Genomic DNA, 55,547 nt, shown 5'->3' with positions numbered 1-55,547 from the left:
ATTCAGCGGGATCAAGCCGACCGGGCATCTGACGCTGGGGAACTACCTGGGCGCGGTGCGCCAGTGGGTCGAGCGTGACCAGCACCGGGCGGACGCGCTGTTCTGCGTGGTGGATCTGCACGCACTGACCGTCGAGCACGATCCGGCGCGGGTCCGCAGACTGAGCCGGCAGGCCGCGACGCTGCTGCTGGCGGCGGGGCTCGACCCCGAGCGGTGCACGGTCTTCGTGCAGAGCCACGTCGACGAGCACGCCCGGCTCTCCTATCTCCTGGAGTGCGTCGCCACCGACGGGGAGATGCGGCGGATGATCCAGTACAAGGAGAAGTCCGTGAAGGAGCGGGAGCGGGGCGGGAGTGTGCGGCTGTCGTTGCTGACCTATCCCGTGCTGATGGCGGCGGACATCCTGGCGTACCGGACGGACGAGGTGCCGGTGGGTGAGGACCAGACGCAGCACGTCGAGCTGACGCGGGACCTCGCGGAGCGGTTCAACCAGCGGTACGGGCCGGCGTTCGTGGTGCCCCGGGCGACCAATCCGCCGGTGGGGGCGCGCGTCATGGACCTGCAGGAGCCCGGCGCCAAGATGGGGAAGTCGCACGAGTCGGGGGCGGGCATCATCTATCTGCTGGACGAGCCGGAGGTGGTGCGGCGGAAGGTGATGCGGGCGCTGACCGACAGCGGCCGCGAGGTGCGCCACGACCGGGAGCGGATGCCCGGGGTCACCAACCTGCTGGAGATCCTGGCGGGGTGCACCGGAGCCGATCCCGAGAAGCTGGCCGGGCAGTACACCTCGTACGGCGCGTTGAAGAAGGACACGGCCGGGGCGGTGGAGGAGGTGCTGCGGCCGGTGCGGGAGCGGCATGCCGCGCTGGTGGCCGATCGCGGTGAGGTGGACGCGGTGCTGCGGCGCGGGGCCGAGCGGGCGCGGGCGATGGCGCGGCCCGTGGTCGACGAGGCGTACCGGGCGGTCGGGCTGCTGCCGGCCTGAAAGGGCACGGGGTGGGGCTGCCTCGGGCGCCCCACCCCGTTTTGGTCAGCCCTTGCCGGAGGCCAGTTCGCGGCTGCGGTCGCGGGCGGCCTCCAGGGCGGCGATGAGGGCGGCGCGGACGCCGTGGTTCTCCAGTTCGCGGATGGCGTTGATGGTGGTGCCGGCCGGGGAGGTGACGGCCTCGCGGAGTTTCACGGGGTGTTCGCCGCTGTCGCGGAGCATGACGGCGGCGCCGATCGCGGCCTGCACGATGAGGTCGTGGGCCTGGGAGCGGGGCAGGCCGAGCAGGATGCCGGCGTCGGTCATCGCCTCGACCAGGAAGTAGAAGTAGGCGGGGCCGGAGCCGGAGAGGGCGGTGGCGGCGTCCTGCTGGGACTCGGGGACGCGCAGGGTCTTGCCAACGCCGCCGAAGATCTCCTGGGCGATGGCGAGGTGCGCCGGGTTGGCGTGCGTACCGCCGGAGATCACCGACATCGCCTCGTCCACCAGGGCGGGCGTGTTGGTCATGACGCGGACCACGGGGGTGCCGGCGGCCAAGCGCTCCTCGAAGTACGCGGTGGGGATGCCGGCGGCGCCGCTGATGACGAGGCGGTCGGCGGGGACGTGCGGGGCCAGTTCCTCGACGAGGGCGCCCATGTCCTGCGGCTTGACGGTGAGGATGAGGGTGTCGGCGGTCTTGGCGGCCTCGGCGTTGGTGACCGGGGTGACGCCGTAGCGCTCGCGGAGGGTGTCGGCGCGCTCGGGGCGGCGGGCGGTGACGAGGAGGTCCGCGGGGGACCAGCCGGCGCGGATCATTCCGCTGAGCAGGGCCTCGCCGATCTTGCCGGTGCCGAGCACTGCGACTTTCTGGGTCATGTCGGGGTTCGCCCTCCGCGTGGTGCCGTACGTGCCGTTCCGCTCGTCATCCTCGCACCGGCGGGCGGCGGGGCGCGGAGCTGTCCGCCGGTCGGTCGGTCAGGTGGTGCGGCGGCGCAGGGTGGCGGCGCCGAGGACCAGGACGAGTACGGCGCTGCCGGCGACGATCGCCAGGTCGCGGACGAAGGTGCCGGTGACTCCCGGGCGGGTGAGGACCTCGTTCATCGCGTCGACGGCGTACGACATGGGGAGCACGTTCGAGACGGCCTCCAGGACGGGGTGCATGTTCGGGCGCGGGGTGAAGAGGCCGCAGAGCAGCAGCTGCGGGAAGATCACCGCCGGCATGAACTGCACGGCCTGGAACTCGGAGGCGGCGAAGGCCGAGACGAAGAGGCCGAGGGCGGTGCCGAGCAGCGCGTCGAGGACGGCGACCAGGAGCAGCAGCCACGGGGAGCCCGTGACGTCGAGGCCCAGGAGCCAGACGGAGAGCGCGGTGGCGAGCGCCGACTGGACCACCGCGAGGGCGCCGAAGGCGAGGGCGTAGCCGGCGATGAGGTCGGCCTTGCCGAGCGGCAGGGCGAGGAGGCGTTCCAGGGTGCCCGAGGTGCGTTCGCGCAGGGTGGCGATGGAGGTGACCAGGAACATCGTGATGAGCGGGAAGATCCCGAGCAGGGAGGCGCCGATGGCATCGAAGGTGCCCGGGCTGCCGTCGAAGACGTAGCGGAGCAGCGTGATCATGACGCAGGGCACCAGGAGCAGCAGGGCGATGGTGCGCGGGTCGTGGCGGAGCTGGCGCAGGACGCGGGCGGCGGTGGCGAGGGTGCGGGCGGCGGAGAAGGCGGTGGGGCGCGCCGGGGTGGCGGTGGCGGTCATGGGGTGCGCTCCTCGGGGGTCGTCGCCGGGTGGCCGGCGGCGTCGACCAGGTGGAGGAAGGCTTCTTCGACGGTGGGGCGGTGGGTGCGGGCGCGCAGGGCCTCGGGGGTGTCCTCGGCGAGGACGCGGCCCTCGCGCATGAGGAGGAGGCGGTGGCAGCGCTCCGCCTCGTCCATGACGTGCGAGGAGACGAGGAGGGTGGTGCCGTGTTCGGCGGCGAGGCGGTGGAAGAGGTTCCACAGGTCGCGGCGGAGTACGGGGTCGAGGCCGACGGTCGGTTCGTCCAGGACGAGGAGGTCGGGGGCGCCGAGCAGGGCGACGGCGAGGGAAACCCGGCTGCGCTGGCCGCCGGAGAGCTGTCCGGCGAGGGCGTCGGCGTGCGAGGTGAGGTCGACGTCGGCGAGGGCGCGGGTGACGGCCTCGACGCGGCGGGCCGTGGCGCGGCGGCCCGGGTCGAGGACGGCGGCGAAGTAGGCGAGGTTCTGGCGGACGGTCAGGTCGTCGTAGACGGAGGGGGCCTGGGTGACGTAGCCGATGCAATGGCGCAGGCGGGGGTCGCCGGCCGGGTGGCCGAGGACGTCGAGGGTGCCGGTGACCTTGGCCTGGGTGCCGGCGAGGGCGCGCATGAGGGTGGTCTTGCCGCAGCCGGAGGGGCCGAGGAGGCCGGTGACCTGGCCGGTTTCCACGGTGAAGTGGAGGTCGTCCAGGACGGTGCGGGAGCCCCGGGTGACGGTGAGGGCGGTGGCGGTGACGGCGGCGCCCGGGGCGTCGTCGGGCGGCGGCTTTTTATTCATCACCTGTTGAATACTCCTCCTGGGACGGGTCCGGGTCAAGGGACGAGGAGGAGTGGTACGCGAACGGCGCGCCGCCCGACCCGGTGGAAACTCCGGGAGGGCGGCGCGCCGGGCGGGGTGGTCAGGCGGAGACGGGCCGGGAGGTCAGGACCAGGTCCACCACGTACCGCTCCTCGACGTGACCGTCGGGGAAGAGCTGGAGCAGCCGGGCGCGCTCGCGGTCGAGGAAATCCTGGGCGAGGGCGGCGTCGGCGACCAGGAAGAGGGAGTGGCTGGCGAGGTTGGCCAGGTGGTCGTCGACGGTGAGCCGGCGCGACCAGGGGATCCGGTGGGTGAGCGGGGCGTCGGCCACCGGCTCGGGTTCGGGGGCGCCGGGGCGGGAGGGCGCCTTGGCCAGCGCTCCCACGACGGGGTCCCCGACGGCGGGGGCGGCGTCGGCGTCGGCGCGGCCCGGGATGTGCGCGCCGTGGGCGGCGCCCTCCGGGCCGAAGTGGGCGAGCAGGCGGTCGGCCTGGTCGGCGACCCAGGTGTGGGAGGAGTCGGAGATGTTCCACCAGCGGGCCAGGACGCCGCCGGGGCGCAGCACGCGGTACGCCTCCGGAAGGGCGCGCCCGGGGTCGGTCCAGTGGAAGGACTGGGCGAAGGTGACGAGGTCGGCGGCGCCGTCGGCGAGGGGGAGGGCGTTGCCGTCGCCGCGGACCAGGGGGGTGCCGGGCAGGGTCCGGCGGAGTTCGGCCGCCATGCCTTCGCCGGGCTCGACGGCGAGGACATGGGCGCCGCGTGCGTGGAGCTGGGCGGTGGCGATGCCGGTTCCGGCGCCGATGTCGGCGACGCGGACTCCGGCGAGGGGGCGGCCGAGCGCTTCCTCCACGGCCTCGTACAGAGCCGGCGGGTAGGAGGGGCGGTACTTGGCGTAGTGGGCCGAGGCGGTGTTGAAGGAGGCGGCTCGGCGGGTGCGGTCGGCCAGGGGGTCGGGCATGCGGGCTCCTCCGGGGTGGGCGCTGGTTCAGGTCGTGGCTATCACCTGGGGTGTTGTGGGGGCCAGGGGTTTCCGTGCCGGGCGGGAAGTGACGCGCCGCGCGGCGATGAGTTTTCGCGGGCGGGACGGTCGTAGGGGGTGACAGGCGGCGCGGTGTGCGTCGAGGAGTCGTTCCGGAGGGGGTTGTCCGTCATGGCGGAAAACGTGAAGGGCCCGGCCAGTTACTTCCCGTCGATCGAGAAGACGTACGGGCGGCCGGTGGCGGAGTGGCAGGAGCTGGTCCGGTCGTCGCCGCTGACCCGGCACATGGAGCTGGTGGCCTGGCTGAAGGCCGAGCACGGGCTGGGGCACGGGCACGCCAACGCGCTCGTGGCGCACACCCTGGCCGAGGGGCGCGCGAAGTAGCGGGCGGTCAGCGCTTCGCCCGGCGTCCCGGGTGGCCGGTGCGGCGGGCGCGGCGGCGGGACGCCTGGGCGACGGCCTCCTCGTACTCGGCGCGGTGCAGCCCCTCGCCCGGCGCCTCGCGGAGGCTGCGCAGGGCCCAGGCGACGAGGACGCCGAGGAAGCCGATGGCCATGAGGCCGCGCAGCGACTGCCGGCGCTCGGGATCGGGGCGCTTGGTGAAGCTCTCCCACTCCCGGCCGAAGGCGATGGCGGTGCAGAGCGCGAACATGCCGACGACCAGGACGTTGAGCACCCAGCCGACCTCGGCCAGGGCCATGCCCTGGTAGCCGATCCGCAGCAGCACGGCGCTGGCGGCGGCGAGCGCGAGGGAGCCGGCCGCGACACCGGCGCGGCGCAGGCCGTAGTGGCCGGAGTGGTCGAGCCAGGTGGTGCCGAAGAAACGGATCGGCTCGGGGTGCGGGCCGGGGGCGGTGGGGCGGGGCGAGTCGGTCACGGTGGCGATTGTCTCCGGTCGGGGGCGGGGGCGGGGGCGGGGAGCGGCCTGGCGGGCGGGGTCACCAGACGGGCCTCAGCGGGGGAAGGTCGTCGCCCGTGAGGGTGCGGATCAGGGCGGCCAGTCCGGTGCGGAGGGGGGCGAGGGTGGCGCCCTCCTGGCGGTCGGCGAGTTCGGCCTCCAGGGTGTGGAGGACGCGGCCGGCGACGGCGAGGTGGGCGCGGGCGGCGTCGGTCAGGACGAGGAGCTTGCGGCGGCCGCCCGCCGGGTGGGGGTCGCGGCGGACGTAGCCGCGGCGTTCCAGGTCGTCCACGATCTGCCCGGCGGCCTGCTTGGTGACGCCGAGGCGCTCGGCCAGTTCGCTGCTGGTGACGGGGGTGCGGGCGAGGAGCTGGAAGACCATGCCGTGGACGGGGCGCAGGTCGCCCTCGCCGACGGCGGCGACCCGGTCGTTGAACTCGGCCAGCACCAGCTGGAACGCCATGCCGAGCAGGAAGGTCAGCTCGGCCTCGGGCAGGGGATCGTCTCGGCGCACGGGATTCATGATGACACGGAGCGGTCAAGCTGCTTTACTCCCATCAAGTAAAGCAGCTTGACTCACTGTCGCCACCGCCCAAGGAGCCTTCCCCATGCAGGTCGTCGCGCCCTCCCCCGCCCATGTCACCGCCACCCCGAACGCCGTCATGACCGGGCTCGCCGCGCCCAGCCGGGGCAGCACCGAACTCAGCACCTGGCGGGTGCGGATGGAGGCGGAGGCGGCCGGTCCGGTGCACACGGCCGACCGGGAGCAGGTCTGGACCGTGCTGAGCGGGGTGCTGGAGTTCACCTGCGGCGCGGAGGCCGCCGCCGTCTCGGCGGGCGGCACCGTCATCCTCCCGGCCGGGGCGACGCGCCGGGTGCGGACGGTGCGGGGGCCCGCCGAGGCGCTGGTCGCGATGGCCTCCGGGGGTGCGGTGACGACGCCGGGGAGCCCGGAGCCGCGGCGGCTGCCCTGGGCGGAGTGAGGCCGGGCACGCCTCGGCCCCGGCGCCCGCTGGGGGCGGCCGGGGCCGGGGAGTGGTCGTACGCGGGTCAGCCCAGCTTCGTCACATCGCGGACCGCGCCCTTGTCGGCGCTGGTGGCCATGGCGGCGTAGGCGCGCAGGGCGGCGGAGACCTTGCGCTCGCGGGCGACGGGCTCGTAGCGGCCGCCGAGGGCCTCGCGGCGGGCGTCGAGGGTGGCGTCGTCGACCAGCAGGTCGATGGAGCGGTTCGGGATGTCGATCCGGATGCGGTCGCCGTCCTCGACGAGGGCGATGGCGCCGCCGGAGGCCGCCTCCGGGGAGGCGTGGCCGATGGAGAGGCCCGAGGTGCCGCCGGAGAAGCGGCCGTCGGTGATGAGCGCGCAGGTCTTGCCGAGCCCCCGGCCCTTCAGGAAGGAGGTCGGGTAGAGCATCTCCTGCATGCCGGGGCCGCCCTTGGGGCCCTCGTAGCGGATGACGACCACGTCGCCGTGGGTGATCTCCTTGCGGAGGATCTTGTCGACCGCGTCCTCCTGGGACTCGCAGACGACGGCCGGGCCCTCGAAGGTCCAGATCGACTCGTCGACGCCGGCGGTCTTGACGACGCAGCCGTCCACCGCGATGTTGCCGCGCAGCACGGCGAGGCCGCCGTCGGCGGAGTAGGCGTGCTCGACCGAGCGGATGCAGCCGCCGGCCGCGTCGGTGTCGAGCGAGTCCCACCGCTCGGACTGGGAGAACGCCTCGGCGGAGCGGCGGCAGCCGGGGGCGGCGTACCAGAGGTCCAGGGCCTCGGCGGAGGCCGAGCCACTGCGGATGTCCCAGTTCTTCAGCCACTCGTCGATGGTGTCGGAGTGGACGGTGTGGACGTTCTCGTTGAGCAGGCCGCCGCGGTACAGCTCGCCGAGGAGGGCGGGGATGCCGCCGGCGCGGTGCACGTCCTCCATGTAGTACGTGCCGCCGGGGGCGACGTTCGGGGCGACCTTGGCGAGGCAGGGGACGCGGCGCGAGATGGCGTCGATGTCGGTGAGGTCGTACCCCAGCTCGGCCTCCTGGGCGGCGGCGAGCAGGTGGAGGATGGTGTTGGTGGAGCCGCCCATGGCGATGTCGAGGGCCATGGCGTTCTCGAAGGCCTCGCGGGTGGCGATGTTGCGGGGCAGGACCGAGGCGTCGTCGTCCTGGTAGTACCGCTTGGTCAGCTCGACCACGGTGGCGCCGGCCCGCTCGTAGAGCGCCTTGCGGGCGGTGTGGGTGGCGAGGACCGAGCCGTTGCCCGGGAGGGAGAGGCCGATGGCCTCGGTGAGGCAGTTCATCGAGTTGGCGGTGAACATGCCGGAACACGAGCCGCAGGTCGGGCAGGCGTTCTCCTCGATGCGGAGGATGTCCTCGTCGGAGACGGACTCGTCGACCGCGTCGCTGATCGCGTTGACCAGGTCGAGTTTTCGCACCGTGCCGTCGACCAGCGTGGCCTGGCCGGCCTCCATGGGGCCGCCGGAGACGAAGATCGTGGGGATGTTGAGCCGCAGGGCGGCCATCAGCATGCCCGGGGTGATCTTGTCGCAGTTGGAGATGCAGATCAGGGCGTCGGCGCAGTGCGCCTCGACCATGTACTCGACCGAGTCCGCGATGAGGTCGCGGGAGGGCAGCGAGTAGAGCATGCCGCCGTGGCCCATGGCGATGCCGTCGTCCACCGCGATGGTGTTGAACTCGCGGGGCACCGCGCCCGCCGCCTTGATCGCCTCGGAGACGATCCGGCCGACCGGCTGGAGGTGGGTGTGCCCGGGGACGAACTCGGTGAAGGAGTTGGCCACGGCGATGATCGGCTTGCCGATGTCCTCGCCGGCTACACCGGAGGCCCGCATGAGGGCGCGGGCGCCCGCCATGTTCCGGCCGTGGGTGACTGTGCGGGACCTCAGCTCGGGCATCGTCGCTCGCTCCTTCTGGGCCTTCTGGGGGAATGGGTCTGGCTTCGAGCGTACGCCTTCCGTGCCGCTTCGTGGACAGTTTGTCCACGCCGTGGGACAGGGCGCGCGGGACGGGCGGCGGCTCAGGCGCCGGTGGCCGGTACGGCCTCCGGGTCGGTCAGGTACCGCTGGAGCGTCGGGGCGACCGTGGCGACGATCGTCTCCGGGTCTGCGGAGGCCAGCGGCTCCAGCTCCAGTACGTACCGGAGCATGGCGACCCCGATCAGCTGGGAGGCGGCCAGCTCGGCGCGGAGCGTCGGGGCGGGGACGGGGACCTGGGCGGCGATGCGCTCCAGGAGGTTGCGCGTGACGAAGCTGCGCATGATGTCGCGGGCCGCCTCGTGGGTGAGGGCCGAGCGGACCACCGCCAGCACGGGCCCACGGGTCCTCGGGTCCTCCCAGAAGCCCAGGAAGAGACGGGCGACGCGTTCGCCGACACCGTCGGGGCCGTCGGCGAGGAGGGCCGGCAGCTCCTTGGCGGGGAGGGCGAGGGAGAGGTCGACGGCGGCGGCGAAGATCTCGTCCTTGGTGCCGAAGTAGTGGTGGACGAGGGCCGGGTCGACGCCCGCGGCCTGGGCGATCCGGCGGATCGAGGTCTTGTCGTAGCCCCGGGCGGAGAACTCCTCGCGGGCGGCGGCCAGGATGCGGTCGCGGGCGGCCGGGGTGCCCTCGGCCGAGCGGAGGGAGGGGCGTCCCCGGCGGCGGGGCGCGTCCGGTGTCACCGGCCGGGGCCGGGGGTGTGCGGCGACGGGGTGGCGGCCAGGTGGAGGCGGGTGAAGGCGAGCGCCTCGGCGAGGTCGGCCTCGCGTTCGGCGCTGGACATGGCGCGCCGGGTGTTGACCTCGATGACGACATGGCCGTCGAAGCCGCGGGCGGCCAGGCGCTCCAGGGTCTCGGCGCAGGGCTGCGTGCCCCGGCCGGGGACGAGGTGCTCGTCCTTGTTGGAGCCGCCGCCGTCGGCGAGGTGGAGGTGGGCGAGGCGGTCGCCCATGCGGTCGATCATGTCGAGGGCGTCGGTGCGGGCCGTCGCGGTGTGCGAGAGATCGACCGTGAAGTGCCGGTAGTCGTCCTTGGTGACGTCCCAGTCGGGCGCGTAGGCGAGCATCTCGCGGTCGCGGTAGCGCCACGGATACATGTTCTCGACGGCGAAGCGGACGTCCGTCTCGTCGGCCATCCGCCAGATGCCGGAGACGAAGTCCTTGGCGTACTGCCGCTGCCAGCGGAACGGGGGGTGCACGACGACGGTCGAGGCGCCGAGCCGCTCGGCGGCGGACTTGGCGCGCTGGAGCTTGGTCCACGGGTCGGTGGACCAGACGCGCTGGGTGATCAGCAGGCAGGGGGCGTGGACGGCGAGGATCGGTATCCGGTGGTAGTCGGAGAGCCGGCGCAGCGCCTCGATGTCCTGGCTGACCGGGTCGGTCCAGACCATGACCTCGACGCCGTCGTAGCCCAGGCGCGCGGCGATCTCGAAGGCCGTCGCCGTCGACTCCGGATAGACCGAGGCCGTCGACAGGGCGACCTTCGCATCGGGGATGCGCACCACTGGTTCTGCCACGAGGAACAGCGTAACGGGGCCGCAGGCCCGCGGCCCGGGACGGGGGCGTGGGGTGCGACACCTCACCACGGACCCGGCGGCGGTCCACGCTCAGCGCGCGTCCGGCCAGCGCTGGGACTCGGCCCAGTCGGCGTAGGTGGTCCAGGGGACGCCGGGGAAGCGGGCGTGCAGGGCGGGGATGTCGACGTCGTAGCCGTGCTCGGCGAGGAAGGCCCACATGGCGCCCATGTCCGGGTCGGCCTCGCGGACCGCCTCCAGCGGGGTGGGGCGGTAGGCCAGCTCGCGGTCGGTGGCGGCGCCGATCGCGGCGGCCATCTGCGGGCCGGTGGGGTCGTCGCCGGCCAGCTCCACGCGCTCGCCGGTCCAGGCGCCGGGGTCGGCGAGGATCTCGGCGACGACGTGGCCGAGGTCATGGCGGGCGATCTGCTGGAGCCTGGTCTCCGGGCCGAGCGGCAGGGCGAGGAATCCGGCCTCGATCTCGTCGGCCAGGCCGAGGGCGTTCTCGTAGAAATAGGTGGGGGCGACGACGGTGGAGGGCACGTCGGCGGCGGCCAGGAGGCGCTCGGTGTGCGCCTTGGTCTCGAAGTGCGGGATGCCGGTGTGGAGGTCGGCCCCCGCGACGGAGGAGAAGACCAGGTGCGGCAGGCCCGCCCGCTCGGCGGCGCGGACGACGGCGGCGCCCTGCTCCTTCTCGGCGTCGAGGCCGTCCTGGAACGGCGTGGTCACCGCGAAGGCGGCGTCGGTGGAGCGGAAGAGCGTGGCCAGCGCGTCGGTGTCGGTGAGGTCGCCCTCCTCGATGGAGACGCCCGCCCCCGCGAGAACCTGGGCCCGGACGCTGCCCGGGTCCCGCACCATGGCTCTGACCTGGTGCCCTGTGCGCAGCAGCGCGGCGGTGACGGCACCGCCCTGGCCGCCGGTGGCGCCGAGTACCGCGATGGTCGCGAGGGTCATGGGTCGCCTCCTGGGACGGGGGTGCGCTGCGGGTTCCGCGTGGGTCACGGGACGAACAGGGTGTTACGCCTCGTATGTCCGTTCTCGTTATGTGCGTTCCCGTTGCGCGGGCCGTCAATCTCACCGGGCGGGGGTGGTTCGGCGCCCGGACGGCGTGGGCGCGTGGGGGGGGGGGGGCGGGGTTGCGGTGATCACGGTGGCAGGGGCGGGGGCGGGTGGCTGGACCGGCGGCGAGAGTGATCGCCCGGGTACGCGTGGTGTGGGCGGTGTCGGCGGTGTGGGCGGTGTGGCCGGTCCGCGGCCGGCTGCCGGGCCGGCGGGCCGGGCTGCGTGGCCCTGCCCCGGCCGCCGTTCCGCCCGCCGCCTCGCGGTCACTGGGCCGGCATGTGGTCCAGGTGCCGGAGGATGACGCCTTCGCGCAGCGCCCACGGGCAGATCTCCAGCGTCTCCACGCCGAAGAGGTCCATCGCCGCCTCGGCGACCAGGGCGCCCGCCGGGAGCTGGGCCGCCCTGCCCTCCGAGACGCCGGGCAGCAGCGCCCGCTCGGCGGCCGGCATGGCCGCCAGCCGGGGCACCCACTCCTCCAGCGACTTCCGCTTCAGCTCGCGCTGGACGTACAGCCCCTCGGCGGAGCGGGCCGCCCCGGCCAGCCGCGCCAGCTGCTTGAAGGTCTTGGAGGTGGCGACGACGTGGTCGGGCGCGCCGAAGCGGCTGAACTCGCCGACGACGCGGGCGATCTGCGTCCGTACGTCCTTGCGGAGCGCCCGGACGTCCTCGGCGTCCGGCGGGTCGCCGGGCAGCCGCCCGGCCGTGAGCCGCCCGGCGCCGAGCGGGAGGGAGACGCTGACGTCCGGCTCCTCGTCCGTGCCGTAGGCGATCTCCAGGGAGCCGCCGCCGATGTCGAGGACGAGCAGCCGTCCGGCCGACCAGCCGTACCAGCGGCGGGCGGCCAGGAAGGTCAGGCGGGCCTCGTCCTCGCCGGAGATGACCCGCAGCGCGACGCCGGTCTCCTCGTGGACGCGGGCCAGCACCTCGTCCCCGTTGGCCGCCTCCCGGACCGCCGAGGTCGCGAAGGGCAGCAGCTCCTCGACGCCCTTGTCCTCGGCGGCGGCCAGCGCCTCGCGGACACTTTCGACCAGCCGCTCGACGCCGTCGGGCGTGATCGCGCCGACCTCGTCCAGGAGCTGGGCGAGGCGCAGGTCGGTCTTGTGGGAGTGCGCGGGCAGCGGGCGCGCGCCAGGGTGGGCGTCGACCACCAGCAGATGCACCGTGTTCGAACCCACGTCGAGGACACCGAGTCTCATACGGGGAACGCTACTGCCCGCCCGGCGCCGCGCGGTCCCGGTTCACCGGGCTCCCGCATAGGCTGGAAACGTGCCAAAGACGAAAAAGGCGAAGGACGACCGCCCCGCCGGGGCGGCGGAAGCACCGGTCAAGGGGAAGAAGGGCAAGGTGAAGGCGGCGAAGGCGGACAAGGGCGCGCGGGACGAGCGGGTCCAGGACGAGCAGGGGCTCGACTTCGCCCGGGCCTGGGTGGAGTTCCCCGATCCGGCCGACGACGAGCAGATCTTCCGCTGCGACCTGACGTGGCTGACCTCCCGCTGGAACTGCGTCTTCGGCAGCGGCTGCCAGGGCATCCAGGCGGGCCGTGCCGACGACGGCTGCTGCACGCTGGGCGCCCACTTCTCCGACGAGGAGGACGAGGAGCGGGTGGCGGGCCATGTGGCGAGGCTCACGCCCGACATCTGGCAGCACCACGACGTGGGCACCGACTCCGGCTGGACCCAGGAGGACGAGGACGGCGACCGCCAGACCCGCCGCTGGCAGGGCTCCTGCATCTTCCAGAACCGCCCGGGCTTCGCGGGCGGCGCCGGCTGCTCGCTGCACATCCTGGCGCTCCGCGAGGGCCGCGAGCCCCTGGAGACCAAGCCGGACGTCTGCTGGCAGCTCCCGGTCCGCCGCACCTACGAGTGGATCGACCGCCCCGACGACACCCGCGTCCTCCAGGTCTCCATCGGCGAGTACGACCGGCGCGGCTGGGGCCCCGGCGGCCACGACCTGCACTGGTGGTGCACCTCCGCCACCTCCGCCCACGGCGCCGGCGACCCCGTCTACGTGAGCTACGCCCCCGAACTCCGCGAACTCATGGGCAAGGACGGCTACGACCGCCTCGCCGAACTCTGCGAGGCCCGCCTCGCCTCCCAGCTGCCGATGGTGGCACCGCATCCGGCTGATCCGGGAATGTGAACGAAAAGGGGGCCTTAGCTGGGGTGGGCGTTCCAGCCAGCTAGCCGCGCTTGGTACGACCACGGAACGCCATCCCGACTCCGGATAGCCGCACCAGCGCGCCAGCGTGTTGATCACGAGTGTTGTCAACGCAGACTCGTCTTGATCATGGGAAGAACTTCCGGTGCATTGGAGGCGCCGTTGTCGGTCAGGACGCGCTCGACCGTCACGCCGTGAGCAGCGAAGAAGGCGTTCGCCCGCTGCCAGAAGGCGAACGCGGTGTCCTTGCGCTCGTCGGGCAGGACCTCGCTGTAGGCGAGACGGGAGTGGTCGTCGACGGCGGAGTGGATGTAGCTGTAGCCGATCACCGGATTGCAGCTCCTGCGCTCGCTGGTGCTGGCCTGGCGGTTGCGGGCGCCGGCTGTTCTGCCGAATACGCGCCAGCCGCCGCCGTCGGGGATGTTGCCGAGCTTCTTGATGCCGACGTGGACCAGTTCGCCGGGCCGGGCCCACTCGTATCGTCGAATCACCCGCCCGGTGGGGGCGGTCGAGCCGGGCCAGTCGGTTGATGCCGTGGCGCGTCAGGATCCGGTGGACCGTCGAGGCCGGCAAGCTCAGGACGGGTCCAATACGGGCGGGTCCGAGTCTGCGGCCAGTCCGCAGTCGGCAGGCCCGGCCTCGATCATGGCGGGCGTGCGGTGCGGGGTCGTGTGTGGCCCGCTTGAGCGGTCGTGGAGACCGGCTTCGCCTTCGGCCCGCCAGCGGCGAACCCACTTGTGGGCCGTGGAGCGGAATATCCCCATCTCAGCCGCGACGTGCACGACAGGCCGACCGGACTGGACGCGCTCGACCAGGATCCGCCTGCCATGAACCGGCAGCCGGACGTTACGGTGAGACACGAAGACCTCCGTGCGCGGTGCAGCTTAGACACCTCCACCACACCGGAGGTCTTCATCATGATCAAGGCCTGACCCGCGTCAACAACGCTGCGAGTCAATACACCCAGCGGTTATCCCGCGACTCGGATCGAAGGCGGATGTATCACCACAGGAAGATCGGCTTGTCCGGTTACGCCTCGACTGGAGCCAGACTGAATGTGCCGAGCACCGGTAAGCGAGATCTGGAGTTGCGGGACAGCCTTCAACCCCTTGGTTTCCCTCAGCCCACTCAGCCGGGCGCGAATTCACCCGGGCTTCAGAAATCGATTCGCGCCCACTTCACCGCCGCTGGGCACGACGTCGCCGCCACCGGTAGACCGACATCACGACCAGCCCTCCCACCACGGAACCCACGATCGCACCGAGGTCCAGAACGTGCGGCATCCCTGGGGTGTACAGAGTCAACAGCAGGACGGCCAACGTCCCTAGCAGGAACGCCGCTGTCTCTCCTTTCCAGTAAGGACTTTGCTGGCCTGTTTGCCTTCGCGACATGGCGTCACCTCACTTGACGATGTAGTGACACTGCGTCCCCCGTAGGGATGAATTTACATAGATCTTCGCACACGCCTTACCGTAGTGAGGCAACGTCTGCTTAGCAGCCTGCCTTTCCGGATATCGCTCGCAGACATTGTGCGTCTTGCCGCGCGACGTCTTATACGTCCGCCCATCCGTGTCCGCATAACTGAAATCAATGCGCCAGTTGCAGAACTGTGGCTTGACAGCACACAGCCCACCGCCCTGTACGGCCGCTGCCTGATAGCTGATCCGCTTACCGCTACCCTTGATTCGGTGACCCAACTGACACCCTCGAGGCAGACTGATCTCGATCCCGCCCCAGGTGTAGTTGAAGGCGTTGATATCCCCCCACCCCACGGCGTCCGGGACTGGACTGGCCGCCGCCAAAGCGGTGGACCCTTCGGGTGCCGCAACGAGCAGCATGGAAGCCGCAGCAACACCGAATCCTCGTAAAACTCGGCTGAGCACTTATCCCCGTTTCTTTGCTTTCCGTAACCAGGCGCTCAACTCCCCACTCACTGAGAGAAACAAACCGCAACGCATCAGCGTTCACCCGCACGAGTAATCCAGGTCAACAGGCTCACGCCCAGGCGGACGGCAGACTGCTGGCATCCGAACGCATTCGTCGCGTGCAGCCCGCCCAAGACACCGCGCCTTCGGCATCCGCCGCCTACTCGCTCTTGCTGCCAACAGCCTCTCTCGCCCTCTTCGTACCCACTAGCCGCCGGAGTCGCCCTGCCCGGGCTCGAACGGCCCCGATTCCGAAGGCCCCGGGTCCGACGGGCCAGGTTCGGAGGGGATCGGGCCGGGGTCCGTGGGCCCGGGATCGGTCGGGCCCGGGTCGGTCGGGCCGGGGTCCGTGGGGCCCGGATCGGTGGGGCCGGGGTCGGTCGGGCCCGGGTCCGTGGGGCCGGGGTCGGTCGGCTTCGGGGTGCCGGGGTCGGTCGGGCCGGGGCCGCCGGGGCCCGGCTGGGTGGTGCCGGGGTTGGGCGGGCCGGGGCGGCCGGGGGTGCCCGGGGTGGAGCCGTACCCCCGGACGGTGACCACGGCTCCGTGCGGGCCGATGGCGACGCGGGCGCTCCAGTGGCCGCGGGGCTCGCGGCCGGCGTCGACGAGAACCCGGAGCATGACCGTTTCGCCAGGTGCCAGCGTGCCGGAGGTACGGCTCAGTCGGAGCCAGGCCGAGCCCGCCCGCGCGGACCAGTCGACGGGGGCCGTGCCGGTGGCGGTCAGGGTGATGAGGGTGCCGTCGCGGGTGTGCCGGGCCTCGACGGCGAGGGGGCCGTGGGCCGAGCCCTCGGGCGGCGTGCCGGGGGTGGTGACCTCGACGGAGACGTCGGGGCGGTCGGAGGGGCGGGCGCTGCCGGTGTTCTCGTAGTGGCCGTCGGCGCCGGGGCCGTGGCCCGCGTCCGGGTCCCCGCTCTCGCTGGCCGCCACCGGACGGCCGCCCTCCGCCTCGCCGGTCTCGGGCGCGCCCCGGTAGGCGGCCCACAGGGCGAGCACCGGTGCGGCGACCACGGTGGCGACCAGGGTGGTGGTGACGGCGCGGGCCCGCATCCGCTCGCGGCGGGCGGCGCGGTCCCGGGGGTCCATCGGGAAGCCCTCGCGGTTGAAGCGCGGGGCGGTGCGGACCACGCGGTGCGACCGCACTCCGGAGGGGAAGGCGGCGGCCAGCGCGCCCCGGTCGGGGGCGACCAGAGGCAGCGGCCCCGGGACGGGGCGGGCGGTGCCCGGCCAGGGGGCGGCGGCCTCGGCGCGTTCGGCGGCGCGGCGGCAGCGCGGGCAGTCGTCGACGTGCCGGACCAGTTCGGTGCGCAGGGCCGTGCTGAGCAGGACCCGCCGGTCGCCGGTGAGGCGGGCGACGCTGGGGCAGGTGCCGCGTTCGACCACGCTGAGCGCCGCCCTGGTCCGCTCGACCTCGCAGGAGGCGGCGGCGAGCAGGGTCCGGGTGGCGGCGGGGTCGGCGCCGAGCACGGCGGCGATCTCCTCGGGGGAAAGGCCGTGGCGTACGGAGAGTTCCAGGGCCTCGCGCTGCTCGGGGCTGGTCCCGGCCGCCTCCGGCCAGGCGAGCCGGGCCAGTTCGGCGGCGCGCAGCTCGTCGGGGGCGCGGCGGCGCTCCCGGGGGGCGTGCGCCGGCGGGCGTCCGGCCTGCGCCTCGGCCAGTTCGCGGAGGCAGACCCAGCGGGCCAGGGCGTAGAGCCATGCGCGGCGGCCGGCCGGTCCGCGGGCGGGGCGGGAGCTGTTCCGTGCGGCGAGGGCGACCACCTCGGCCAGGGCGGAGTGGGCGAGGTCGTGGTCGTGCAGGATCGAGAGGCAGTAGGTGAACAGGCCGTCCAGATGGGCGTCGTCGCCCTGCCCCCCGGCGGCGGTGACGGCGGCCTGGGCAGGCTTTCCGGCCTTCCGGGAGGCCGGGGCGCGGTGTGCCCTGGGCGCGCCGGTGGGGTGCGTGGGGCGGTCGGTCCTGCTGCTCATCACCCGGACGACCGTAGGCGCGTTCGGCGGAACCTTCCGCCACCTTGCACACTTTTCATCCGTACGGGTGAACAGATCCCTCATAAGGGGACAGGAGATCAGGTTTCAACCCGCCGGACGGCTCACTTCAGGTGAGGGGCACGCGCCCCGGAGTCGCCCCGTCCGCCACGCCGGAGCCGGGTTCCGGCGTGGCCGAATCCATGCGGTTCCGGCGGGGGGCCGGAAAAATCTTCCGGCGGGACCGATGAGCCCCGCACACCACCCGGGTCAGGGCAGTCATGGGATACATCGCCTCCGGCATCTCCATGTCACTCGACGGCTTCGTCACCGGCCCGGGCCCCACCCGCGAACGCCCGCTCGGCGAGCGCGGGGAGGTGCTGCGCCGCTGGCTGGACGAGCCGATGGCGACGGGTGACCGCGCCCTGCTCGCCGGGATGCGCGCCCGCACCGGCGCCGTCGTCATGGGCCGCAACGGCTACGCCCCGTACGAGGGGGGCACCGCGGGCCCGCTCGGCGCCACCCCGTGCGTCGTCCTCACCCACACCCCGCCCAAGCCGGACGAGGTCGGCGCCCCCGAGGTGTTCACCTTCGTCACCGGCGGCATCGGGGAGGCGCTGGAGCGGGCCGGGGAGCTGGCGGGCGGGAAGGACGTCGTGCTGCACGGCGCCTCCCCGGTCCAGCAGGCGCTGCGCGCGGGCCTCGTCGACGAGCTGTGCGTCAGCCTGACCCCGGTCATCCTCGGTTCCGGCACCCGCCTCTTCGACAACCTGGAGGGGGTCCACGTCCAGCTGGAGCGGCTCCAGGTGGTGATGTCGCCGGGCGTGACGCACCTGCGGTTCCAGGTCAGCCGGTAGGGGCCGGCGGACGCGCGGCGGGGAGTGTCGGTGGGCGCCGCTACCGTTGCCCCATGGCTGCCCGTACGAAATCCGCCAAGGAACGGCCGTCCTACCGGTGCACCGAGTGCGGCTGGCAGACGGCGAAGTGGCTCGGCCGCTGCCCCGAGTGCCAGGCCTGGGGCACGGTCGAGGAGTACGGCGCGCCCGCCGTCCGCACCACCGCCCCGGGGCGGGTGACCAGCTCCGCCCTGCCCATCGCGCAGGTCGACGGCAAGCAGGCGACGGCCCGCCCGACCGGCGTGCCCGAGCTGGACCGGGTGCTCGGCGGTGGTCTGGTGCCCGGCGCCGTGGTGCTGGTCGCGGGCGAGCCGGGCGTCGGCAAGTCCACGCTGCTGCTGGACGTCGCGGCGAAGGCCGCCTCCGACGAGCACCGCACGCTGTACGTCACCGGCGAGGAGTCGGCCAGCCAGGTCCGGCTGCGCGCCGACCGGATCGACGCGCTCAGCGACCACCTGTACCTCACCGCCGAGACCGACCTCTCCGCCGTGCTCGGCCATCTGGACGCGGTCAAGCCCTCGTTGCTGGTCCTGGACTCCGTGCAGACCGTCGCCTCCCCCGAGATCGACGGCGCGCCCGGCGGCATGGCGCAGGTCAGAGAGGTGGCCGGGGCGCTGATCCGGGCCTCCAAGGAGCGCGGCATGTCCACGCTCCTGGTCGGCCACGTCACCAAGGACGGCGCCATCGCCGGCCCCCGCCTGCTGGAGCACCTGGTCGACGTGGTGCTGCACTTCGAGGGCGACCGGCACGCCCGGCTCCGCCTGGTCCGAGGCGTCAAGAACCGCTACGGCACCACCGACGAGGTCGGCTGCTTCGAGCTGCACGACGAGGGCATCACCGGCCTCGCCGACCCCAGCGGCCTCTTCCTGACCCGCCGCGCCGAACCGGTCCCCGGCACCTGCCTGACGGTGACGCTGGAGGGCCGCCGCCCGCTGGTCGCCGAGGTCCAGGCGCTCACCGTCGACTCGCAGATCCCCTCCCCGCGCCGGACCACCTCGGGGCTGGAGACCTCCCGGGTCTCGATGATGCTGGCGGTGCTGGAGCAGCGCGGCCGCATCACCGCGCTCGGCAAGCGGGACATCTACTCGGCGACGGTCGGCGGCGTGAAGCTCTCCGAGCCCGCCGCCGACCTCGCGGTGGCCCTCGCCCTGGCCAGCGCGGCGAGCGACACCCCGCTCCCGAAGAACCTGGTGGCGATCGGCGAGGTCGGTCTCGCGGGCGAGGTCCGGCGGGTGACGGGCGTCCAGCGGCGGCTGGCGGAGGCGGCCCGGCTGGGCTTCACCCACGCCCTCGTACCGGCCGACCCGGGGAAGGTGCCGCCGGGGATGAAGGTGGTCGAAGTGGCCGACATGGGGGACGCGTTGCGGGTTCTGCCGCGGCGGCGCCGGGCCCAGAGCCCGGCAAGCCCCCAGGAGGCGGAGGAGCGCCGGTAGACTTTTGCCAGGTCTCGCCGGTCCGGCAGGAGTCGTCGTACGGTCCGGACGCACCGTGACCTGGTCGGCCGCGCCGGTGGAGCTGTGGCCTCGGGGGCTGCGGTCCCCCGGCCCGACGGGCCGCGACCAGGGCGGGGCGGCAGAGGCAAACCCGCGACCGGAGGAGTGCAGTGGCAGCCAATGACCGGGCAACGGCCCCCGGCAAGTCCGGCGGGCCCGGTGCCGACGGGCTGATGCGTGCCTCGCTGAGCGCCGTCGCCCCCGGCACCCAGCTGCGGGACGGGCTGGAGCGGATTCTGCGGGGGAACACCGGCGGACTCATCGTGCTCGGCTGGGACAGGACCGTCGAGTCGATGTGTACCGGCGGCTTCGTGCTGGACGTCGAGTTCTCGGCGACCCGCCTGCGCGAGCTGTGCAAGCTCGACGGCGGCATCGTCCTCGACAAGGACCTCACCAAGATCCTGCGCGCCGGAGTCCAGCTCGTCCCCGACCCGACCATCCCCACCGACGAGACCGGCACCCGGCACCGCACCGCCGACCGCGTCTCCAAGCAGGTCAACTTCCCCGTGGTCTCGGTCAGCCAGTCGATGCGGCTGATCGCGCTCTACGTGGACGGGCAGCGCCGGGTCCTGGAGGACTCGGCCGCCATCCTCTCCCGCGCCAACCAGGCCCTCGCGACGCTGGAGCGGTACAAGCTCCGGCTGGACGAGGTGGCCGGCACGCTCTCGGCGCTGGAGATCGAGGACCTGGTGACGGTCCGCGACGTCACGGCCGTCTCGCAGCGGCTGGAGATGGTCCGCCGGATCGCCGCCGAGATCGCCGAGTACGTGGTGGAACTGGGCACCGACGGGCGTCTGCTCGCCCTCCAGCTGGACGAGCTGATCGCCGGCGTCGAGCCCGAACGCGAGCTGGTCGTCCGGGACTACGTGCCGGAACCCACGGCGAAGCGTTCCCGGACGGTGGACGAGGCGCTGGCGGAGCTGGGCAAGCTCAGCCACACCGAGCTGCTCGAACTGCCCGTGGTGGCGCGGGCGCTCGGCTACACCGGCTCGCCGGAGGCGCTGGACTCGGCGGTGTCGCCGCGCGGCTTCCGCCTCCTGGCGAAGGTGCCGCGGCTGCCCGGGGCCATCATCGACCGGCTGGTGGAGCACTTCGGCGGCCTCCAGAAGCTGCTGGCGGCCAGCGTGGACGACCTGCAGACGGTGGACGGCGTCGGCGAGGCCCGCGCCCGCAGCGTCCGTGAGGGCCTCTCCCGCCTGGCCGAGTCGTCGATCCTGGAGCGGTACGTCTGACCGCGCCCCCCGTCACGTGAGAAGCGCCGCCGCACGGAGTCCGTGCGGCGGCGCTCTCGTCCCCGTACCGGGGCCGGGCGGTCAGTCCTTGGCGAGGACGAAGGAGATCTTGTCCGTGGCGCCGGGGGCCTTGACCTCGGCGAGGTAGGTGCCGGGTCCGGCGTTGCCGGCCGGCGGGGTGGCGCACTTGTCGGCGCTGGCGCGGCGGTCCCAGGTGACGGTGTGGGAGACGCTGCCCTGGGCCGGGAGCTTCAGCAGCAGGCTGCCGGTGGCGGGGCAGTGCGCGGAGGACCACAGCGGCTTGTCCTCGCCGGTCTCGGTGATCGTCAGCACGGCCGTCTTGGGCCCGAGATCGACCTTGCAGTCGGCCTTGGAGGTGTTCTCGGCCTTGAGGACGAGCTTCGGCTTCTGGTCCGGCTCGTAGGTGTTCTTGGCGGACCGCAGGCTCATCTCCACCGCGTCGGCCGGGCAGTTGGGCAGGGGGGACCCGGCCGGTACCTGCTCGCCGGTGGTCTCGCCGCCTCCCGCGCCCCCGGCGCCCGAACCGGAACCGGAACCGGATTCCCCGTCGCCGGACCCGCCCCCTCCGGAGCCCTCGCCGTCGCCGCCCGCGCCGCCGGAGCCGCCCGTGCCGCTCTCGTCGTCCTCGCCGGACTCGTCGCGGCCGCCCGGGTGTTCGCTGATCGCGGGGCCCGAGGGGGAGTCGCCGGGGGTGATGGAGGGCGCGGGGCTGTGGCCGCCGGAACCGGAGGCTCCGTCGCGCTTCCCACCGCCGCCGACTGACACCACCAGCCAGGTCACGAGGAGGGCGAGCACCGCCACGACGGACAGCAGAACAACCCTCCGTCGCCAGTAGATGGAGGAGGGAAGCGGCCCGATCGGATTGCGCAGAGATCCCACGCCCAAACCTTACGAGAGATCAGGCGCGTCTCCGGCCCTACCCGCCGCTCGGAGCACATCTTTTCCGGATCATCATTCCACCGGACACCCGATCAGGCCCCGGGGCAGCACACTCGGGGACACCATGTCGACAGAGGGTCACCAGGCATGCGCGGAACGGCAGATTCCCGGTTCCGGGGCGGCCGATGAGACGCACGCCGCACGGACCGCCCGGTTACAGCGGAACCACCGGTGTCGGTAAACCGTATGTACGGCGAGAGAATCATCAGCGCGGAGCGGTGCCGGCAGGCCGGGCACCACTCCGCCGACCGCACACCGCCCAGGACGGCCTGGACCGCTCGACAGCTTGGACGGCATGAACAGCATCTTGGAACCGGATCTCGCGCCCGTCGCCGCGGCGCACGCCGCCCCGCTCCCCGACGGGAGCACGGGTGAGGCCGCCGGCGAGACCCTCGCCGCCGCGGGCGACCTGGGAGGGACCTCCGGTCTCTACCGCGACATCCTCGACTTCGCCCACTCCACCCCGACCTGGACCAAGGACGTCGCCGAGCTGTGGACGGAGCTGGGCCTGCTGGTCTTCGCGGCGCTGTTCCTCGCCGGCTGGTGGCGCTCCCGCCGGTTCAGCCCGCAGGCCACCGCCGTGGCGGTGCTCGCACCGCTGGTCACCGGCGTCGCCTACGTACTGAGCGAGACGTTCAAGTCGGTCATCCAGGAGGAGCGCCCCTGCCGGGCCGTGGCGAACGCCGCCGCCTCGCTGGTGCCCTGCCCGCCGTACGGCGACTGGTCGTTCCCCAGCAACCACTCGACCATCGCCGGGGCCGCCGCGATCGGCCTCGCACTGGCCTGGCGCCACCTGTGGCGGCTCACCGTGCCGATGGCGATCCTGATGGGCTTCTCGCGGATCTTCGTCGGCGTGCACTACCCGCACGACGTCGCGGTCGGCCTGGTCTTCGGCGGCCTGGTCGCCTGGGGCCTGGTCCGGCTCTGCACCAAGCCGCTCACCAGACTGGTGGTGACGATGCGCGGCTCGGGCTCGGAGGCCGTGGTGTGGCTGGCCGGACCGGGCGCCCCCCGGCACTCGGCCGGAGGCGACCAGCTGAGGTGACCTGACGTCCCTCCCACCGTGTGATTCACACGGGCGGCGGTGCGGTGCCCCGGCGGGGCGCCGCACCGCTGCGCGTGTCGCGAGGGGTCCTCGTGGCAGGATCGAGAACGCCATGACTGCGTCGATGAAGCCCATGCCGAACACCCCCGCCCCCGACCGGCCTGAAGCCGTCCGCACCGCCACTCCCCCCACCACCCCACCGGCCCGCACCCCCCAGGCGGCCCACGAACCGGCCGCCGAGCCCGCGGCGGGCGCCACCGTGCCGCGCCCGGCTGCCGGCGAACCGCAGGCCGGAGCCGACCTGCACACGCCGGTCATCGCCTGGTTCGAGCAGCACGCCCGCGACCTGCCCTGGCGCGACCCGGACGCGGGCGCCTGGGCGGTGATGGTCAGCGAGTTCATGCTCCAGCAGACCCCGGTCAACCGGGTCCTGCCGGTCTACGAGCAGTGGATGGCCCGCTGGCCGCGCCCCGCCGACCTGGCCGCCGAGGCGCCCGGCGAGGCGGTCCGCGCCTGGGGCCGCCTCGGCTACCCGCGCCGCGCGCTGCGCCTGCACGGCGCGGCCGTCGCCATAGCGGAACGCCACGGCGGCGACGTCCCGGCCGAGCACGCCCAGCTGCTCGCCCTGCCCGGCATCGGCGAGTACACGGCGGCGGCCGTCGCCTCGTTCGCCTACGGGCAGCGGCACGCGGTGCTCGACACCAATGTGCGCCGCGTGCTGGCGCGGGCGGTGAGCGGCGTGCAGTACCCGCCGAACGCGACCACCGCCGCCGAGCGCCGCCTCGCCCGGGAGCTGCTGCCGGAGCGGGACGAGACGGCCGCCCGGTGGGCCGCCGCCTCGATGGAGCTGGGCGCGCTGGTCTGCACCGCGCGCAACGAGAGCTGCGCCCGCTGCCCGCTCGCCTCCCGGTGCGCCTGGAAGGCCGCGGGCAAGCCGCCGCACAGCGGTCCGGCCCGCCGCGGCCAGAGTTACGCCGGCACCGACCGCCAGGTCCGCGGCAAGCTTCTCGCGGTGCTGCGGGAAGCGGTGGCGCCGGTTCCGCAGGCGGTGCTCGACCGCGAGTGGGACGACGCCGTGCAGCGGGCCCGCGCGCTGGACGGGCTGGTCGCCGACGGCCTGGTCGAGCCGCTGCCGGACGGGCTGTACCGGCTGCCGCACTCCTGACCGTCCGCGCCCGTATCCGGACGTAAGCTCTCCGCGCGCCCCCGCTCCGGGGGCGCGCGGAGGGCTGTTACACAACCGACGTACATCCGTGCGCCCACCGCCGTCCCACGCGCCGAACCCCGTTACACCGCGCCCGTAGGTTCCTGTCCGTACCACCCCACCGCCCCCGGGCGGTCGGCGGTGGCCAGGGGATTCACGGGGTCGAGCGGAGGCGGACATGGCGCAGAACGAGGTGCTGGAGTTCGAGGAGTACGTCCGCACGCGGCAGGACGCCCTGCTGCGCAGCGCGCGCCGGCTGGTCCCCGACCCCGTCGACGCCCAGGACCTGCTCCAGACCGCGCTGGTGCGCACGTACCGGCGGTGGGAGCTGATAGCGGACAAGCGGCTGGCCGACGCCTATCTGCGGCGTGTCATGATCAACACGCGTACGGAGTGGTGGCGCTCGCGCAAGCTCCAGGAGGTCCCGACCGAGGAGCTTCCCGAGCCCGCGATCACCGACGGCACCGAGCAGCACGCCGACCGCGCCCTGCTCATGGACGTGCTCAAGGTGCTGGCTCCGAAGCAGCGCAGTGTCGTGGTGCTGCGACACTGGGAGCAGATGTCCACTGAGGAGACCGCCGCCGCCCTCGGCATGTCGGCCGGCACGGTCAAGAGCACGCTGCACCGGGCGCTCGCCCGGCTCCGCCAGGAGCTGGAGAGCCGTGAACTGGAGAGCCGCGCGCCCGAGCGTGAGGAGCAGGAGCGTTGCGCGGCCTGAGGGCTAATCCCCGGGGAGCGGTGGTCTGTGCCGCCGTGGTCTCCCTCCTCCTCGTCGTCGCCCTCATGGCCTGCACCGCCACCAGCACCGGCACCCGCGACGAGGGCCCGGCCCGCAGCGAGCCGGTCGCCTCCTCCCCCACCGGGGCGGCGAGCCCCACCCCCCGGGTGAAGCGGGCCGACGCGGTGAAGCTGCTCAAGGCGGACCCCGAGGTCGACGCGGGCGTCAAGCGCGACCTGAAGCCCTGCGTCGGCGACGAGTACCCGGTCGACGTCAGCTACGGCGACCTCACCGGCGCCAAGGTCTCCGACGTCGTGATCAACGTGCTGACCTGCGGCGACGCCGTCGGGATCGGCGCCTACGTCTATCGCGTGGCCGACGGGGGCAAGGCCGCCGAGGAGGCGGCCGCCACCCAGGGCTACGTCAACGTCTTCCGCAACGAGACGCCCCCCGTCTACGCCGAGATCGACCGCGGCGACCTCGTGGTCACCCGGCAGATGTACGACAAGGGCGACTCGGTCGCGTACCCCTCGGGTGAGGAGGTCGTGACCTACCAGTGGAAGGACGGCTCCTTCGCCGAGCAGTTCCGGCAGCACAACGACTACAGCAACACCGTCACCTCCGAGCCGCCGCAGGCGCTGGCCGAGACCCCCTCGCCGGCCCGGAGCGAGGACGGGCCCGCGGCCTGACACCATCGTTCAGCGACCGCACCGCGCAGCAGCCCCCGAGAAGCAGCAGCCCCCGAGAACTGGAGAGACAGAGGACCCGCCCGATGGCCGACCACACCCATGTCCTGTTCGTGGAGGACGACGACGTGATCCGGGAGGCGACCCAGCTCGCCCTGGAGCGGGTCGGCTTCCGGGTGACCGCCATGCCCGACGGCCTCTCGGGGCTGGAGGCGTTCCGCGCCGACCGGCCGGACATCGCGCTGCTCGACGTGATGGTGCCCGGCATGGACGGGGTCAGCCTCTGCCGCCGCATACGCGACGAGTCGACCGTGCCGGTGATCATGCTCTCGGCGCGGGCCGACTCCATCGACGTGGTCCTCGGGCTGGAGGCGGGCGCCGACGACTACGTCACCAAGCCGTTCGACGGCTCGGTCCTGGTCGCCCGCATCCGGGCCGTGCTGCGCCGCTTCGGCCACGCCGCCGGGGCGCAGGGCGCCAGAGCCGAGGAGGAGCCCTCCGGCGGGCCCGCCGAGGCCGACGGGCTGCTCCGCTTCGGCGATCTGGAGCTGGACACCGAGGGCATGGTGGTGCGGCGGGCCGGCAGCCCGGTCGCGCTGACGCCGACCGAGATGCGGCTGCTGCTGGAGTTCTCGGCCGCGCCGGGCACCGTCCTCTCCCGCGACAAGCTGCTGGAACGCGTCTGGGACTACGGCTGGGGCGGCGACACCCGGGTGGTCGACGTGCATGTGCAGCGGCTGCGCGCCAAGATCGGCCAGGAGCGGATAGAGACCGTCCGCGGCTTCGGCTACAAACTGAGGGCCTGAGGTGTCCGGTCCCTTCCGCCGCCGCTCCGCCCCCGCCGGGCCAGGGGCGGCCTCCGGTACCGGCCCCGGCGGCGCGTCCCCAGCCGCCGGGGCCCACCAGGGAAGCTGGTGGACGCGGCTGCGTGACCGGCTGCGCGGGCAGCTCCACACCGGGCTGCGGTGGAAGCTGAGCGCGGCCATCACCCTGGTCGGGGCGCTCGTCGCGCTCGCCCTCAGCCTCGTCGTGCACAACGCCGCCCGCCTCTCGATGCTCGACAACGCCCGGGACCTCCAGGACGAGCGGGTCCAGTTCGCCCAGCGGATCTACGCCGGGACGGGCCGGCTCCAGTTCGGCGCCAAGATCGACGACCCGGAGATCCCCGACGAGCTGCGGGAGCGCGCCGAGGCGGGCCGCCGCGCCACCTTCATCCAGGAGTTCCATGAGGGCGTCCCCGACATCTGGGGCGCGGTGCCGCTCGGTGACGGCCGCATCCTCTCCGTGCACACCCGCTTCACCGACCGCAGCTCCACGATCATGCGCGACCTCGACCGGGCGCTGCTCGTCGGCTCGGGCGCGGTGATCCTGGGCGGCTGCGCGCTGGGCGTCCTCATCGGCGGGCAGCTCTCCCACCGGCTGCGCAAGGCGGCGGCCGCCGCGAACCAGGTCGCCGAGGGCCGTACCGACGTACGGGTGCGGTCGGCGATCGGCGGGGTGGTCCGGGACGAGACCGACGACCTGGCCCGTGCGGTGGACGCCATGGCGGACGCGCTGAAGCAGCGGCTGGAGGCGGAGCGCCGGGTCACCGCCGACATCGCCCACGAGCTGCGCACCCCGGTCACCGGTCTGCTGACCGCCGCCGAGCTGCTCCCGCCGGGCCGCCCCACCGAGCTGGTACGGGACCGGGCGCAGGCCATGCGCACGCTGGTCGAGGACGTCCTGGAGGTCTCCCGCCTGGACACCGCCGCCGAGCGCGCCGAACTGCAGGACATCGCGCTGGGCGAGTTCGTCACCCGCCGGGTCCGCACCCTCGGCCCGGAGGTGGAGGTGCGGGTCCTCTACGACGCCGACGTGGCGACCGACCCGCGCCGTCTGGAGCGGGTCCTCGGCAACCTGCTGGCCAACGCCGCCAAGCACGGCAGGCCCCCGGTCCAGGTCACCGTCGAGGGCCGGGTGATCCGGGTCCGGGACCACGGGCCCGGCTTCCCCGAGGCGCTGCTGGCGGACGGGCCGAGCCGGTTCCGCACCGGCAGCGCCGACCGGGCGGGCCGGGGCCACGGGCTGGGGCTGACCATCGCGGCCGGGCAGGCCCGGGTGCTGGGGGCACGGCTCACCTTCCGCAACGTCCGGACGCCCGGCGCGGAGCCCGGTGCCCCGCCGGAGGGCGCGGTCGCGGTGCTCTGGCTGCCGGACCACGCGCCGACCAGCACGGGGAGCTTCCCGGTGGTCCGGCTCCCGGACGACGGTCAGGGCGCGGGCGGCCGGCGCGGGCCCTGGTGGCGTGACACGCCGAACGGCGGCGCGGGCTGAGAGCCCGCACCGCCGTTCGGGGGTGCCGTCCGCGCCGGGGCGCGGGGTGCTACGGCCGGATCACAGGCCCTTGCTGCGCAGGAACGCGGCGGGGTCGATGGCGGAGCCGTAGTTGGGGCTGGTGCGGACCTCGAAGTGCAGGTGGGGACCGCTGGAGTTACCGGTGTTGCCGGAGAGGGCGATCTTCTGGCCCTCCTTGACCGTCTGGCCAGGGCTCACGTTGATCTGCGACAGGTGCGCGTACTGGGTGAACGTGTTGTCGGTGTGCTTGACGACGACGGCGTTGCCGTAGGCGGGGCCGTCACCGGCACCGTTGCCACCGGCCTTGACGACCGTGCCGCCGGCGGCGGAGTGGACGTCGGTGCCGACCGACACCGCGTAGTCCTGGCCGGAGTGCTTGTTGGCCCAGCGGTCACCGCCGGTGCCGTAGGTGGCCGAGATGGTCGCGTTGTTCACCGGAATGGTCCACGCGGACTTCTTCTTCGCGGGCTTGGACTCCGGCTTCTTCTCCGCCTTCTTCTCGGCGGGCTTGCCCTTGGGGGCTTCCTTCTTCGACTGCTCGGCGTGCTTGACGGCCGTGGCCGCCTTCGACTGCGCGTCGGCCTGGGCGGCGACCGCACCGGCCGCAGCACCAGGAGCGGTGTCCGCACCGGTCGCGGCGGACGCGACCCCGACCCCGAGCATCGCCGAGGCGCCGAGACCGGCGGCCAGGACGGCGACCCGAGTACGGAGCTGGGGCGAGGCGAGGTTGAGGTTCGTGGCGCGCTTCGACATACGGGGTGGACCTCCGTGAAGGGGGGAACGAATGAGCCCGACGTTTCGCCGGTGCCTCACCTTGGTAACCCGCCGCCCCACCTCAGGACAAAGGGCCCATCTACTACCGGATGTCGTATATCGAAGGGGGGTAACCCACGCCCTTGACAGTTCAACCTCAGACCCCCGAATCCACCCGAAAGACCCCCCAGAAGGGGGCGAGGCCCCAGATCGGGACCGAAAGAGGGGGGTCGACCCGTCGAAGTGAAGCCGTTCACACGCCGAGCCTGCGAACCACCCCGCCAAACCGCCTCTTAAACCCCCAAAACGGACCAGAACACTCCTATGGGATGTAGTAGACCCTGAACCCCCTGTGCCGCTTGTCACCCGGCACCCCCTCCCAGACCCCCTCGAAAGTGGCCTGGACCACCCTCCCGAGCCCCTCAACTCGCCCTCCGGAAAGCCCGAATGAGGCCCCTGGAAGTGGCCCAGGCCACTCCGGAGAGGGGGTCCGGGGGCCTCGGACGCCGCCGCAACCCCCGGAGAAGGGGTGTGCAGGGAGGCGCGGGCCTCCGCAAAGGCCTCGGGAAAGGCTTCCGGGCACCTGAGAACGGGGCTCGACAGGCCTTGCCCAGAGCCCTTGGCGCCTCGCCCTCCGCCGGGGAGCCCCGGAACGGCCTTGATCCGGGCCGCCCGGGCGACCAGAGTGCCGCCATGGGATCACCGGGACGGGCCCGCGAGGGCGCGGAAGCAGGCAAGGGCGCGCGAGCAGGAGCGACGGCCGGAACAGGCCTTCCTTCTCCCGCCGTTACCCCGGCCCGGCAGGGTGCCCCCGTGCCCCCACTCCTCGCCGGCCTCCCGGTCGGCCTCTGGTCCGTCCCGTACGTGGGCTCCCGCTACCCGGGGTCCCCCGCCGCCACCGCCCGCCCCGGCCTGGCCCTGGGCGCCAACTGTCAGCTGTACGCCTACGAGGTCCTGCGCCACTTCGGCCGCCCCCTGCCGCCGCTGCGCTCGGCCGAGCTGTGGGCCGACCGTGCCGCCACCCGCGAGGTCTCCGGGCCCGCCCCGCTCGACCTGCTCCTGTACAGCCGCGACGGCACGGCGTACGGCGCCCACGTCGGCGTCTGGGTGGCCGAGGACTCCGTGCTGCATCTGTGCCGCGAAGTGGGCCACCCGGCTCTCTGGCACCCCGATGACTTCGCGGCTCGGCCCCGCTACCGGCGGCTGGTGGGGGTCAAGCGGGCTCTGCCGGCTCCTTGACCGGGCGAGGCGCGCCCAGGGACCGTGCCCCGGCACGGAAAAAGCCGCCTCCCCGGCCCCGTTCCGAAGAACAGGCCCAGGGAGGCGGCTCAGCGCGGGGGCGCCCCGGAGGGGCGCGTCCGGCTTACTCCTTGGTCAGGTTCGGACCGCCGCCGGCGGCCGACTCGACCGGCGGGGCGTCCGGGAGGGCGGACTTCTCCTCACCCCGGAAGGTGAAGGTCTTGCCGTCGCCCTCGCCCTCCGTGCCGACGACCACGATGTGGCCGGGGCGGAGGTCGCCGAAGAGGATCTTCTCGGACAGGGTGTCCTCGATCTCCCGCTGGATCGTGCGACGCAGCGGACGCGCGCCCAGAACCGGGTCGTAACCCTTCTTGGCGAGCAGTTCCTTGGCCTCCTGGCTGAGCTCCAGGCCCATGTCCCGGTCCTTCAGACGCTCGTCCACGCGGCTGACCATGAGGTCGACGATCTGGAGGATGTCGTCCTGGCTGAGCTGCGGGAAGACGATGACGTCGTCGACACGGTTGAGGAACTCGGGGCGGAAGTGCTGCTTCAGCTCGTCGCTGACCTTCGCCTTCATCCGCTCGTAGTTGCTCTTGGTGTCGCCCTGGGCGGCGAAGCCCAGGTTGAAGCCCTTGGAGATGTCCCGGGTGCCGAGGTTGGTCGTCATGATGATGACCGTGTTCTTGAAGTCGACGACCCGGCCCTGGGAGTCGGTCAGGCGACCGTCCTCCAGGATCTGGAGCAGCGAGTTGAAGATGTCCGGGTGGGCCTTCTCCACCTCGTCGAAGAGGACGACGGAGAACGGCTTGCGGCGCACCTTCTCGGTCAGCTGACCGCCCTCCTCGTACCCCACGTAGCCGGGGGGCGAGCCGAAGAGGCGGGAGACCGTGTGCTTCTCGCTGAACTCCGACATGTCGAGGGAGATCAGCGCCTCCTCGTCACCGAAGAGGAACTCGGCGAGCGCCTTGGACAGCTCGGTCTTACCGACACCGGACGGGCCGGCGAAGATGAACGAGCCACCGGGACGCTTCGGGTCCTTGAGGCCGGCCCGCGTACGCCGGATCGCCCGGGAGAGCGCCTTGACGGCGTCCTTCTGGCCGATGACGCGCTTGTGGAGCTCGTCCTCCATGCGCAGCAGACGCGAGGACTCCTCCTCGGTCAGCTTGAAGACCGGGATGCCCGTGGCCGTGGCCAGGACCTCGGCGATCAGGTCCTCGTCGACCTCGGCGACGACGTCCATGTCGCCGGCCTTCCACTCCTTCTCCCGCTTGGCCTTGGCGGCCAGGAGCTGCTTCTCCTTGTCGCGGAGGGAGGCGGCCTTCTCGAAGTCCTGCGAGTCGATCGCGGACTCCTTGTCCCGGCGGACACCGGCGATCTTCTCGTCGAACTCGCGGAGGTCCGGCGGCGCGGTCATCCGGCGGATGCGCATCCGGGAACCGGCCTCGTCGATCAGGTCGATCGCCTTGTCCGGCAGGAAGCGGTCCGAGATGTACCGGTCGGCCAGGGTCGCGGCGGCCACCAGCGCGGAGTCGGTGATGGAGACCCGGTGGTGGGCCTCGTACCGGTCCCGCAGACCCTTGAGGATCTCGATGGTGTGCGGCAGCGACGGCTCGGCGACCTGGATCGGCTGGAAGCGGCGCTCCAGCGCGGCGTCCTTCTCCAGGTGCTTGCGGTACTCGTCGAGGGTGGTCGCACCGATCGTCTGGAGCTCGCCGCGGGCGAGCATCGGCTTGAGGATCGAGGCGGCGTCGATCGCGCCCTCGGCGGCGCCCGCGCCGACGAGCGTGTGCAGCTCGTCGATGAACAGGACGATGTCGCCGCGGGTGCGGATCTCCTTGAGGACCTTCTTCAGGCGCTCCTCGAAGTCACCGCGGTACCGGGAGCCGGCGACCAGCGCGCCGAGGTCCAGGGTGTAGAGGTGCTTGTCCTTGAGGGTCTCAGGCACCTCGCCCTTGACGATGGCCTGGGCCAGGCCCTCGACGACGGCGGTCTTGCCGACGCCGGGCTCGCCGATGAGGACCGGGTTGTTCTTGGTGCGGCGCGAGAGCACCTGCATGACCCGCTCGATCTCCTTCTCGCGCCCGATGACCGGGTCGAGCTTGGATTCGCGGGCGGCCTGCGTGAGGTTGCGGCCGAACTGGTCGAGGACCAGGGAGGTCGAGGGCGTGCCCTCGGCCGGACCGCCTGCCGTGGCGGCCTCCTTGCCCCCCGAGTAACCGGAGAGCAGCTGGATGACCTGCTGCCGCACCCGGTTCAGATCGGCGCCCAGCTTCACGAGGACCTGGGCGGCGACGCCCTCGCCCTCGCGGATCAGGCCGAGCAGGATGTGCTCCGTGCCGATGTAGTTGTGGCCGAGCTGGAGGGCCTCGCGGAGCGACAGCTCCAGGACCTTCTTGGCGCGAGGGGTGAAGGGGATGTGGCCGGACGGGGCCTGCTGGCCCTGGCCGATGATCTCCTCCACCTGCTGGCGGACCGCCTCGAGCGAAATCCCGAGGCTCTCCAGGGCCTTAGCGGCGACACCCTCACCCTCGTGGATCAGTCCCAGGAGAATGTGCTCGGTGCCGATGTAGTTGTGGTTGAGCATCCGGGCTTCTTCCTGAGCCAGGACGACAACCCGCCGCGCACGGTCGGTGAACCTCTCGAACATCGTTAATCGCTCCTCAGAGCGGTCAGGCAGTAAGGGGTCGGTCCCCTCCCTGTCCTTCCGCAGCTTAGTCCCGCAAGCGGGGACCGCTCATTCCAACTGCCGACACCCGTCGATGGCCTCCTGACCCCGAACGCCGACAACTGCTCCAACCCGATGGTGCGAGACGATGTTCCCGCAGGCCAAGCTGTTACCCGCAACGCCACTACGCCGATGGCGAACGCGGGACGGCCGGACGAGGCTCGCGCCCCTCCCCACTAGGCATCTCTTACCCGCGCCGACCGGCAGTCCATGCCGATCACCCCCCATCCCTCAGCTACGGGCGAACAGCCTTGCGCCGCCGAATGCCACGCGGACCGCTCACCGTGCGAACGCTTCGCACACAAGCAAGAACGCTCCGTAACCTCCGGATGGTTCCCGCCGTTCTCCCCCACATGACATCGACGGGCCGCGAGGACGGGGCGTACGGCGCCTGGCGCCGGTGGTACGCGCGGGTGCCGGGGTGGACGGTGACGGGCGGGGCGGTGCCGCTGCTGCCGGCCGGAACCGCCTTCGACGCGCTCTCGCTGCCCGCGGCGGCGGGGCGGGAGGTGCTGGACCGGCTGCGCCCCGCGACGCCGGTGGCGCTCGACGGGGAAACGGTGCACCTGCTGGTGGCGCCCGGCTCCGCGGGCGAGCTGCCGGGGCTGCTCGACTGGCTGGAGTGGGGGCCGCTCGTACCGGAGCTGCGCGGTGTCGGGGAGGGCGGCCACCTGGTGGCGCCCCCGCCGCCGGGGCTGCGGGGGCCCGGGGTGGCCTCGCGGTGGCTACGGCCGCCGGTGGCCCGCGGGCCGGGGCGCGCGCCCGTCCTGCCCGGTCTGACGCGTCTGGGCGACGGTGGCGCCCCCGACCTCGTACGGCTGGTGAGCGTGGCGGCCACCGCGTGCCACCGGCTCAGGCTGGGGAGGAGCGGAGATCAGCCGTTGGCCTTCTCGTACTCGGCGCGGATGTTGGCGGGGACGCGGCCACGGTCGTTGATGTCGTAACCGTTCTCCTTGGCCCAGGCGCGGATGACCGCGGTCTCGGGGCCGGAACCGCCGGAGGTGGCGCGGGTCGCGCGGCCACGGCCGCCGGTGCTGCGGCCGCCGGTGCGCCGGCCGCCCTTCACGTACCGCTCCAGGAGCGAGCGGAGTTCTTCCGCATGCTCGGACTTGAGGTCGATCTCGTAGGACTTGCCGTCGAGCGCGAACGTCACCGTCTCGTCCGCCTCGCCACCGTCGAGGTCATCGACAAGAAGGACCTGAACCTTCTGTGCCACGGGATTTCCTTTCATCGATAACTTCAGGGCCGAGGCCGCAGCGGACGCCCGCTGTTTCGCCATCCCCTGTTATATGCAGTACGCCGGAAAGCAAACCGCTTTTCACCGGAAAACACAAACCCCCGGAGGGAACCGATGCACGCAAGAGTCCGGGAAGAGGTCCGGAAACGTGCGCGTTTCGGACATAGCTCACCACAGTCGGGCCGCGTTCGGGAAATGGCGGGCGATCGCCGTACAGCTCCGGGGCTCAGAGATGCAGAAGCATCCGGCTGTTGCCGAGGGTGTTCGGTTTCACCCGTTCGAGCCCGAGGAACTCCGCGACACCCTCGTCATAGGAACGCAGCAGCTCGCTGTAGACGTCGTGATCGACCGGTGTCTCACCGATCTCGACGAAGCCGTGACGGGCGAAGAAGTCGACCTCGAAGGTGAGGCAGAAAACCCTTCGCACTCCCAGCCAGCGCGCGGTCTGAAGGAGCTTGCCGAGCACCTGATGCCCCACGCCCGCGCCTCTGACCTCAGGATTCACCGCGAGAGTACGGACTTCGGCGAGGTCTTCCCACATCACGTGAAGGGCGCCGCACCCCACCACCTCGGCGTTGTCGTCGCGTTCCGCGACCCAGAACTCCTGGATGTCCTCGTAAAGGGTCACCGTCGCTTTGTCGAGCAGGATGCCCTTGCGTACGTAGGAGTCGAGCAGAGTACGGACCGCGGGGATGTCGCTGGTACGGGCGCGGCGGACGCTGAGGGCTTTCGCGGGGAGTGCGCCATAGCCGCCGGGCGCGCGGCCCGGTCCGGCCCCGTCCGGCGCGGCCGTGTGTTCTGCTGCTGCTTCTGCGGAGTCATCCGCCGACCCTGAGGACATACCGGCGACGCTATCGCCCGCCTCCGGCCTCGGCGGCACCGCCCTCCGATTCCGGGAGTTCCGCCGCCGTGCCGGGATCCGAGGGCGCCCCGGAGTCTTGTGCCGGTTCCGGGGAGCCTTGCTCTTCTCCGGCTTCTGCGGCTTCTCCGGCTTCTGCGGCTTCTCCGGCTTCTTCCGCGCCTTCGGACTCTTCCGCACCTTCCGCGCCTTCCGGTGGCGCGGGGACTTCCCGGGGCTCTTCCGCGGGAAGTTGGATGACACGCATCGCATCACCGAGGGCATCGCGTTGTTCGGGCGACATCATGCCGAAGAAGGCGACGAGTGCGGCGGCCTGGTTGTCGCTGCGCTGCCACGCCTCGTTCATCAGTGCCGCGGCGTACGCGGCCCGGGTCGAGACGGCCGCATATCGATAGGCCCGCCCCTCCGCTTCTCTCCGCACCCAGCCCTTCTGATAGAGATTGTCCATTACCGTCATCACGGTGGTGTAAGCGATCGATCGTTCCTGCTGGAGATCTTCCAGTACTTCCCGAACCGTCACCGGACGGTTCCACTTCCACACCCGTGTCATGACGGCGTCTTCAAGTTCTCCCAAGGGCCGAGGCACAGGTGCACCTTAGTGCGGGAACAGGCGCATTCCCCGGCGGACATGGCGCGGCGCACGAAAAGGGATCGACTCGCCTCCCCGCCCCGGGAATGCGGAAACCCCGCTCCGGCCGTGCGGCGGGGCACGGCGGGCGGGGTGCGTCGGGTCGAGCGGGCCGGTCAGGCGTCCTTGGCCGGCGCGCTGGCCTGCTGGGTGCTGTCGGCGCGGGCGAGGGCGGCGTCGACGGCCGCGTCCTCCTTGGCCTTGTTGGCGCCACCCTGGGTCTTCACGATGGTCACGATGAGGCCGCCGAAGAAGAGGGCCATCACCGTGGGAGGCAGAAGCGCGGAGACGTAGTCCATGGCACCAGGGTAGCCACCGGTTTCCCGGGCGCGCGTCCGCCCCCGGCCGTGTCGGCGCGGGGGCGGAGGCGGTGGCGCCGGTCAGCCGGCGGCGAGCTTTCTCGGGGGTTCCGGCGGGGCCGGTTTGCGCTTGGGCGGGAAGACCTCGGCGGGGGTGGGGACCGGACGCTCGCGCTCCGGCTCGGGCGTGGCGGGGCGCCGGTCGGGGCCGGGTCCGGCCGGGCGTCGCTCCTCGGCCGCGTCGCCGCCGCCGGGCAGGGCGTGCAGGCGGGTGCGGGAGGCGGGCACCGTGGCGCGTGCGGGCTCGGCCGCGGCCTGGCGGCCGGCCAGTTTGGCCCGGACCGCGCGCTCGGCGAGGACCCGGCAGCGGGCGAGCAGGTCGGCCGCGACCGCGTTGCCGCGCAGCGCTCTGAGGGCGGCGAGGTCGTCGGGGGCCGGCTGGTATCCGGCGCCGAGGGCTTCCTCCAGCAGGGGGAGGTACCCCGCGACCGTGCCCGGCAGGGCCGCCCGGTAGCGGGCCAGGTCGGCGAGGAGGAAGTCACGGAGCCGGGCACTCTCGTGGACCGCCTCGTCGACCGAGTGGGCCAGACGCAGACAGGTGGAGACGTCTTCGTCGTCGGCGGTGCTGGGATGGAGGGCGATGGCGAGGGCGCGTCGGAGCACACGCAGCTCGTCTGCGCTGAACGCCATGCCGCCGCGGAATCCGTATGGCGTGGGCATGGGCCGACGATACGCACAAACCAGACAAAATCCGCTTAACGTAAATGGGGTGGCGCGGCTCCGCACGTCAGGGCCCACCGAACGGCCCCCGCCGCTCCGCCGGAAGGGCGGACGGACGGGGGCCGGGGACACGGGGCGCGGTCAGATACGGGGGCGGTTGCGCTCGTAGACCAGGCGGAGGCCGATGAGGGTGAGCCAGGGCTCGTGCTCGTCGATGACGGTGGACTCCTTGAGGACCAGCGGGGCGAGGCCGCCGGTGGCGATGACGGTGACGTCCTCGGGGTCGTCGGCCAGCTCGCGGGCCATCCGGGCGACCACGCCGTCGACCTGGCCGGCGAAACCGTAGATGATGCCCGACTGCATCGCCTCCACGGTGTTCTTGCCGATCACGCTGCGGGGGCGGGCCACCTCGAACTTGCGGAGCTGGGCGCCCTTCGCGCCGAGCGCCTCGACCGAGATCTCGATGCCGGGGGCGATCACGCCGCCGACGTACTCGCCGCGGGCCGAGACGGCGTCGAAGGTGGTGGCGGTGCCGAAGTCGACGACGACCGCCGGGCCGCCGAAGAGCTCCATGGCGGCGGCCGCGTTGATGATGCGGTCGGCGCCGACCTCCTTCGGGTTGTCCATCAGGATCGGCACGCCGGTCTTGATGCCGGGCTCGACCAGGACCGCGGGCACGTCGCCGTAGTACCGCCGGGTGACCTCGCGCAGCTCGTGCAGGACCGAGGGGACCGTCGAGCAGATGGCGATGCCGTCGATGCCGTCGCCCAGTTCCTCGCCGAGCAGCGGGTGGGTGCCCATCAGGCCCTGGAGGAGGACGGCCAGTTCGTCGGCGGTGCGCCTGGGGTCGGTGGAGATCCGCCAGTGCTCGACGATCTCGTCGGCGTCGAAGAGACCGAGAACGGTGTGGGTGTTGCCGACGTCGATGGTGAGCAGCATCAGGCGCCCGCTCCCTCGACGAGGGTGAGGCGGGCCTCGCGCAGGTCCAGGCCGATGTCGAGGATGGGCGCGGAGTGGGTGAGGGCGCCCACCGCGAGGTAGTCGACGCCGGTCTCGGCGTAGGCGCGGGCGTTGTCCAGGGTGAGGCGGCCGGAGGACTCCAGCAGGGCGCGGCCGTCGACCAGGGTGACGGCCTCCTCGGTCTCGAGGGTGGTGAAGTTGTCCAGCAGGATCAGGTCGGCGCCCGCGTCCACCACCTCGCGGAGCTGGTGCAGGGTGTCGACCTCGACCTCGATGGGTACCTCGGGGAACCGCTCGCGGACCGCGCGGAAGGCGGCGGCGACCCCGCCCGCGGCCACCACGTGGTTGTCCTTGACCAGGGCCGCGTCGGAGAGCGACATGCGGTGGTTGACGCCGCCGCCGCAGCGCACGGCGTACTTCTCCAGGGCGCGCAGGCCCGGGGTGGTCTTGCGGGTGTCGCGGACCTTCGCCTTGGTGCCCTCCAGGGCGTCGGCCCAGGCGCGGGTGGCGGTGGCGATGCCGGAGAGGCGACAGAGGATGTTGAGGGCGCTGCGCTCGGCGGTGAGCAGGTCGCGGGTGCGCGCGGTGACGGTCAGCAGCGGCTCGCCGGCGATGATCCGGTCGCCGTCCTCGGCGTGCCGCTCCACCTCGAACTCCTCGGTGGCCACGATCGACAGCACCGCCTCGGCGATCTGGAGGCCGGCGACCGTGCCGTTCTCCCGCGCGGTGAAGTCGGCGACGGCGGTGGCGGACTCGGGGATGGTGGCGACGGTGGTGACGTCCTCGCCGTCGGCGAGGTCCTCGGCCAGCGCCAGCAGGGCGACCTGCTCGACGTCGAACGGGTCGATGCCGGCCGCGGTGAAGAGGGCGGCCAGCGCCGGGTCGATGGTCAGGTCGCTCTCCTCGGGCGCGTGCCCGCAGCCGCAGGAGTCACCGCAGCCGCCGCCCTCGTCCTGGGCGCCGATCCGGTGGAGGGGGTGGTCGGGGGTGCTGCTCACGGTCGGGGCTCCTGGGGAGGGTGAGGTCCGGATGGGCGGGGGCCGGCCGGTGCGTGGCCGCCGGTACGGCTCACGGCGTCTCCCCGGCCGGGACGGTGGCCGGGAGACCGGCTCCGTCGGTGGTGTGCACGCTGAGCGTACGGCCCTGGTTCAGCCGGGTGACGAGGTGGCGGCGCCAGTGGGTGTCGTCCCGGTCCGGGTGGTCCTCGCGCCAGTGGCAGCCGCGGGTCTCGGTGCGGCGGCGGGCGGAGTCGACCAGGACCCGGGCGACGCAGAGGAGGTTGGTCGCCTCCCAGCTCTCGACGCCCGGCTCGGCGGGCTTGGCCTCGGCGGTCGCGCCCCCGGCCGTCGCGTCCCCGGCCTGCGCGCGGAGGGCGGACAGCGTCTCGGCGGCCTCGGCCAGGGAGGCTTCGGAACGGAGCACTCCGGCGCCGCGCGTCATGGCCCGCTGGATGGCGAACCGCTGCTCGGGCGCGAGGAGCGGGATCGTCTCGGCCCGGGCGGGCTCGGCCGGGACGGGCGCGGGGGCCCCGGCCGGGTGGGCCGCCACGATCGCCTCGGCGATGCGCTCGGCGTAGACCAGCCCCTCCAGGAGGGAGTTGGAGGCGAGCCGGTTGGCGCCGTGGACACCGGTGCAGGCGGTCTCCCCGCAGGCGTAGAGGCCGGGGAGGGTGGTGCGGCCCGAGCGGTCGGTGCGGATGCCGCCGGAGGCGTAGTGGGCGGCGGGGGCGACCGGGATCGGCTCGGTGACCGGGTCGATGCCGTGGGCGCGGCAGGCAGCGAGGATGGTCGGGAAGCGCTCGGCCCACATCTCGGCGCCGAAGTGACGGCCGTCGAGGTACATGTGCTCGGCGTCCTGCTCCAGCATCCGGCCGGTGATGCCCTTGGCGACGATGTCGCGGGGCGCCAGCTCGGCCAGCTCGTGCCGGCCCACCATGAAGCGCGTACCGCCGGCGTCGACCAGGTACGCGCCCTCGCCCCGGACCGCCTCGGAGACCAGCGGCTGCTGGCCCTCGGCGTCGGCGCCGAGGAAGAGGACGGTCGGGTGGAACTGGACGAACTCCAGGTCGGAGACCTCGGCCCCGGCGCGCAGGGCGAGCGCCACGCCGTCGCCGGTGGAGACGGCCGGGTTGGTGGTGGCCGAGAAGACCTGGCCCATGCCGCCGGTGGCGAGGACCACGGCGGGGGCGTGGATGGCGCCGACGCCGTCGTGCCGCCCCTCCCCCATGACGTGCAGGGTGACGCCCGCGGTGCGGCCCTCGGCGTCGGTGAGCAGGTCGAGGACGAGGGCGTTCTCGACGGTGCGGATGGCGCGGGCGCGCACCGCCTCGACCAGGGCGCGGGAGATCTCCGCGCCGGTCGCGTCGCCGCCCGCGTGGGCGATCCGGCGGCGGTGGTGGCCGCCTTCGCGGGTGAGCGCGATGGTGCCCGCCGCGTCGGCCTTGTCGAAGACGGCGCCGGTGTCGATGAGCCGGCGTACGGCGTCGGGTCCCTCGGTGACGAGCAGGCGGACGGCGTCCGCGTCGCAGAGTCCGGCGCCGGCGACGAGGGTGTCGTCGAGGTGCTGCTCGGGGGTGTCGCCCTCGCCGAGCGCGGCGGCGATGCCGCCCTGCGCCCACCGCGTCGACCCGTCGTCGAGCCGCGCCTTGGTGACGACGACCGTACGCAGTCCGGCCGCCGCGCAGCGCAGGGCGGCGGTGAGTCCGGCGACGCCGCTGCCGACCACCACGACGTCGGCGGGCTCGGCCCAGCCCGGAGCGGGCGCGGGCAGCCGTATCGCCGGGCGGGGGGCGGTCGGTGCGGAGGGCTGGCCGGTCACGAGGCGGCTCCGTGCGGTGCGAAGTGGAGGGGGAGGTTGTCGATGAGGCGGGTGGTGCCGACCTTGGCCGCGACGGCGAGGAGGGCCTCCCCTTCGTGGTCCTCGGTGATCTCGGCGAAGGTGGCCGGGTCGATGAGGGCGAGGTAGTCGAGGACGAGCGGCGGCTCGGCGCGGGCCGCGTCCGCCAGGACGGCGCGGGCGGACTCGCGGACGGCGGCCGGGCCGGGAAGCCGGGCGTGGGCCACGGCGTGGGCGTCGGCGGCGAGCCGGGACTCGCCGAGGGCGTCGAGCGCCCCGGCGCGGGCGGAATCGCCGGGGGCGGCGTCGGCGCGGTCGCGCAGGGCTTCCTGGGCGCCGAGGCGGTCGCGGCCGGCGAACAGGGCGCGGGAGAGGGCGAGGGCGGTGCGGCGCTCGGCCGGGGAGAGGAAGCGGTTGCGGCTGGAGCGGGCCAGCCCGTCGTCCTCGCGGACGGTGGGGACGGCGACGATCTCCACGCCGAAGTTGAGGTCCTGGACCATCCGCCGGATCAGCGCGAGCTGCTGGGCGTCCTTCTGCCCGTAGAGGGCGAGGTCGGGCCGGGTGAGGTGGAGGAGTTTGGCGACGACGGTGAGCATGCCGTCGAAGTGACCGGGGCGGGTGGCGCCCTCCAGGAGTCCGCCGAGCGGCCCGGCGGTGATCCTGACCTGCGGTTCGCCGCCCGGGTAGACCTCGTCGACGGAGGGCGCGAAGACCAGGTCGGCGCCGGCCGCGCGGGCCGTGGCCAGGTCGGCTTCGAGGGTGCGCGGATACCGGTCGAGGTCCTCGCCCGCGCCGAACTGGAGCGGGTTGACGAAGACGGTGACGACGACCTGCCCGTCGGGTCCGGCCAGTTCGCGGGCGGAGCGGACGAGCTGGGCGTGGCCCTCGTGGAGCGCGCCCATCGTCATCACCACGGCCCGGCGCCCGGGGCGCGGCGCCGCGTGCAGCTCGGCGGCGGTGCGGACGAGGGCGGGGGCCGGCGCCGGGGAGGCGGGGGGGGGGTGGGTCATCGGTCCGTTCCGTCCTGGTCTTCGCCGTCGGGGCGCTCGTCCGGGTGGTCGCCGCCGGCGGCGCCGGGTGCCTGGCGGGGTACGGAGTCCTCGGCGCGGTCGGCGAGGACGGCGAGGAGGGCGGCGGCGAGGTCAGGCTTGAGCAGGCCCTGGTCGAGGGCGCGGTCGGCGGTGGCGCGGGCCATCGCGAGGTACCCGGGGACGGTGCGCGGGGCGTGCGCGCGCAACTGCTCGACGTGGGCCTCGACGGTCCCCGCGTCTCCGCGGGCGACGGGGCCGGTGAGGGCCGCGTCGCCGGAGCGCAGGGCGTTGTCGAGGGCGGCGCCGAGGAGGGGGCCGAGCATCCGGTCGGGGGCGGTGACCCCGGCCGCGCTCAGCAGCTCCATCGCCTCGGCGACCAGGGTGACCAGGTGGTTGGCGCCGAGCGCGAGGGCCGCGTGGTAGAGCGGACGGGCCTCCTCCGCGATCCACTCGGGCTCCCCGCCCATCTCGATGACGAGGGCCTCGGCGGCGAGCCGCAGCTCGTCGGGGGCGGTGACGCCGAAGGAGCAGCCGGCCAGGCGCTGCACGTCGACCGGGGTACCGGTGAAGGTCATGGCGGGGTGCAGGGCGAGCGGCAGCGCCCCGGCCCGGCGGGCGGGATCGAGCACGCCGACGCCGTACCGGCCCGAGGTGTGCACCAGCAGCTGGCCCGGGCGGACGGCGCCGGTGGCGGCGAGTCCTTCGACCAGGCCGGGCAGGGTGTCGTCCGGGACGGTGAGGAGGACGAGGTCGGCGGCGGCCAGCACCTCGGCCGGGGTGACCAGGGGGACGCCCGGCAGCAGGGCGTCGGCGCGGCGCCGGGAGGCGTCGGAGACCCCGGAGACGGCGACGGGGCGGTGTCCGGCGAGCTGGAGCGCGGCCGCCAGGGCGGGGCCGACACGGCCCGCGCCGACCACGCCGACGGTGAGGCGGGCGGGGCGGTCGTGGGGGTCGGGGAGGGAGGGTGTGTTCACTCGGCTGGGGCCTTCCGTTCCAGTCCGCTGGGGGTACCGGACGATTTCCGTCATGCTAACGCGGGCCATTCGGGCGGGGCTCGCGGTTGTCCACAGGCTGTGCATATTTGTACGACCGGCGGAGCGACACCCTCCATTTGATCTCTCCGCAGGTCGCGCCGGAGTGGCGGAGACCGGACCGGCGAACCGGACCGAACGCCTCCGCACCGGCTCCCACGACGCCCGCCACGCCCCGGGCACGGCTGGGACATCATCGGCGCATGAACGAGAACGAGCGGAATCGGCAGAGAGTGACGGACCCGGCGGAGCACACCGGGACGGAGTCGCGCGTCCCGGAGGGCGGCGAGCCGGGCGAGGCTCCCGGCGAGGGCGAGGCGCACGCCCGGCGCGCGGCCGCTCTGCGGGGCGCGGAGCGGGTCCTCGCGCGCCACAGCATGGACGCCACCCTCCAGGAGCGGCTGGCCGCCCTGCCCGCGCAGGCCGCCTCCGTCTACGACCTGGCGGAGCCGGTGGACGTGTACGGCAACGGCGTGGTCGAGGCCCTGGAGGACCGGGTCGCCGACGTGCTCGGCACCGAGGCCGCCGCCTTCTTCCCCACCGGGACGATGGCCCAGCAGGTCGCCCTGCGCTGCTGGGCGGGGCGTTCGGGGAACAGCACGGTGGCGCTCCACCCGCTGGCCCACCCCGAGGTGCACGAGGGCGGCGCGCTGGGCGCGGTCGGCGGGCTGCGCACCGTCCACCCGACGCGGGAGCGGCGGCTGCCGACCGCCGCCGAGGTGCGGGAGTTCCCGGAGCCCTTCGGCACGCTGATGCTGGAACTGCCGCTGCGGGACGCCGGTTACACCCTGCCCACCTGGGAGGAGCTGACGGAGGTGGTGGCCGCTGCCCGGGAGCGCGACGCCGTGGTCCACCTGGACGGCGCCCGGCTCTGGGAGTGCACCACGCACTTCGGCCGCACCCTGCCGGAGATCGCCGCCCTCGCCGACACCGTCTACGTCTCCTTCTACAAGTCCCTGGAGGGCATCGGCGGCGCCGCCCTGGCGGGCCCGGCCGAGCTGGTGGAGGAGGCCAGGACCTGGCGCCACCGGTACGGCGGCCAGGTCTTCCAGCAGTTCCCCACCGCCCTCGCCGCCCTGCACGGCCTGGAGACGGTCCTGCCGCTGCTCCCCTCCTACGTGGCCAAGGCCCAGGAGGTCGCCGAGGCGATCGGCGCCGGGTTCACCGCGGCCGGCCTGCCGTGGTTCCGGCTCCACCCCCGGCCGGTCCACACCCACCAGTTCCAGGTCTGGCTGCCGTACGAGGCGAAGGCGCTGGACGCGGCCGTCACGGAACTGGCCGAGGAGACGGGCACGGCCCTGTTCCGCCGCTGGATGCCGGGGGACGCGCCGGGCGTCTCGATGGCCGAGGTGACGGTGGCGGGGCCGGGGCTGGCGTGGACGCGGGAGGAGGTCGCCGGGGCCGCCGAGGAGTTCGCCCGGCGGGTGTCGGCGGGGTGAGCCGGGGCTGAGCGGGGGGGGCCGCCGCCTCAGCGGGCGCCGCCGGTCCCCCCGGAGCCGGCGCGGACCAGGCCCGTCTCGTAGGCGAGGACGACGACCTGGACGCGGTCGCGCAGGCCGAGCTTGGTGAGGATGCGGCCCACGTGGGTCTTGACGGTGGCCTCGGAGAGGACGAGGTGGGCGGCGATCTCGCCGTTGGAGAGGCCCTGGGCGACGAGGACCATCACCTCGCGCTCCCGCCCGGTGAGCCGGTCCAGACCGGCGTGCCGGGGCGCGGCGGAGGCGTCGGGGAGCATCGGCGCGAACCGGTCGAGGAGGCGGCGCGTGGTCGACGGGGCGACCACGGCGTCCCCGCTGTGCACGGAACGGATCGCGGTGAGCAGTTCGGAAGGAGGAACGTCCTTGAGCATGAACCCGCTGGCCCCGGCCCTGAGGCCGGTGAAGGCGTACTCGTCCAGGTCGAAGGTGGTCAGGATCAGCACCTTCGGCGGGTTCTCGGCGGCGCAGATCCGCCGGGTGGCCTCCACCCCGTCCAGGCGCGGCATCCGCACGTCCATCAGCACCACGTCGGTGGCGGTGGAGCGCAGCGCCTCGATCGCCTCGACACCGTCGCTCGCCTCCGCGACCACCTCCATGTCGGGCTGGGCCGAGAGCACCATGCGGAAGCCGGTGCGCAGCAGCGCCTGGTCGTCGACGAGCATCACGCGGATCGGCGCCATGCGAATCCCTTCCCTGTCCTGTCGGGGTACTGCGTCCTGTCCGGGTACTGCCTCGTCCTGCGGGGGTGGTGCGCTGCCGGGCCCGGTCCGCCGGGCGTGGACCGCCTGCCGGGGCGGTCCGTCGAGGATGTCACCCCGCCGGTTTCAGCGGGAGCAGGACGCTGATGCGGAAGCCGCCGCCGGGGCGCGGGCCCGCGTCCAGCGTGCCGCCGACCATGCCGACGCGTTCACGCATCCCGATCAGCCCCTGGCCCTGGCCGTCGGCGCCGCCCTCCCCGTACAGCTCGCGGGGGGCTCCGGCGCCGTCGTCCTCGACCAGGACACCCACTCCGTCGTCGAAGTAGACCAGCCGGACACTGGCGCCCACGTCGGGCCCGGCGTGCTTGCGGGTGTTGGTCAGGGCTTCCTGGACGATGCGGTAGGCGGTGAGGCCGACGCCGCTGGGCAGCGGGCGCGGGGAGCCCTCGACGCGGTAGTCGACGGCGAGCCCGGCGGCCCGCACCTGCTCGACCAGCTCGCCGAGCTGGTCGGCGTCGGGCTGCGGCACGTACTCGCCGGTGTCGGGCTGGCCGTCGCTGCGCAGCACACCGAGCAGCCGGCGCATCTCGGCGAGCGCCTGGCGGCCGGTGGTGGAGATGGTCTCCAGCGCGGCCTTGGCCTGCTCGGGGGCGGCGTCGATGACGTACGCGGCGCCGTCGGCCTGGACCACCATGACGGAGACGTTGTGGGCGACCACGTCGTGGAGTTCCCGGGCGATGCGTGCCCGTTCGGCCGCGACGACGATCTTGGACTGGGCCTCGCGCTCCCGCTCCAGCCGGTCGGCCCGCTCCTCCAGCTGCGCGAAGTAGGCCCGGCGGGTGCGCAGCGAGTCGCCCAGCACCCAGGCGAGGACGAACGGCACCGTCATCACGGCCGCCCAGAACAGCCGGGCCGCCGTCCCGCCGCTCTCCAGCGGCCAGCGGGCCTGGGCGAGCGGCGCCGCGACGATCCCGCCGACGAGCGCCAGCCGCGACGCCCACTTCTCCCCGTGGGCCGCCGCGGTGTGGATGACCACCAGCATCGCGAAGTCGGCCGGGATCACCGGCACGTCCAGGACCAGCTGGGCGACGCCGCCCGCGGCGGCGAGGAGCAGCATCCGCTCGGGCGCCTTGCGGCGCAGCGCGAGCACCACGCAGAACACGCCGACGATCACGGCGTGCGGGAGCAGGGGAATCCGCCGGGGCTGGTCCGGGTCGGCCGGCAGCAGCTCCATCGAGCTGACACCGAGCAGGACGACGGCCCAGAAGCAGTCGACCCACGTGGGGTGTCGGCGGATGAGATCGTAGAGACGCTGCACGTGATCCAGCGTATGCAGGTCGCCGAAGCACCCGGGTCAACCGGAGGGCCGATCCATGTACGCCACGCGTACTCCCCTAGGTGGATGCCCGCCCCACGCACCCCCTGGCCGCACCGCACGCCCCCGCCTCCCGGTCCGGGGACGGAACCGCCGCCGGGCGGTCCTAGCCTTGGCCGGATGACGAGCGAGGGTGCGTGGCGCGGGTGGCGGGCGGCGACGGAAGAGGCGCTGTACGGGGCGGACGGGTTCTACACGGGTGAGGCGGGTCCGGCCGGGCACTTCCGTACCTCGGTGCACGCCTCGGCGCTGTTCGCGGGGGCGGTCGCCCGGCTGCTCGGCGCGGTCGACCGGGTGCTGGGCGGGCCGCCGGAGCTGGCCTTCGTCGACATGGGCGCGGGCCGGGGCGAGCTGAGCGCCGGAGTGCTCCGCGCGCTCCCGCCCGCGCTGGCGGCACGCACCACGGTCTACGCGGTGGAGCGGGCCGTGGGCCGTCCGCCCGGGCTGGACCCGCGCATCGCGTGGCGGGCCACTCCCCCCGAGGGGGTGACGGGCCTGCTCTTCGCCAACGAGTGGCTGGACAACGTCCCTGCCGAGGTCGCCGAGGTCGCGCCGGACGGCACGGTGCGCCTGGTGGAGGTCGCGCCGGACGGTACGGAACGGCTGGGCGCCGGCGTCTCGGCCGAGGATTCCGCCTGGCTGGAGCGGTGGTGGCCGCTGGCGGGGACCGCGCCCGGGGCACGCGCGGAGCTCGGGGGGACGCGCGACGCCGCCTGGGCAAAGGCCGCAGGGACGGTGCGGCGGGGCCTCGCCGTGGCGGTGGACTACGGCCACGAGCGCGCGGCCCGGCCCCCGTTCGGCACGCTGACCGGCTTCCGCGAGGGACGCGAGACGCGTCCGGTGCCGGACGGCTCCTGCGACCTCACCGCGCACGTGGCCCTGGACGCCTGCGCGGCGGCGTTCGCCGCGACCCCGGCGGGCGCCTCGGGTCCCGGCCCGGCCCTGCTCACCCAGCGCGAGGCCCTCCACGGGCTCGGAGTCCGGGGCGGGCGCCCGCCGCTCGCCCTGGCCTCCACCGATCCGGCCGCGTACGTACGGGCGTTGAGCGGTGCCGGTGAGGCGGCCGAGCTGACGGCCCGCGGCGGCCTCGGCGACTTCGGCTGGCTGCTCTGCCCGGCCGGCATCCCGCTGCCGCCGCTCGCCGGCGGCCCGGAAGGCGGCGGCCGATGAGGCGGCTCAGGTGCCCGGAGCGGGTGCGGCATGCGGCACGGGCGGTGCGGAACTGGTCGCTCCGCCGGTACGCGCGAGCCCGCTCCCGCCTTCGCGCCCTGCTCGGCGGCGTCCCCGGCGGCCTACTTGTCGATGTCCCCGACCACGAAGAAGAGCGAGCCCAGGATCGAGACCATGTCCGAGACGAGGGTGCCCGGCAGCAGCACGGCCAGCGCCTGGATGTTGTTGTAGGAGGCGGAGCGGAGCTTGAGCCGGTAGGGGGTCTTCTCCCCCTTGCTGACCAGGTAGTAGCCGTTGATGCCGAGCGGGTTCTCGGTCCAGGCGTAGGTGTGCCCCTCGGGGGCCTTGAGGACCTTCGGCAGGCGCTGGTTGACGGGGCCGGGCGGCAGCTCGGCGTACCGGTCGAGGCAGGCGTCGGCGAGGTCGAGGGAGTTGTACGTCTGCTCCAGCAGGCACTCGAACCGGGCCAGGCAGTCGCCCTCCTCCCGGGTGACGACCTTGAGGACGTCGGCCAGCTCGGCGTAGGCGAGGTAGGGCTCGTCGCGGCGGAGGTCGAAGTCGACGCCGGAGGCGCGGGCGATGGGGCCGCTGACCCCGTAGGCGTGGACGTGTTCCTGGCTGAGGACGCCGATGCCCCGGGTGCGGCCGCGGAAGATCTCGTTGCCGAGGACGAGCCGGTCGAAGACGTCCATGCGGGCGCGGACGGCGGCGACGGCGGCGCGGGCGCGCTCGGGCCAGCCCGCGGGCAGGTCCTCCTTGAGGCCGCCGACCCGGTTGAACATGTAGTGCATCCGGCCGCCGGAGAGCTCCTCCATGACGGCCTGGAGCTCCTCGCGCTCGGTGAAGGCGTGGAACATCGGCGTGATGCCGCCGAGTTCGAGCGGGTACGAGCCGAGGAACATCAGGTGGTTGAGGACCCGGTTCAGCTCGGCGAGGAGCGTCCTGAGCCAGACGGCGCGCTCGGGCACCTCCATGCCGAGCATCCGCTCGACGCCGAGGACCACGCCCAGCTCGTTGGAGAAGGCCGACAGCCAGTCGTGGCGGTTGGCGAGCATGATGATCTGCCGGTAGTCACGCGCCTCGAAGAGTTTCTCGGCACCCCGGTGCATGTAGCCGACGACCGGTTCGGCCGAGACGACCTGCTCCCCGTCGAGCACGATGCGCAGCCTGAGCACGCCGTGGGTGGAGGGGTGCTGGGGCCCGATGTTGAGCACCATGTCGGTGCTCTCCGCGCCGCCGCCGATGCCGATCATCGTCTCCGTCATGGGGTCAGTCTCTCGCATCTACGCTGGGGGCATGGAGACGGGGAGCGGGACAGCGGCAGACGGACCGGCGGCCGGCGGCACGGGGAGCGAAGGCCCGTCCGGCGACCCCGTCTGGACCGCGCTGCCGCCCGGCCTGCTGGTGATGCGCCGGCTGCTGCTGGTCGCCTGGTCGGCGGGGCTCGCCCTGGTGGCCGGGGTGACACTCGGCGTGCTGGCCGGCCCCGCCTGGGCCCTGTTCGCCCTGGTCCCGCTGTCGGTCCTGCCGTGGGGGTGGCCCCTGCTGGGCCGGAACTGGCGCTCGTGGCGGTACGCCGAGCGCGCCGACGACCTGCTGATCAGCCGGGGCGTCCTCTGGCACGAGCAGACGGTGGTGCCCTACGGCCGGATGCAACTGGTGGAGGTCACCTCGGGCCCGCTGGAGCGCCGGTTCGGCCTGGCCGGGGTGCAGCTGCACACGGCGGCCGCCGCGACCGACGCCCGCATCCCCGGCCTGAACCCGGCCGAGGCCGAACGCCTCCGCGACCGCCTCACCGAACTGGGCGAGGCCCGCTCGGCGGGGCTGTGAACGAGGAGACGGGGCCGGGCTCCGACGAGGCCACCGGACCGGGCACACCGCCCGGCCCCGGCGATCCGCCCGGCCCGCCGGAGTCGGCCCCGCCCGCCGAGCGGCGGCTGCACCCAATCACCCCGCTGCGCCGGGCCTGGGCGCCGGTGGCGCTGCTGGCGGGGTGGGCCCTGCACGATCCGAACAGCGCGTACCGGCATGTGAGTGATCTGGCGACCGGGACCTTGCTGCTGGGGCTCGGGGTGCTGCTGCCCGCCGCCGCGCTGTACGGGTTCCTCTCCTGGTGGGTGACCCACTTCTCGGTCACCGACACGGAGTTGCGCATCCGGACGGGCGTGCTGTTCCGGCGTACCGCGCACATCCGGCTCGACCGGTTGCAGGCGGTCGACGTGACGCAGCCGCTGCTCGCCCGGTTCCTCGGCGTGGCCAAGTTGAAGATGGACGTCATCGGGACCAGCAGCAAGGACGAACTGGCCTACCTCGGCCAGGCGGAGGCACGCGCGCTGCGGGCCGAACTGCTGGCGCGCGCCGCCGGGTTCTCCCCCGAGGAGGCCGGCGAGGTCGGGGAGGCGCCGGTCCGGGAGCTGGTCCGGGTGGCGCCGCGCATGCTCGCCGTCTCCCTGCTGCTGACGGCCACCACCTGGCTGTCGCTGATCGGCGCGCTGCTGGTGCCGGGCTTCCTCTGGTTCGCCACCCACAACCTGTGGACGGTGCTGGCCGCCGGCATCCCGCTGCTGGGTGCCGCCGGAGCCAGGAGCGCGGGCCGCTTCGTCCGCGAGTACGACTGGACGCTCGGCGAGTCGCCCGACGGGCTGCGGCTGGACCACGGGCTGCTCGACCGGTCGCACGAGACGGTGCCGCCCGGCCGCGTGCAGACGGTGCGGATCGTCGAACCGTGGCTGTGGCGGCGGCTCGGCTGGGTACGGGTGGAGCTGGACGTCGCCGGCTCGGACAACGGCGTGCTGCTGCCGGTGGCCGACCACGTCACCGCCCGCGGCATCATCGGGCGCGTCCTGGCGGGCGCGGAGGTGCCCGGGGAGTTCGTCCGGCCGCCGGGGCGCGCGGCCTGGTGCGTGCCGGCCTGGTGGCGCGGGTACGGCCTCGCCGTCACCGACCGCCTCTTCGCCGCCCGGCACGGCCTGTTCCACCGCACCGTCGCCCTCGTCCCGCACGCCAAGGTGCAGAGCGTCCGCCTGAAGCAGGGCCCGTGGCAACGCCACCAGGGCGTCGCCGACCTCCACGTCGACACCGGCGCCTCCAGGACGGTCGTCGCCCACCTCCGTGACGCCGACGAGGCCGCCGCCCTCCTGCGCGACCAGGCCGACCGGTCCCGCACGGGCCGCCGCACGGCACAGCCGGACCGGTGGATGACGGGGACGGCGACGGGAGGCGGGACCGGAAGCGGAACCCGAAGCGGAACCGGAACGGAGGCCGGGACGGGCCAGGAGCCAGGAAGGGGAGCCGGAGGGGGAACGGTTCCGGGGGCGGACGGCGTCTTCCCGGAGTGACGCGCGAGCCTCGGCGCCCGCGCACGGCATATGCCGTGCGCGTGGTCATCGCAACCAGGCGCGCGGTGACCCGGCCATGAAATCCGCATGTCTGATTGGTGATTCCCTCGCTGCCCGCCGACACCCGGCACCCGGGATACTGGCGAGTAAGGAGCTGGCACGCAACGGACCGAGGGGCAGCGTGAGAACGGCGGACGGGCACAGCGCGGTCCATCTCTGGTCCCTCGGCGAGGAGATCGGCATCGAGGACGACGCCTCCGGCGACGGGCTCGTACTGACCGGGCCCGACGGGATCGACCGGGTGCCCGAGGTGTCGCCGCTGGTGCGGGAGGCGCTGCGGCGGATGCAGTTGGGACCCGTCCTGCTCACCAACCTCGCCCCGGAGCGCGCCCGGGGGTGCGCTCCGGACGAGCCGCTTCCGGCCGGCGGCGATCCCGGGCTGTCCCGGGTCCTGGCGAGCATCACCCACCTCGTGGTGCGCACCCTGGCCATCGACGACCTCGGCGGGCCGCTGCTCTCCGCCTTCCCCCTCTCCCGCCCCGCCCCCTTCTCCCCGGTGCGGCCGCCGCCGCGGCGGGCGGTGCGGATGGCGAGCGGGGTCTCGCTGGCCCAGGAGAGCGACGGCATCGCGATGTGGTCGGCGACCGCCTCCCACCGGGTCCTGCTGCACCGGCCGGAGGCGGCGCTGGTCGTCTCGCTGCTGGGGTGGCCGGTGACGCCGGAGGACGCGGCCGACGCCCTGCCGGTGCCGGGGGCGGTGCCCCCGGGGGTCATCGGCTACCTGACGGCCGCCGGGATGGCGCGGCCGGTCCACGGTCCGGCCCCGCGCCGTAAGGCGCCGCCCCCGCGGATCACCGGGTGAGCCGGGGGCTCACAGCAGCCAGTCGGAGGCCTGGGCGATCCTGATCGCGTCCACCCGGTTGCGGGCGTTGAGCTTGGAGACCACCGTGGTCAGGTAGTTGCGGACGGTTCCGGCGGACAGGTGGAGTTCCTTGGCGATCTCGCTCGGCTCCCAGCCCTGCGCGACCAGCCGCAGCACCTCGGTCTCCCGCTCGGTGAGCGGGCTGTCCGCGCCGTCCCACGCGGAGAGGGCGAGCTGCGGGTCGATCACCCGGTGCCCGGCGACCACCCGGCGTACGGCGGCGGCCAATTCCTGCGGCGGGGCGTCCTTGAGCAGGTAGCCGGAGACGTGTGCCGACAGGGCGCGGCGCAGGGTGCCGGGGCGGCCGAGGTTGGTCAGGATCAGCGTCCGGCACTCCGGGAGCGACTCGCGCAGCCGGGCGGCGGCGGTCAGTCCGTCGATGCCGGGCAGGTCGATGTCGATGATCGCGATGTCCGGCCGGAATTCCAGTGCGCGCGGCAGGATCTCGTCGCCACGGCCGACCTCGCAGACGACCTCCAGGTCGTTCTCCAGGTTCAGCAGGGCGACCAGCGCGCCCCGGACCATGTGCATGTCCTCGGCCAGCAGGATGCGTATCGCCATGGAGGCCGCTCCTCAGTGTTCGTGGGGGAGGTTCGGGTGCGGTTACGCGACGGGGCCCTGGGCGTACGCCTCGGCCCGGCCGCGGGGCGCGGCGCGGTCCGGCCGCGCGGGGGCCTCGGCGGTGAGGGCGAAGGTCTCCGCCTCCGCGCGGGAGACGGTGAGCCGGCCCTGGACCGCTCGCAACCGCGTCTCCAGGTTGCCGAGGCCGCTGCCGCTGTGCGGCGACATGTCGCGGTAGCCGGGGTCGACACCGTCGTTGGAGATGCGCAGCCGCACGTTGCCGCCCTCCCGGACCGCCGTGATGGCGCAGACGCCGGCGCGCGAGTGGCGCAGCAGGTTGGTGATGGCCTCGCGGGCCACCGCCGCCAGCACCGTGTCGACCTCCGGGTCGATGGCGCCGAGCCGGATGTCGGCGTGGACGGTGACGTCCGCCGACCGCAGCAGCGACTCGGCCGAGGACAGCTCCTGCTCCAGGGACATCCCGCGCAGCCCGGCGGCGACCGAGCGGACGTCGGCGAGGGATTTCCGTGACACGGCCAGGACTTCGCCGACCTCCTCCATCGCCCGCTCGGGGTGGCTGGGCACCAGGCGGTGGATCAGCTCGCTCTTCAGCGTGATCACGGAGAGGCTGTAGCCGAGCAGGTCGTGCAGGTCGCGGGCGAAGCGCAGCCGTTCCTGCGTGACCGCCATCCGGGTCAGCTCGACGCGGGTGTGGTGCAGCACCTGGACCAGCTCCGCCAGACGGGAGAGGCCGTAGACCACCAGGCCGGTCAGGAGCGTGGACTGCGCCAGGTAGAAGGCGTCGCGCAGCGGCAGGCCCTCCAGCAGTGGCGGGAGCGCCATGGTGAGGCCGACCACGCCGTAGGCGGGCCAGGCCCAGCGGGGCGGCAGCAGGAGCAGCAGCGACCCGGCGAGGAAGCCGGCCATCGAGCCCCACTGGGACTGGAAGAAGACCAGCGGGGCGAAGGTCAGCACCGCCTGGCAGCCGAGGGTGGCGCACCGCCGGAGCAGCGGGAAGTGCCGTGCCCGTGCCCGCGAGTGGCCGATCTGGAGCAGGAAGACCCCGGCCTGGCAGACGAACGACAGGGCCAGCGACGTCCGGGTGTGCGGCGCCGCCGCCAGGTTGATGGAGGTGACGCTGAGATAGCCGAGCAGGACGACGACCAGGATGACCCGGGCCATTCTCGGCGCCGGCAGATAGAGCGGGTCGGCCGGGACGCGCGGGACGGCGGCACCGCCGGTCTCCGGCCCCGCCTCCCCGCTCGCCCCGGAATCCTCCAGCGGCCTGCCGTCTCCCCGTCGCATCCGCGCACAGCCTTTCCCCCGTCGAACCTCCGTGCTACGCAAGGAGCGTAAGTGATCTGCGAGGACGCTGTGCCGGAATCGTGGCGGGGAGCGCGCGCCGAATCCACGCACCGCCGGAAGGCGACACGTGGGAACCGTAACCGGAATCAGACGAAGAGCGGGGTCGGGTTCAACTCCTCCAGTCGGCAGCGTTCCGTACGCAATCCCAGCTCCACAGGCGTGTCGTAGAGGCGCCCGGGGGCGAACCGGGGCCAGAAGTGGCGCAGGCCCGGCACCAGAACCTTGACAACCGGAAGATCCAGATCCGGCCTGGTCTGGTCCAGAACGAGCAGCTCAAGGCCACGTGATCGCAACAGTTCCGTGATGGAGCGGACGTCGTCCAGGAGATCACCCGCGGGGGTGTACGCCCAGTGGCCGGGGGTGCGTGCCGGGGTGGCCGGATCGGGGCGCAGGTAGGGGCGGTTGGCTGCGGTGGCGTGCCGCCACCAGTTCAGCGGGTCGGGGTCGGCGCAGCGGTAGCCGCGGCCGTCCGGGGTCACGTCGCCGACCAGGGGCAGGAGTTGGCCCATCTCGGTCAGGGCCCGGCGCAGCGCCACCCGCGGGTCGAAGTGGGCGCCGAAGCCGAAGACGATGTCCTCGGCCTGCCGGTCGGTGCGCCGGGAGAGCGCGGCGACCACCGGGATGCCGAGGTCGCCGGTGAGGTCCAGCGCCCACACCTCGCGGCCCACCGACCGGTACCCGGCGCGCAGCCGCTCGATGTACGGCTCGCCGAACGCGTCGAGGTCGACGGCCGGATGGCGGGTGCGGTTGTACCACCAGATCGCCACGGCGTCCCGCTCGACCAGCTCCAGGAACCCCTGGACCAGGGCGTCCTCGGGGCTGCTGCCCGCGGCGTTGCCGTTGGAGTCGGCCCACACCCCGTCGGGCGCCTCGTGTTCGCCGAAGAAGAGCAGCGAGGTCGGCAGCAGCCGCTGCCTCTCGTGGGTCAGCGACCAGACCGGGGTCCACTCGGTGGGGCGCTCCTCGTCGAAGCGGCGCGGTACGTGGTGCAGGTGGGAGCCGCCGCCGTTCCAGCGGTCGCGGTCGGCGAACTGCCGGTCGTGGAAGAGCTGGACGGCGTTGGGGTGCACGGCGTCCTCGCCGAGCGCGCGGTAGGTGTCGCGCACCACCGGCTCGTCGCCCTGCCGGGTCCCGCTGTACCGCTCGACCGCCTCGCAGAGCGCGCTGGTGCGCGCCTCGGTGTCGGTGAGCCCCTTGCCGCCGCTGAGCGAACGCAGCCCCGCCCGCAGTCCGGCGAGGGTGCCGCTGCGCATGGCGAGGTTCTGCCCGGAGAGGTAGGTGCTGACGAAGCCGGGGCTGCCCGGCGCCCGGCGGATCTCCTTGACGATGCCGGTGACGGGGCCGACCAGGTGTCCGTACCGCTCCAGCATCTGGGCGGGGGTCAGGGCCCGGTGGCCGTTCAGCTCGCCCGCGGCCTTGGGGCGGGAGGCGGGGACGAACGGGGCCTCGATCCGGCGGGCCGTCAGCCCCGGGTCGCCGCAGACCGCGCACTGCGGCAGCCGGGCGGCGGGGTGGGTCGCGGTGTCCAGCGTCAGCGTGTCCAGGGTGGTCACCCCGTCGTGGCTCGCGCCGCGCGCCCCGGCCAGCCACTTGGCCGCCTCCAGGACGGCCAGGTGCACGGCGACGGCCCGGCCGGCGGCCAGGGTGGCGTGCGGGCGCCGTACGGGGCCCTCCTCGCCCAGCGCCCGCTGGAGCGGCCGTTCCGCGTACCGGTGGCCGCGCAGCCGGGTGGCGAGGCAGTGCCAGCACGGGCCGTCGTGCGGGCGCAGGACGGGCCCGAGCCAGAGCGCGGCCGCGCCGGTCCGTACGGGCAGCCAGGGGGTGCCGGCCGTGCGCTGCCGGGCGTCGACCTCGGCGAGTTCCGGGTCGAGGTAGTCGTCGCACAGGACGAGCGTGAGGTCGGCCCGCTCCGGTGCGTCGGTCACCGTCAGCCCGGAGGCGCGGCACGCCTCGGCGGCCTCGGCCGCGTCGGTGCCGGCCAGCGGGACGAGCGCCACCGCCGCCCCGGCCAGCGCGGCCAGGGCGGCGGGGGCACCGGGACCCGCGAGGTCCCAGTACGCCTCGGCGGCCGGGTCGGCCGTGCCGGGCGTACCGAGGCGGAGCAGGCCGGCCGCGTCGAGTGCGCGCAGCGAGCCGGCCGCCTCCTCGGTGGTCAGCAGCGGTGTGGCCGCGCTGATCACCTCGGCGTGGTCGCGGGTTCCGTCCAGCAGCGGCACCAGCACCTCCGCCGGGGTGCCGCGCAGGGCGGTCACCCCGCGCTGGGAGACGAGGTAGGCCGCCTCGCCGGGCACCACGGTCGCCCGCAGATGACTCTTGAAGCCGATCGGCCCACCGCGGTCACCGGCGGGCCTTCGGCCGTCTCCCCCTGGGCCGGTCATGCCTGGCGCTGCTCGCGGCCGGACGGGGCCGGGTCGACCGGGGAGGCGGCGATGCAGATGGTGAAGAGCGCGGTGCCGTGCTCGGGCAGGGTCTCCAGGTCCTCGATGACCAGCGTGCGGGCCGAGGACGCCGCACCGTCGGCGCGGGTGGCGGAGATCGTGGCAGAGCTCATGGTGGTGGCTTCCCTTTCGTCCGTGGGGTGCGCACGCCTGGTCGTGCCCGGCGCCTCCCCCGAGGCCCCCCGGTCGGGGTCCGTTGCTGCGATTCTGGGCGAACTCGGTGAACGCCGGACAGGCCTGCACGTCACCAAGCGGCCATGAAATTCTCACGGCACCTGCGGCTCCGTTCGGCCTGGCCCGAAACAGGGGGCCGTACG

52 protein-coding genes and 1 pseudogene (1 of these 53 only partly in view) are annotated in these 55,547 nt (G+C 73.6%); 20 read left to right on the top strand and 33 right to left on the bottom strand.

Translation table 11 applies throughout. The features are described 5' to 3' along the window. A protein-coding gene (gene trpS, locus IF45_RS0125110) for a tryptophan--tRNA ligase (protein WP_030309725.1) crosses the window boundary here: on the top strand, nt 1–985 show its 3' portion. Its footprint begins 11 nt before the window's first position; the window shows 985 of its 996 coding nt (coding positions 12–996); the start codon falls outside the window, past its left edge; the stop codon is at nt 983–985. Nucleotides 986–1,030: 45 nt separating this feature from the next. Here the strand turns inward: trpS and proC are convergent, their stop codons facing one another. The 4 genes from proC to IF45_RS0125090 form a co-directional block, all read right to left on the bottom strand. Next, nucleotides 1,031–1,840, bottom strand: coding sequence for a pyrroline-5-carboxylate reductase (proC, locus tag IF45_RS0125105; protein ID WP_003948858.1), 810 nt, complete (start codon nt 1,838–1,840; stop codon nt 1,031–1,033). Nucleotides 1,841–1,939: 99 nt separating this feature from the next. Continuing rightward, nucleotides 1,940–2,713 carry an ABC transporter permease gene (locus IF45_RS0125100; RefSeq protein ID WP_008404937.1) on the bottom strand — a complete coding sequence of 258 codons (774 nt, stop codon included), beginning with the start codon at nt 2,711–2,713 and terminating at the stop codon, nt 1,940–1,942. After that, nucleotides 2,710–3,507 (bottom strand): ABC transporter ATP-binding protein, encoded by a 798-nt coding sequence (locus IF45_RS0125095; protein WP_008404939.1) that lies wholly within the window; start codon nt 3,505–3,507, stop codon nt 2,710–2,712. The genes IF45_RS0125100 and IF45_RS0125095 overlap by 4 nt, the downstream gene beginning before the upstream one ends. Nucleotides 3,508–3,628: 121 nt before the next feature. Next, nucleotides 3,629–4,486: a class I SAM-dependent methyltransferase gene (locus tag IF45_RS0125090; RefSeq protein ID WP_030309718.1), complete on the bottom strand. Its 858-nt coding sequence runs from the start codon at nt 4,484–4,486 to the stop codon at nt 3,629–3,631. Nucleotides 4,487–4,678: 192 nt separating this feature from the next. On the opposite strand from IF45_RS0125090, the gene IF45_RS0125085 reads away from it, so the two are divergent. Beyond that, complete coding sequence (locus IF45_RS0125085) at nt 4,679–4,891, top strand: DUF4287 domain-containing protein (RefSeq protein WP_030309716.1); 213 nt, start codon at nt 4,679–4,681, stop codon at nt 4,889–4,891. Nucleotides 4,892–4,898: 7 nt separating this feature from the next. On the opposite strand, the gene IF45_RS0125080 is transcribed toward IF45_RS0125085, so the two are convergent. After that, the gene (locus IF45_RS0125080) at nt 4,899–5,384 is read right to left on the bottom strand and encodes a hypothetical protein (RefSeq protein WP_008404948.1); all 486 of its coding nucleotides are present in this window, start codon (nt 5,382–5,384) and stop codon (nt 4,899–4,901) included. A 61-nt stretch (nt 5,385–5,445) separates the two neighbouring features. Further along, nucleotides 5,446–5,928, bottom strand: coding sequence for a MarR family winged helix-turn-helix transcriptional regulator (locus IF45_RS0125075; protein ID WP_030309715.1), 483 nt, complete (start codon nt 5,926–5,928; stop codon nt 5,446–5,448). Nucleotides 5,929–6,013: 85 nt separating this feature from the next. Between IF45_RS0125075 and IF45_RS0125070 the strand changes: the two genes are divergently transcribed. Next, nucleotides 6,014–6,388: a cupin domain-containing protein gene (locus IF45_RS0125070; RefSeq protein WP_030309711.1), complete on the top strand. Its 375-nt coding sequence runs from the start codon at nt 6,014–6,016 to the stop codon at nt 6,386–6,388. 67 nt (nt 6,389–6,455) lie between these two features. Here the strand turns inward: IF45_RS0125070 and ilvD are convergent, their stop codons facing one another. The 5 genes from ilvD to IF45_RS0125045 form a co-directional block, all read right to left on the bottom strand. Continuing rightward, nucleotides 6,456–8,306 carry a dihydroxy-acid dehydratase gene (gene ilvD, locus IF45_RS0125065; protein WP_003948865.1) on the bottom strand — a complete coding sequence of 617 codons (1,851 nt, stop codon included), beginning with the start codon at nt 8,304–8,306 and terminating at the stop codon, nt 6,456–6,458. A 122-nt stretch (nt 8,307–8,428) separates the two neighbouring features. Continuing rightward, complete coding sequence (locus IF45_RS0125060; protein WP_003948866.1) at nt 8,429–9,067, bottom strand: TetR/AcrR family transcriptional regulator; 639 nt, start codon at nt 9,065–9,067, stop codon at nt 8,429–8,431. Then, entirely contained in the window at nt 9,064–9,900 is an 837-nt protein-coding gene (locus IF45_RS0125055; RefSeq protein WP_003948867.1) for a sugar phosphate isomerase/epimerase family protein, read from the bottom strand. The genes IF45_RS0125060 and IF45_RS0125055 overlap by 4 nt, the downstream gene beginning before the upstream one ends. Before the next feature lie 90 nt (nt 9,901–9,990). Continuing rightward, nucleotides 9,991–10,851: an NmrA/HSCARG family protein gene (locus tag IF45_RS0125050; protein WP_008404955.1), complete on the bottom strand. Its 861-nt coding sequence runs from the start codon at nt 10,849–10,851 to the stop codon at nt 9,991–9,993. A 371-nt stretch (nt 10,852–11,222) separates the two neighbouring features. After that, entirely contained in the window at nt 11,223–12,155 is a 933-nt protein-coding gene (locus IF45_RS0125045; RefSeq protein ID WP_008404957.1) for a Ppx/GppA family phosphatase, read from the bottom strand. A gap of 70 nt (nt 12,156–12,225) precedes the next feature. On the opposite strand from IF45_RS0125045, the gene IF45_RS0125040 reads away from it, so the two are divergent. Then, entirely contained in the window at nt 12,226–13,098 is an 873-nt protein-coding gene (locus IF45_RS0125040; RefSeq protein WP_107048052.1) for a DUF3109 family protein, read from the top strand. Between the two features lie 173 nt (nt 13,099–13,271). On the opposite strand, the pseudogene IF45_RS31605 reads toward IF45_RS0125040, so the two are convergent. Together IF45_RS31605 and IF45_RS33635 are read right to left on the bottom strand one after the other, a co-directional pair. Then, nucleotides 13,272–13,976 (bottom strand): annotated as a pseudogene (locus tag IF45_RS31605) (helix-turn-helix domain-containing protein); the annotation flags it as partial. Nucleotides 13,977–15,248: 1,272 nt separating this feature from the next. Further along, the gene (locus IF45_RS33635; protein ID WP_030309704.1) at nt 15,249–17,003 is read right to left on the bottom strand and encodes a BACON domain-containing protein; all 1,755 of its coding nucleotides are present in this window, start codon (nt 17,001–17,003) and stop codon (nt 15,249–15,251) included. A gap of 278 nt (nt 17,004–17,281) precedes the next feature. Here IF45_RS33635 and IF45_RS0125025 point away from each other — a divergent pair, with 278 nt between their 5' ends. The 3 genes from IF45_RS0125025 (at nt 17,282) to disA (ending at nt 20,621) form a co-directional block, all read left to right on the top strand. Next, on the top strand, nt 17,282–17,857 hold the full coding sequence (locus tag IF45_RS0125025; RefSeq protein ID WP_008404967.1) for a dihydrofolate reductase family protein: 576 nt from the start codon (nt 17,282–17,284) through the stop codon (nt 17,855–17,857). Between the two features lie 53 nt (nt 17,858–17,910). After that, the gene (radA, locus tag IF45_RS0125020) at nt 17,911–19,329 is read left to right on the top strand and encodes a DNA repair protein RadA (RefSeq protein ID WP_003948876.1); all 1,419 of its coding nucleotides are present in this window, start codon (nt 17,911–17,913) and stop codon (nt 19,327–19,329) included. A 170-nt stretch (nt 19,330–19,499) separates the two neighbouring features. Then, nucleotides 19,500–20,621 carry a DNA integrity scanning diadenylate cyclase DisA gene (disA, locus tag IF45_RS0125015; protein WP_003948877.1) on the top strand — a complete coding sequence of 374 codons (1,122 nt, stop codon included), beginning with the start codon at nt 19,500–19,502 and terminating at the stop codon, nt 20,619–20,621. An 81-nt stretch (nt 20,622–20,702) separates the two neighbouring features. Here disA and IF45_RS0125010 read toward each other — a convergent pair whose 3' ends face one another. After that, a complete protein-coding gene (locus IF45_RS0125010; protein ID WP_008404971.1) occupies nt 20,703–21,521 on the bottom strand; it encodes a hypothetical protein in 819 nt (272 codons plus the stop codon). A gap of 355 nt (nt 21,522–21,876) precedes the next feature. Here IF45_RS0125010 and IF45_RS0125005 point away from each other — a divergent pair, with 355 nt between their 5' ends. From IF45_RS0125005 to cseC, 6 genes are all read left to right on the top strand, one after another. Continuing rightward, nucleotides 21,877–22,626 (top strand): phosphatase PAP2 family protein, encoded by a 750-nt coding sequence (locus IF45_RS0125005; RefSeq protein WP_008404973.1) that lies wholly within the window; start codon nt 21,877–21,879, stop codon nt 22,624–22,626. A 112-nt stretch (nt 22,627–22,738) separates the two neighbouring features. Next, a complete protein-coding gene (locus IF45_RS0125000) occupies nt 22,739–23,791 on the top strand; it encodes an iron-sulfur binding domain-containing protein (RefSeq protein ID WP_008404974.1) in 1,053 nt (350 codons plus the stop codon). A 217-nt stretch (nt 23,792–24,008) separates the two neighbouring features. Continuing rightward, nucleotides 24,009–24,548, top strand: a complete 540-nt coding sequence (locus IF45_RS0124995) for a SigE family RNA polymerase sigma factor (protein WP_003948881.1) — start codon at nt 24,009–24,011, stop codon at nt 24,546–24,548. A gap of 20 nt (nt 24,549–24,568) precedes the next feature. Beyond that, nucleotides 24,569–25,237 carry a lipoprotein gene (locus tag IF45_RS0124990; protein WP_030309702.1) on the top strand — a complete coding sequence of 223 codons (669 nt, stop codon included), beginning with the start codon at nt 24,569–24,571 and terminating at the stop codon, nt 25,235–25,237. 83 nt (nt 25,238–25,320) lie between these two features. Continuing rightward, nucleotides 25,321–26,040 (top strand): two-component system response regulator CseB, encoded by a 720-nt coding sequence (gene cseB / locus IF45_RS0124985; protein WP_003948883.1) that lies wholly within the window; start codon nt 25,321–25,323, stop codon nt 26,038–26,040. A 1-nt stretch (nt 26,041) separates the two neighbouring features. Beyond that, on the top strand, nt 26,042–27,547 hold the full coding sequence (gene cseC / locus IF45_RS0124980) for a two-component system sensor histidine kinase CseC (RefSeq protein ID WP_030309699.1): 1,506 nt from the start codon (nt 26,042–26,044) through the stop codon (nt 27,545–27,547). Nucleotides 27,548–27,607: 60 nt separating this feature from the next. Here the strand turns inward: cseC and IF45_RS0124975 are convergent, their stop codons facing one another. Continuing rightward, a complete protein-coding gene (locus IF45_RS0124975; protein WP_030309698.1) occupies nt 27,608–28,321 on the bottom strand; it encodes a M23 family metallopeptidase in 714 nt (237 codons plus the stop codon). 813 nt (nt 28,322–29,134) lie between these two features. Here IF45_RS0124975 and IF45_RS0124970 point away from each other — a divergent pair. Continuing rightward, the gene (locus tag IF45_RS0124970; protein WP_030309696.1) at nt 29,135–29,560 is read left to right on the top strand and encodes a hypothetical protein; all 426 of its coding nucleotides are present in this window, start codon (nt 29,135–29,137) and stop codon (nt 29,558–29,560) included. Nucleotides 29,561–29,684: 124 nt separating this feature from the next. On the opposite strand, the gene IF45_RS0124965 is transcribed toward IF45_RS0124970, so the two are convergent. Then, a complete protein-coding gene (locus tag IF45_RS0124965; RefSeq protein ID WP_003948888.1) occupies nt 29,685–32,207 on the bottom strand; it encodes an ATP-dependent Clp protease ATP-binding subunit in 2,523 nt (840 codons plus the stop codon). Nucleotides 32,208–32,548: 341 nt separating this feature from the next. Between IF45_RS0124965 and IF45_RS0124960 the strand changes: the two genes are divergently transcribed. Beyond that, the gene (locus IF45_RS0124960) at nt 32,549–33,229 is read left to right on the top strand and encodes an SCO3374 family protein (RefSeq protein WP_502266729.1); all 681 of its coding nucleotides are present in this window, start codon (nt 32,549–32,551) and stop codon (nt 33,227–33,229) included. Here IF45_RS0124960 and IF45_RS0124955 read toward each other — a convergent pair. The 10 genes from IF45_RS0124955 to IF45_RS0124910 all read right to left on the bottom strand — a co-directional run bounded on the left by IF45_RS0124955 (nt 33,160) and on the right by IF45_RS0124910 (nt 41,828). After that, nucleotides 33,160–33,501 carry a histone-like nucleoid-structuring protein Lsr2 gene (locus tag IF45_RS0124955; RefSeq protein WP_003948890.1) on the bottom strand — a complete coding sequence of 114 codons (342 nt, stop codon included), beginning with the start codon at nt 33,499–33,501 and terminating at the stop codon, nt 33,160–33,162. The genes IF45_RS0124960 and IF45_RS0124955 overlap by 70 nt on opposite strands. A 247-nt stretch (nt 33,502–33,748) precedes the next feature. Continuing rightward, nucleotides 33,749–34,363 carry an amino-acid N-acetyltransferase gene (locus IF45_RS0124950; RefSeq protein ID WP_030309694.1) on the bottom strand — a complete coding sequence of 205 codons (615 nt, stop codon included), beginning with the start codon at nt 34,361–34,363 and terminating at the stop codon, nt 33,749–33,751. Nucleotides 34,364–34,373: 10 nt separating this feature from the next. Then, nucleotides 34,374–34,931, bottom strand: coding sequence for a BlaI/MecI/CopY family transcriptional regulator (locus IF45_RS0124945; RefSeq protein ID WP_003948892.1), 558 nt, complete (start codon nt 34,929–34,931; stop codon nt 34,374–34,376). Nucleotides 34,932–35,125: 194 nt separating this feature from the next. Further along, nucleotides 35,126–35,308: a hypothetical protein gene (locus IF45_RS0124940; protein WP_030309692.1), complete on the bottom strand. Its 183-nt coding sequence runs from the start codon at nt 35,306–35,308 to the stop codon at nt 35,126–35,128. Between the two features lie 81 nt (nt 35,309–35,389). Beyond that, entirely contained in the window at nt 35,390–35,998 is a 609-nt protein-coding gene (locus tag IF45_RS0124935; RefSeq protein WP_018895481.1) for a hypothetical protein, read from the bottom strand. Nucleotides 35,999–36,169: 171 nt separating this feature from the next. Then, on the bottom strand, nt 36,170–36,967 hold the full coding sequence (locus tag IF45_RS0124930) for a type III pantothenate kinase (RefSeq protein ID WP_003948895.1): 798 nt from the start codon (nt 36,965–36,967) through the stop codon (nt 36,170–36,172). After that, complete coding sequence (gene nadC, locus IF45_RS0124925) at nt 36,967–37,986, bottom strand: carboxylating nicotinate-nucleotide diphosphorylase (RefSeq protein WP_030309690.1); 1,020 nt, start codon at nt 37,984–37,986, stop codon at nt 36,967–36,969. The genes IF45_RS0124930 and nadC overlap by 1 nt, the downstream gene beginning before the upstream one ends. Before the next feature lie 70 nt (nt 37,987–38,056). Further along, nucleotides 38,057–39,805: an L-aspartate oxidase gene (locus IF45_RS0124920; protein WP_030309688.1), complete on the bottom strand. Its 1,749-nt coding sequence runs from the start codon at nt 39,803–39,805 to the stop codon at nt 38,057–38,059. After that, nucleotides 39,802–40,833 carry a pantoate--beta-alanine ligase gene (panC, locus tag IF45_RS0124915; RefSeq protein ID WP_030309686.1) on the bottom strand — a complete coding sequence of 344 codons (1,032 nt, stop codon included), beginning with the start codon at nt 40,831–40,833 and terminating at the stop codon, nt 39,802–39,804. Before panC ends, IF45_RS0124920 begins: the two co-directional genes overlap by 4 nt. Beyond that, nucleotides 40,830–41,828, bottom strand: coding sequence for a Rossmann-like and DUF2520 domain-containing protein (locus IF45_RS0124910; RefSeq protein WP_018895484.1), 999 nt, complete (start codon nt 41,826–41,828; stop codon nt 40,830–40,832). The genes panC and IF45_RS0124910 overlap by 4 nt, the downstream gene beginning before the upstream one ends. 260 nt (nt 41,829–42,088) lie before the next feature. Between IF45_RS0124910 and IF45_RS0124905 the strand changes: the two genes are divergently transcribed. Next, entirely contained in the window at nt 42,089–43,324 is a 1,236-nt protein-coding gene (locus tag IF45_RS0124905; RefSeq protein ID WP_003948900.1) for a threonine aldolase family protein, read from the top strand. Nucleotides 43,325–43,353: 29 nt separating this feature from the next. Here the strand turns inward: IF45_RS0124905 and IF45_RS0124900 are convergent, their stop codons facing one another. Together IF45_RS0124900 and IF45_RS0124895 are read right to left on the bottom strand one after the other, a co-directional pair. Next, nucleotides 43,354–44,043: a response regulator gene (locus IF45_RS0124900; RefSeq protein WP_003948901.1), complete on the bottom strand. Its 690-nt coding sequence runs from the start codon at nt 44,041–44,043 to the stop codon at nt 43,354–43,356. 130 nt (nt 44,044–44,173) lie between these two features. Then, on the bottom strand, nt 44,174–45,379 hold the full coding sequence (locus tag IF45_RS0124895; RefSeq protein WP_003948902.1) for a sensor histidine kinase: 1,206 nt from the start codon (nt 45,377–45,379) through the stop codon (nt 44,174–44,176). Between the two features lie 177 nt (nt 45,380–45,556). Here IF45_RS0124895 and IF45_RS0124890 point away from each other — a divergent pair, with 177 nt between their 5' ends. After that, the gene (locus IF45_RS0124890) at nt 45,557–46,606 is read left to right on the top strand and encodes an SAM-dependent methyltransferase (protein ID WP_030309684.1); all 1,050 of its coding nucleotides are present in this window, start codon (nt 45,557–45,559) and stop codon (nt 46,604–46,606) included. Nucleotides 46,607–46,728: 122 nt separating this feature from the next. Here the strand turns inward: IF45_RS0124890 and IF45_RS0124885 are convergent, their stop codons facing one another. Next, nucleotides 46,729–47,871 (bottom strand): NADH-quinone oxidoreductase subunit D, encoded by a 1,143-nt coding sequence (locus IF45_RS0124885; protein WP_003948904.1) that lies wholly within the window; start codon nt 47,869–47,871, stop codon nt 46,729–46,731. A gap of 31 nt (nt 47,872–47,902) precedes the next feature. Here IF45_RS0124885 and IF45_RS0124880 point away from each other — a divergent pair, with 31 nt between their 5' ends. From IF45_RS0124880 to IF45_RS0124870, 3 genes are all read left to right on the top strand, one after another. Then, a complete protein-coding gene (locus IF45_RS0124880) occupies nt 47,903–48,436 on the top strand; it encodes a PH domain-containing protein (RefSeq protein ID WP_030309682.1) in 534 nt (177 codons plus the stop codon). Next, nucleotides 48,433–49,944: a PH domain-containing protein gene (locus IF45_RS0124875; RefSeq protein WP_030309680.1), complete on the top strand. Its 1,512-nt coding sequence runs from the start codon at nt 48,433–48,435 to the stop codon at nt 49,942–49,944. The genes IF45_RS0124880 and IF45_RS0124875 overlap by 4 nt, the downstream gene beginning before the upstream one ends. Nucleotides 49,945–50,125: 181 nt before the next feature. Then, entirely contained in the window at nt 50,126–50,806 is a 681-nt protein-coding gene (locus IF45_RS0124870; RefSeq protein WP_030309677.1) for a hypothetical protein, read from the top strand. A gap of 9 nt (nt 50,807–50,815) precedes the next feature. On the opposite strand, the gene IF45_RS0124865 is transcribed toward IF45_RS0124870, so the two are convergent. The 4 genes from IF45_RS0124865 to IF45_RS33435 form a co-directional block, all read right to left on the bottom strand. Beyond that, nucleotides 50,816–51,427 (bottom strand): response regulator transcription factor, encoded by a 612-nt coding sequence (locus IF45_RS0124865; RefSeq protein ID WP_003948908.1) that lies wholly within the window; start codon nt 51,425–51,427, stop codon nt 50,816–50,818. 42 nt (nt 51,428–51,469) lie between these two features. Then, nucleotides 51,470–52,732 (bottom strand): sensor histidine kinase, encoded by a 1,263-nt coding sequence (locus tag IF45_RS0124860; RefSeq protein ID WP_030309675.1) that lies wholly within the window; start codon nt 52,730–52,732, stop codon nt 51,470–51,472. A gap of 146 nt (nt 52,733–52,878) precedes the next feature. Next, entirely contained in the window at nt 52,879–55,170 is a 2,292-nt protein-coding gene (locus IF45_RS0124855) for a TOMM precursor leader peptide-binding protein (protein WP_008404997.1), read from the bottom strand. Next, complete coding sequence (locus IF45_RS33435) at nt 55,167–55,343, bottom strand: hypothetical protein (protein ID WP_008404999.1); 177 nt, start codon at nt 55,341–55,343, stop codon at nt 55,167–55,169. Before IF45_RS33435 ends, IF45_RS0124855 begins: the two co-directional genes overlap by 4 nt. Nucleotides 55,344–55,547 lie beyond the last annotated feature (204 nt).

Origin of the sequence: Streptomyces albidoflavus (assembly GCF_000719955.1) — a bacterium.
GTDB classification, from domain to species: Bacteria; Actinomycetota; Actinomycetes; order Streptomycetales; family Streptomycetaceae; genus Streptomyces; species Streptomyces albidoflavus.
This window is presented reverse-complemented; position numbering and strand designations above follow the sequence as displayed.

Bases quoted from the DNA above. Each gene is read 5' to 3' on its own strand.
- proC (WP_003948858.1), bottom strand. From the start codon at position 1,840: ATGACCCAGAAAGTCGCAGTGCTCGGCACCGGCAAGATCGGCGAGGCC.
- IF45_RS0125100 (WP_008404937.1), bottom strand. From the start codon at position 2,713: ATGACCGCCACCGCCACCCCGGCGCGCCCCACCGCCTTCTCCGCCGCC.
- IF45_RS0125095 (WP_008404939.1), bottom strand. From the start codon at position 3,507: ATGAATAAAAAGCCGCCGCCCGACGACGCCCCGGGCGCCGCCGTCACC.
- IF45_RS0125090 (WP_030309718.1), bottom strand. From the start codon at position 4,486: ATGCCCGACCCCCTGGCCGACCGCACCCGCCGAGCCGCCTCCTTCAAC.
- IF45_RS0125085 (WP_030309716.1), top strand. From the start codon at position 4,679: ATGGCGGAAAACGTGAAGGGCCCGGCCAGTTACTTCCCGTCGATCGAG.
- IF45_RS0125075 (WP_030309715.1), bottom strand. From the start codon at position 5,928: ATGAATCCCGTGCGCCGAGACGATCCCCTGCCCGAGGCCGAGCTGACC.
- IF45_RS0125070 (WP_030309711.1), top strand. From the start codon at position 6,014: ATGCAGGTCGTCGCGCCCTCCCCCGCCCATGTCACCGCCACCCCGAAC.
- ilvD (WP_003948865.1), bottom strand. From the start codon at position 8,306: ATGCCCGAGCTGAGGTCCCGCACAGTCACCCACGGCCGGAACATGGCG.
- IF45_RS0125050 (WP_008404955.1), bottom strand. From the start codon at position 10,851: ATGACCCTCGCGACCATCGCGGTACTCGGCGCCACCGGCGGCCAGGGC.
- IF45_RS0125045 (WP_008404957.1), bottom strand. From the start codon at position 12,155: ATGAGACTCGGTGTCCTCGACGTGGGTTCGAACACGGTGCATCTGCTG.
- IF45_RS33635 (WP_030309704.1), bottom strand. From the start codon at position 17,003: ATGAGCAGCAGGACCGACCGCCCCACGCACCCCACCGGCGCGCCCAGG.
- IF45_RS0125025 (WP_008404967.1), top strand. From the start codon at position 17,282: ATGGGATACATCGCCTCCGGCATCTCCATGTCACTCGACGGCTTCGTC.
- radA (WP_003948876.1), top strand. From the start codon at position 17,911: ATGGCTGCCCGTACGAAATCCGCCAAGGAACGGCCGTCCTACCGGTGC.
- IF45_RS0125005 (WP_008404973.1), top strand. From the start codon at position 21,877: ATGAACAGCATCTTGGAACCGGATCTCGCGCCCGTCGCCGCGGCGCAC.
- IF45_RS0125000 (WP_008404974.1), top strand. From the start codon at position 22,739: ATGACTGCGTCGATGAAGCCCATGCCGAACACCCCCGCCCCCGACCGG.
- IF45_RS0124995 (WP_003948881.1), top strand. From the start codon at position 24,009: ATGGCGCAGAACGAGGTGCTGGAGTTCGAGGAGTACGTCCGCACGCGG.
- cseB (WP_003948883.1), top strand. From the start codon at position 25,321: ATGGCCGACCACACCCATGTCCTGTTCGTGGAGGACGACGACGTGATC.
- IF45_RS0124975 (WP_030309698.1), bottom strand. From the start codon at position 28,321: ATGTCGAAGCGCGCCACGAACCTCAACCTCGCCTCGCCCCAGCTCCGT.
- IF45_RS0124965 (WP_003948888.1), bottom strand. From the start codon at position 32,207: ATGTTCGAGAGGTTCACCGACCGTGCGCGGCGGGTTGTCGTCCTGGCT.
- IF45_RS0124960 (WP_502266729.1), top strand. From the start codon at position 32,549: ATGCCACGCGGACCGCTCACCGTGCGAACGCTTCGCACACAAGCAAGA.
- IF45_RS0124950 (WP_030309694.1), bottom strand. From the start codon at position 34,363: ATGTCCTCAGGGTCGGCGGATGACTCCGCAGAAGCAGCAGCAGAACAC.
- IF45_RS0124945 (WP_003948892.1), bottom strand. From the start codon at position 34,931: ATGACACGGGTGTGGAAGTGGAACCGTCCGGTGACGGTTCGGGAAGTA.
- IF45_RS0124940 (WP_030309692.1), bottom strand. From the start codon at position 35,308: ATGGACTACGTCTCCGCGCTTCTGCCTCCCACGGTGATGGCCCTCTTC.
- IF45_RS0124935 (WP_018895481.1), bottom strand. From the start codon at position 35,998: ATGGCGTTCAGCGCAGACGAGCTGCGTGTGCTCCGACGCGCCCTCGCC.
- IF45_RS0124930 (WP_003948895.1), bottom strand. From the start codon at position 36,967: ATGCTGCTCACCATCGACGTCGGCAACACCCACACCGTTCTCGGTCTC.
- panC (WP_030309686.1), bottom strand. From the start codon at position 40,833: ATGACCCACCCCCCCCCCGCCTCCCCGGCGCCGGCCCCCGCCCTCGTC.
- IF45_RS0124905 (WP_003948900.1), top strand. From the start codon at position 42,089: ATGAACGAGAACGAGCGGAATCGGCAGAGAGTGACGGACCCGGCGGAG.
- IF45_RS0124900 (WP_003948901.1), bottom strand. From the start codon at position 44,043: ATGGCGCCGATCCGCGTGATGCTCGTCGACGACCAGGCGCTGCTGCGC.
- IF45_RS0124890 (WP_030309684.1), top strand. From the start codon at position 45,557: ATGACGAGCGAGGGTGCGTGGCGCGGGTGGCGGGCGGCGACGGAAGAG.
- IF45_RS0124885 (WP_003948904.1), bottom strand. From the start codon at position 47,871: ATGACGGAGACGATGATCGGCATCGGCGGCGGCGCGGAGAGCACCGAC.
- IF45_RS0124880 (WP_030309682.1), top strand. From the start codon at position 47,903: ATGGAGACGGGGAGCGGGACAGCGGCAGACGGACCGGCGGCCGGCGGC.
- IF45_RS0124865 (WP_003948908.1), bottom strand. From the start codon at position 51,427: ATGGCGATACGCATCCTGCTGGCCGAGGACATGCACATGGTCCGGGGC.
- IF45_RS0124860 (WP_030309675.1), bottom strand. From the start codon at position 52,732: ATGCGACGGGGAGACGGCAGGCCGCTGGAGGATTCCGGGGCGAGCGGG.
- IF45_RS0124855 (WP_008404997.1), bottom strand. From the start codon at position 55,170: ATGACCGGCCCAGGGGGAGACGGCCGAAGGCCCGCCGGTGACCGCGGT.
- IF45_RS33435 (WP_008404999.1), bottom strand. From the start codon at position 55,343: ATGAGCTCTGCCACGATCTCCGCCACCCGCGCCGACGGTGCGGCGTCC.